Source organism: Bradyrhizobium niftali, from assembly GCF_004571025.1.
Classification (GTDB): Bacteria; Pseudomonadota; Alphaproteobacteria; order Rhizobiales; family Xanthobacteraceae; genus Bradyrhizobium; species Bradyrhizobium niftali.
Window position 1 is genome coordinate 979694 of the sequence record NZ_SPQT01000001.1, and the last position, 57175, is coordinate 1036868.

At 60.7% G+C, this 57175-nt stretch carries 50 protein-coding genes and 4 pseudogenes (1 of these 54 only partly in view); 42 read left to right on the forward strand and 12 right to left on the reverse strand.

Translation table 11 applies throughout. The annotated features are described in order from the left end of the window. The first annotated feature begins 7 nt into the window (after window positions 1-7). The 13 genes and pseudogenes from E4K65_RS04350 to E4K65_RS04410 all read left to right on the forward strand — a co-directional run bounded on the left by E4K65_RS04350 (window position 8) and on the right by E4K65_RS04410 (window position 12135). A complete protein-coding gene (locus tag E4K65_RS04350) occupies window positions 8-940 on the forward strand; it encodes a ketopantoate reductase family protein (RefSeq protein WP_135173045.1) in 933 nt (310 codons plus the stop codon). A 71-nt stretch (window positions 941-1011) separates the two neighbouring features. Further along, window positions 1012-2196: an FAD-dependent oxidoreductase gene (locus E4K65_RS04355; RefSeq protein WP_135173046.1), complete on the forward strand. Its 1185-nt coding sequence runs from the start codon at window positions 1012-1014 to the stop codon at window positions 2194-2196. 247 nt (window positions 2197-2443) lie between these two features. Further along, a complete protein-coding gene (locus E4K65_RS04360) occupies window positions 2444-3304 on the forward strand; it encodes a helix-turn-helix domain-containing protein (protein WP_135173047.1) in 861 nt (286 codons plus the stop codon). A gap of 70 nt (window positions 3305-3374) precedes the next feature. Further along, entirely contained in the window at window positions 3375-4256 is an 882-nt protein-coding gene (locus E4K65_RS04365) for a helix-turn-helix transcriptional regulator (protein WP_167770509.1), read from the forward strand. 299 nt (window positions 4257-4555) lie between these two features. Further along, the gene (locus tag E4K65_RS04370; RefSeq protein ID WP_135173049.1) at window positions 4556-5185 is read left to right on the forward strand and encodes an NADPH-dependent FMN reductase; all 630 of its coding nucleotides are present in this window, start codon (window positions 4556-4558) and stop codon (window positions 5183-5185) included. A 45-nt stretch (window positions 5186-5230) separates the two neighbouring features. Then, entirely contained in the window at window positions 5231-6478 is a 1248-nt protein-coding gene (locus E4K65_RS04375; RefSeq protein WP_135173050.1) for an MFS transporter, read from the forward strand. A 51-nt stretch (window positions 6479-6529) separates the two neighbouring features. After that, entirely contained in the window at window positions 6530-7780 is a 1251-nt protein-coding gene (locus tag E4K65_RS04380) for an acyl-CoA dehydrogenase family protein (protein ID WP_167770510.1), read from the forward strand. 18 nt (window positions 7781-7798) lie between these two features. Then, a complete protein-coding gene (locus tag E4K65_RS04385; protein ID WP_135173052.1) occupies window positions 7799-8875 on the forward strand; it encodes an alpha/beta hydrolase in 1077 nt (358 codons plus the stop codon). Then, a complete protein-coding gene (locus E4K65_RS04390) occupies window positions 8853-9281 on the forward strand; it encodes a DUF1330 domain-containing protein (RefSeq protein WP_347340940.1) in 429 nt (142 codons plus the stop codon). Before E4K65_RS04385 ends, E4K65_RS04390 begins: the two co-directional genes overlap by 23 nt. Before the next feature lie 192 nt (window positions 9282-9473). Beyond that, on the forward strand, window positions 9474-10370 hold the full coding sequence (locus tag E4K65_RS04395) for an SDR family oxidoreductase (protein WP_167770511.1): 897 nt from the start codon (window positions 9474-9476) through the stop codon (window positions 10368-10370). Then, window positions 10363-10500: pseudogene (locus E4K65_RS49960) on the forward strand (SDR family NAD(P)-dependent oxidoreductase); the annotation flags it as partial. The gene E4K65_RS04395 and the pseudogene E4K65_RS49960, both read left to right, overlap by 8 nt. A 41-nt stretch (window positions 10501-10541) precedes the next feature. Beyond that, on the forward strand, window positions 10542-10841 hold the full coding sequence (locus tag E4K65_RS46915) for an SDR family NAD(P)-dependent oxidoreductase (protein WP_135173054.1): 300 nt from the start codon (window positions 10542-10544) through the stop codon (window positions 10839-10841). Between the two features lie 58 nt (window positions 10842-10899). Next, window positions 10900-12135: an ABC transporter substrate-binding protein gene (locus E4K65_RS04410; protein ID WP_135173055.1), complete on the forward strand. Its 1236-nt coding sequence runs from the start codon at window positions 10900-10902 to the stop codon at window positions 12133-12135. A gap of 316 nt (window positions 12136-12451) precedes the next feature. Here E4K65_RS04410 and E4K65_RS04420 read toward each other — a convergent pair whose 3' ends face one another. Then, window positions 12452-13300, reverse strand: a complete 849-nt coding sequence (locus tag E4K65_RS04420; protein WP_135173057.1) for an alpha/beta fold hydrolase — start codon at window positions 13298-13300, stop codon at window positions 12452-12454. After that, window positions 13301-13756 carry a hypothetical protein gene (locus E4K65_RS04425; RefSeq protein WP_135173058.1) on the reverse strand — a complete coding sequence of 152 codons (456 nt, stop codon included), beginning with the start codon at window positions 13754-13756 and terminating at the stop codon, window positions 13301-13303. Window positions 13757-13825: 69 nt separating this feature from the next. On the opposite strand from E4K65_RS04425, the pseudogene E4K65_RS49965 reads away from it, so the two are divergent. Further along, window positions 13826-14029: pseudogene (locus E4K65_RS49965) on the forward strand (hypothetical protein); the annotation flags it as partial. Between the two features lie 180 nt (window positions 14030-14209). On the opposite strand, the gene E4K65_RS04435 reads toward E4K65_RS49965, so the two are convergent. Beyond that, the gene (locus E4K65_RS04435; RefSeq protein WP_235885485.1) at window positions 14210-15157 is read right to left on the reverse strand and encodes an amidohydrolase family protein; all 948 of its coding nucleotides are present in this window, start codon (window positions 15155-15157) and stop codon (window positions 14210-14212) included. A gap of 411 nt (window positions 15158-15568) precedes the next feature. Here E4K65_RS04435 and E4K65_RS04440 point away from each other — a divergent pair, with 411 nt between their 5' ends. The 15 genes and pseudogenes from E4K65_RS04440 to E4K65_RS04505 all read left to right on the forward strand — a co-directional run bounded on the left by E4K65_RS04440 (window position 15569) and on the right by E4K65_RS04505 (window position 31054). Beyond that, entirely contained in the window at window positions 15569-16933 is a 1365-nt protein-coding gene (locus E4K65_RS04440; protein WP_135173060.1) for an ABC transporter substrate-binding protein, read from the forward strand. Window positions 16934-16947: 14 nt separating this feature from the next. Further along, window positions 16948-17859 carry a branched-chain amino acid ABC transporter permease gene (locus E4K65_RS04445; RefSeq protein WP_135173061.1) on the forward strand — a complete coding sequence of 304 codons (912 nt, stop codon included), beginning with the start codon at window positions 16948-16950 and terminating at the stop codon, window positions 17857-17859. A gap of 89 nt (window positions 17860-17948) precedes the next feature. Then, window positions 17949-19712: a branched-chain amino acid ABC transporter ATP-binding protein/permease gene (locus E4K65_RS04450; RefSeq protein ID WP_135173062.1), complete on the forward strand. Its 1764-nt coding sequence runs from the start codon at window positions 17949-17951 to the stop codon at window positions 19710-19712. A gap of 31 nt (window positions 19713-19743) precedes the next feature. Further along, the gene (locus E4K65_RS04455) at window positions 19744-20445 is read left to right on the forward strand and encodes an ABC transporter ATP-binding protein (RefSeq protein ID WP_135173063.1); all 702 of its coding nucleotides are present in this window, start codon (window positions 19744-19746) and stop codon (window positions 20443-20445) included. A 112-nt stretch (window positions 20446-20557) separates the two neighbouring features. Then, window positions 20558-20692: pseudogene (locus tag E4K65_RS49710) on the forward strand (GntR family transcriptional regulator); the annotation flags it as partial. Between the two features lie 105 nt (window positions 20693-20797). After that, a pseudogene (locus E4K65_RS49715) lies at window positions 20798-21085 on the forward strand (ABC transporter substrate-binding protein); the annotation flags it as partial. Window positions 21086-21235: 150 nt separating this feature from the next. Continuing rightward, window positions 21236-22123, forward strand: a complete 888-nt coding sequence (locus E4K65_RS04465) for a helix-turn-helix domain-containing protein (RefSeq protein WP_135173065.1) — start codon at window positions 21236-21238, stop codon at window positions 22121-22123. A 168-nt stretch (window positions 22124-22291) separates the two neighbouring features. Next, entirely contained in the window at window positions 22292-23416 is a 1125-nt protein-coding gene (locus E4K65_RS04470) for a maleylacetate reductase (RefSeq protein ID WP_135173066.1), read from the forward strand. A 24-nt stretch (window positions 23417-23440) separates the two neighbouring features. Then, a complete protein-coding gene (locus E4K65_RS04475; protein ID WP_135173067.1) occupies window positions 23441-24343 on the forward strand; it encodes an intradiol ring-cleavage dioxygenase in 903 nt (300 codons plus the stop codon). Between the two features lie 35 nt (window positions 24344-24378). Next, the gene (locus E4K65_RS04480; protein ID WP_135173068.1) at window positions 24379-26169 is read left to right on the forward strand and encodes an FAD-dependent oxidoreductase; all 1791 of its coding nucleotides are present in this window, start codon (window positions 24379-24381) and stop codon (window positions 26167-26169) included. A gap of 80 nt (window positions 26170-26249) precedes the next feature. After that, window positions 26250-27575 carry an ABC transporter substrate-binding protein gene (locus tag E4K65_RS04485; protein WP_135173069.1) on the forward strand — a complete coding sequence of 442 codons (1326 nt, stop codon included), beginning with the start codon at window positions 26250-26252 and terminating at the stop codon, window positions 27573-27575. 81 nt (window positions 27576-27656) lie between these two features. Beyond that, the gene (locus tag E4K65_RS04490) at window positions 27657-28370 is read left to right on the forward strand and encodes an ABC transporter ATP-binding protein (protein WP_135173070.1); all 714 of its coding nucleotides are present in this window, start codon (window positions 27657-27659) and stop codon (window positions 28368-28370) included. Next, window positions 28367-29071: an ABC transporter ATP-binding protein gene (locus E4K65_RS04495; protein WP_135173071.1), complete on the forward strand. Its 705-nt coding sequence runs from the start codon at window positions 28367-28369 to the stop codon at window positions 29069-29071. Before E4K65_RS04490 ends, E4K65_RS04495 begins: the two co-directional genes overlap by 4 nt. A gap of 7 nt (window positions 29072-29078) precedes the next feature. Then, entirely contained in the window at window positions 29079-29945 is an 867-nt protein-coding gene (locus E4K65_RS04500) for a branched-chain amino acid ABC transporter permease (protein ID WP_135173072.1), read from the forward strand. Next, window positions 29942-31054 carry a branched-chain amino acid ABC transporter permease gene (locus E4K65_RS04505; RefSeq protein ID WP_135173073.1) on the forward strand — a complete coding sequence of 371 codons (1113 nt, stop codon included), beginning with the start codon at window positions 29942-29944 and terminating at the stop codon, window positions 31052-31054. Before E4K65_RS04500 ends, E4K65_RS04505 begins: the two co-directional genes overlap by 4 nt. A 562-nt stretch (window positions 31055-31616) precedes the next feature. Here E4K65_RS04505 and E4K65_RS04510 read toward each other — a convergent pair. Continuing rightward, window positions 31617-31856 (reverse strand): hypothetical protein, encoded by a 240-nt coding sequence (locus tag E4K65_RS04510; protein ID WP_135173074.1) that lies wholly within the window; start codon window positions 31854-31856, stop codon window positions 31617-31619. After that, window positions 31853-32500 (reverse strand): TetR/AcrR family transcriptional regulator, encoded by a 648-nt coding sequence (locus E4K65_RS04515; protein ID WP_167770513.1) that lies wholly within the window; start codon window positions 32498-32500, stop codon window positions 31853-31855. The genes E4K65_RS04510 and E4K65_RS04515 overlap by 4 nt, the downstream gene beginning before the upstream one ends. A 132-nt stretch (window positions 32501-32632) precedes the next feature. On the opposite strand from E4K65_RS04515, the gene E4K65_RS04520 reads away from it, so the two are divergent. Genes E4K65_RS04520 through E4K65_RS04555 form a run of 8 tightly spaced genes read left to right on the forward strand, consistent with a single transcriptional unit; the run spans window position 32633 to window position 41316 of the window. After that, complete coding sequence (locus tag E4K65_RS04520; protein WP_135173076.1) at window positions 32633-33826, forward strand: ABC transporter substrate-binding protein; 1194 nt, start codon at window positions 32633-32635, stop codon at window positions 33824-33826. 27 nt (window positions 33827-33853) lie between these two features. Beyond that, a complete protein-coding gene (locus tag E4K65_RS04525) occupies window positions 33854-34729 on the forward strand; it encodes a branched-chain amino acid ABC transporter permease (protein WP_135173077.1) in 876 nt (291 codons plus the stop codon). A gap of 1 nt (window position 34730) precedes the next feature. Then, window positions 34731-35714: a branched-chain amino acid ABC transporter permease gene (locus E4K65_RS04530; protein ID WP_135173078.1), complete on the forward strand. Its 984-nt coding sequence runs from the start codon at window positions 34731-34733 to the stop codon at window positions 35712-35714. Between the two features lie 3 nt (window positions 35715-35717). Then, on the forward strand, window positions 35718-36488 hold the full coding sequence (locus tag E4K65_RS04535; RefSeq protein WP_135173079.1) for an ABC transporter ATP-binding protein: 771 nt from the start codon (window positions 35718-35720) through the stop codon (window positions 36486-36488). Next, entirely contained in the window at window positions 36482-37171 is a 690-nt protein-coding gene (locus E4K65_RS04540) for an ABC transporter ATP-binding protein (RefSeq protein WP_135173080.1), read from the forward strand. The genes E4K65_RS04535 and E4K65_RS04540 overlap by 7 nt, the downstream gene beginning before the upstream one ends. 46 nt (window positions 37172-37217) lie before the next feature. Continuing rightward, window positions 37218-38477: a metal-dependent hydrolase family protein gene (locus E4K65_RS04545; protein ID WP_167770514.1), complete on the forward strand. Its 1260-nt coding sequence runs from the start codon at window positions 37218-37220 to the stop codon at window positions 38475-38477. A 10-nt stretch (window positions 38478-38487) separates the two neighbouring features. Further along, window positions 38488-39975, forward strand: coding sequence for an aldehyde dehydrogenase family protein (locus E4K65_RS04550; RefSeq protein ID WP_135173082.1), 1488 nt, complete (start codon window positions 38488-38490; stop codon window positions 39973-39975). Window positions 39976-40002: 27 nt separating this feature from the next. Beyond that, window positions 40003-41316, forward strand: coding sequence for an NAD(P)/FAD-dependent oxidoreductase (locus E4K65_RS04555; protein WP_235885487.1), 1314 nt, complete (start codon window positions 40003-40005; stop codon window positions 41314-41316). A 42-nt stretch (window positions 41317-41358) separates the two neighbouring features. Here E4K65_RS04555 and E4K65_RS04560 read toward each other — a convergent pair whose 3' ends face one another. Next, window positions 41359-42564 carry a saccharopine dehydrogenase family protein gene (locus E4K65_RS04560; RefSeq protein ID WP_135173084.1) on the reverse strand — a complete coding sequence of 402 codons (1206 nt, stop codon included), beginning with the start codon at window positions 42562-42564 and terminating at the stop codon, window positions 41359-41361. A 106-nt stretch (window positions 42565-42670) separates the two neighbouring features. Beyond that, window positions 42671-43306: a helix-turn-helix domain-containing protein gene (locus E4K65_RS04565; RefSeq protein WP_135173085.1), complete on the reverse strand. Its 636-nt coding sequence runs from the start codon at window positions 43304-43306 to the stop codon at window positions 42671-42673. A 110-nt stretch (window positions 43307-43416) separates the two neighbouring features. On the opposite strand from E4K65_RS04565, the gene E4K65_RS04570 reads away from it, so the two are divergent. Genes E4K65_RS04570 through E4K65_RS04580 form a run of 3 tightly spaced genes read left to right on the forward strand, consistent with a single transcriptional unit; the run spans window position 43417 to window position 48359 of the window. Beyond that, window positions 43417-45450, forward strand: a complete 2034-nt coding sequence (locus E4K65_RS04570) for a hydantoinase/oxoprolinase family protein (RefSeq protein ID WP_135173086.1) — start codon at window positions 43417-43419, stop codon at window positions 45448-45450. A 3-nt stretch (window positions 45451-45453) separates the two neighbouring features. Next, window positions 45454-47112 carry a hydantoinase B/oxoprolinase family protein gene (locus tag E4K65_RS04575; protein WP_135173087.1) on the forward strand — a complete coding sequence of 553 codons (1659 nt, stop codon included), beginning with the start codon at window positions 45454-45456 and terminating at the stop codon, window positions 47110-47112. Window positions 47113-47150: 38 nt separating this feature from the next. Continuing rightward, window positions 47151-48359, forward strand: a complete 1209-nt coding sequence (locus tag E4K65_RS04580) for an ABC transporter substrate-binding protein (protein ID WP_135173088.1) — start codon at window positions 47151-47153, stop codon at window positions 48357-48359. Window positions 48360-49143: 784 nt separating this feature from the next. Here E4K65_RS04580 and E4K65_RS04585 read toward each other — a convergent pair. The 4 genes from E4K65_RS04585 to E4K65_RS04600 all read right to left on the reverse strand — a co-directional run bounded on the left by E4K65_RS04585 (window position 49144) and on the right by E4K65_RS04600 (window position 53939). Then, the gene (locus tag E4K65_RS04585) at window positions 49144-50469 is read right to left on the reverse strand and encodes an MFS transporter (protein ID WP_167770515.1); all 1326 of its coding nucleotides are present in this window, start codon (window positions 50467-50469) and stop codon (window positions 49144-49146) included. 118 nt (window positions 50470-50587) lie between these two features. Continuing rightward, a complete protein-coding gene (locus E4K65_RS04590; RefSeq protein ID WP_135173090.1) occupies window positions 50588-51436 on the reverse strand; it encodes a fumarylacetoacetate hydrolase family protein in 849 nt (282 codons plus the stop codon). Further along, window positions 51433-53040 carry a bifunctional 3-(3-hydroxy-phenyl)propionate/3-hydroxycinnamic acid hydroxylase gene (locus E4K65_RS04595; protein ID WP_135173091.1) on the reverse strand — a complete coding sequence of 536 codons (1608 nt, stop codon included), beginning with the start codon at window positions 53038-53040 and terminating at the stop codon, window positions 51433-51435. The genes E4K65_RS04590 and E4K65_RS04595 overlap by 4 nt, the downstream gene beginning before the upstream one ends. Beyond that, window positions 53037-53939 carry a VOC family protein gene (locus E4K65_RS04600; protein WP_135173092.1) on the reverse strand — a complete coding sequence of 301 codons (903 nt, stop codon included), beginning with the start codon at window positions 53937-53939 and terminating at the stop codon, window positions 53037-53039. The genes E4K65_RS04595 and E4K65_RS04600 overlap by 4 nt, the downstream gene beginning before the upstream one ends. A 178-nt stretch (window positions 53940-54117) precedes the next feature. Here E4K65_RS04600 and E4K65_RS04605 point away from each other — a divergent pair, with 178 nt between their 5' ends. Further along, on the forward strand, window positions 54118-54819 hold the full coding sequence (locus tag E4K65_RS04605; RefSeq protein ID WP_135173093.1) for a GntR family transcriptional regulator: 702 nt from the start codon (window positions 54118-54120) through the stop codon (window positions 54817-54819). Between the two features lie 258 nt (window positions 54820-55077). On the opposite strand, the gene E4K65_RS04610 is transcribed toward E4K65_RS04605, so the two are convergent. Beyond that, window positions 55078-55572 (reverse strand): lipocalin-like domain-containing protein, encoded by a 495-nt coding sequence (locus E4K65_RS04610; RefSeq protein WP_167770516.1) that lies wholly within the window; start codon window positions 55570-55572, stop codon window positions 55078-55080. Window positions 55573-55749: 177 nt separating this feature from the next. Here E4K65_RS04610 and E4K65_RS04615 point away from each other — a divergent pair, with 177 nt between their 5' ends. Continuing rightward, window positions 55750-57175, forward strand: the 5' portion of a protein-coding gene (locus E4K65_RS04615) for a winged helix-turn-helix domain-containing protein (protein WP_135173095.1). It continues 287 nt past the right edge of the window; only the first 1426 of its 1713 coding nucleotides appear in the window; it begins with the start codon at window positions 55750-55752; the stop codon falls past the right edge of the window.

Here is a 57175-nt window from a genome sequence, read left to right on the forward strand (position 1 = left end):
ATGATCGATGAGGGTTGCTATTGTCGGATCCGGCGCAATCGGGCTGCTGTATGGTGGCTGGTTGCAGTCAGCGGGGTTGGATGTCGTATTCGTCACCCGGCCGGGTCGGCAAGCCGCGCTTGATGGAGCAACACTGACGGCCGAGGGGCGCCTTTCCTTTCGTCTTGAGCGCGTTTCCGCAGTTGGCGACGTCGCCAATGCGGGCAGCTTCGATGCCATTATTCTCGCCGTGAAGTTGTACGATCTCGCGGCCGCTGCCGCTCAGGCGTTACCTGCCTTGGCGCCGGCAGGTGCACTGGTTGCCGTCCAGAACGGTGTCAGCGCCTACGGCATTCTCCGCCCCCTTCTGGATCCGTCGAAGTTGGCCATTGGGCCGGTGTTTGCGGCCACGCGGCTTACGGGATCTTCATCGGTTGCTTATGCCGGTGCCGATCGGGTGACCCTAGGAAATCCGGAATGCAAGGTCTCACCAGCCGTTGATGAACTCGTTCGACGCTGGGCGAGCGTTGGTGTCACCGCTGAGATAGCTGAAGATATCGATGACGTCATTTGGACAAAGTTTTTAGGCTTCGCTACCAATGCGGCGCTGACATCGCTCGGGCGCCTTCCGGCCGGCGTCGTCTATCACACGCCGGAACTCGTCGAACTTGCCAAGCAGTCGATCCGCGAAGTTGCAAGCGTGGGCCGAGCCGAAGGCATTGCGATCACCGGCGATGCAGAAGAGATGACCCTGAGAATCCTTCAAAGCTTGCCGCCGGCGACGGTTGCGTCGATGCGCCAAGATCTGGATGCTGGCAAGAGGCTCGAACTCGATTTCATTAGCGGTGAGATCGACCGGTTGGGCCACAAGCATGGCATAGCAACGCCGCTGCATAGTCTCGCATATCGACTTCTGCAGCCATTCCGCGATGGTGCGCCGACGGCGGCCCCACGGGCTTGAGCGAAGCGTGACGGCTAGGCGTCGATCGCAAAAAGAAGCAGTCACGCCTGTAGGAAATAGAAGAGGCATTTATGTCGGTTGAAGAAAGAGTCGCCATCGTGGGCGCCGGCCCGGTTGGTTTGCTAAGCGCTCTCGGGCTCGCCCAGGCGGGCATCCCGGTTGTCGTCATCGAGCATGCATCGGAAATCATCGCCTCCCCGCGCGCGATAGTTTATCACTGGTCTGTACTTGAGGGCCTCAACCGGCTTGGCTTGCTTGAAGAGGCGTTGGACGTCGGGTTCGCCAAGCAGGACTATACCTACCTGGATTTCGCGACCGGCGAGAAAATCAATTACAGCCTGGACGTTCTCGACGGTCGGACACCTTTCCCTTTCAATCTCCATCTCGGCCAAAACCTACTTGCCGAAATTGCGTTGCGCCGACTCCAGCAGTTTCCGCATGCCGAGGTTCGCTGGGGTGTGACAATGCGCGATCTGATGCAAGATGGCAGCGGGGTCACTCTCTCAGTTGACGGCCCTGAGGGCCCTTCCAAACTCCGTGCCGGCTGGGTCATCGGCGCCGATGGCGCGACGAGCAACGTTCGAAGGGCCCTGCATCTGGAGTTCGATGGTATCACATGGCCGAAACGGTTTATCGCGGCCAACGTCCGGCACGATTTTTCGAAGCACGGCTACGCGCGCACCACTTTTCTGATTCACCCAACCCATGGCGCAATCATCGTAAAGCTCGATAAAGACGATCTGTGGCGCTGCACCTACAGCGAGCCGCTCGATCTACCCGAGGAAAGCATCGCCGAGCGTATGACCGCGTACTTTGACGTCATCCTTCCGGGAGCGCGCGACATTGAGGTCGTTGCCTTTGCACCTTATCGCATGCATCAGCGGGCAGCCGAGCGGTTCCGTGTTGGCAGAGTGTTGCTGGCTGGCGATGCAGCGCATGCAACGAATCCCAGCGGCGCCTACGGGCTCACATCGGGATTGTTCGACGCATTTGCGCTCTACGAGGCACTGGCTGCTGTCGTTCGTGGCGATGTCGAGGACTCGATCCTCGATCGCTACGCCGAGGAGCGCCGCCGCATCTTCCTTGAGGTCGTCTCGCCCGCGGCGGTCGACAACAAGCGGATCATCTTCGACACGGCAGATCCGGAGCAGCACGAGGCCAATCTCATCCGCTTGCGCCGTCTGACAGATAAGGAGGTGCTGCTCGACCGGCTTATGCTGACGGTGCGAATGCGCAGCGAGGCGAGACCTCAGTAGCGCCTGAAGGTCAAGTCTCTGTTCGACGCACTGAAGCGTAGATGACGCGCCTCTTCAACGAGTTCGGCTTCGAGGCAGCCGGCTCGTTCCGGCTCGTTCGCGAGCAGATCGACGGCAGCTTCCTCCTGGGGGCCAAATGAAGACATAGCGTGCGCAGAGCATTGTTGTTATAACGAACTATTCTTCATCACCACGAGGCGCATATTGCGCTGCAGCGGGCCCCGTCAGACTACACGCGGAGCATGAGATGGAAGGAAAGCGCGAGTTTAGAGGCTCCGATACTCACGGTGTTCTGCAACGGTTTGGGGCCGACATCCGTGCAACGAGTGAGGGGCATGGATGGTCTTCGATTTACGCGTCGATCCAAAGGGAGAACCCCTTCGAGGGGCGGTTCGAAGCGATCGCTGACGACCTGATTGTGTTGCACCGTAGCGGCCCCGTGCAAACGACCTTTGCATCAGGAGGGCACGTCACTTCACGTTGCATTCCAAAAGGAAGCATCTTTTTTTTGCCGGCAGGTCATGCGTGCGAGGTGGGATTGCACGGGGCGCTGGATACTCTCCATATTTATCTCCGCGCAAACTTAGTTTCTGTCCACAGTGTTACACCGCTGCTGGTGGAACGGGACGTGGTTATCCAGCATCTGGCGCAGGCGGTTGAGCAGGCGGTTTGCGAGAATGTCTCGAATTCAGATCTCTTCATCGATCCGATAGCGCGAGCGCTCGCGGACAGGGTCTCTGCGATTAGCAGGAGTAGCGAACCCTGGCAGGTTCAGACCGCTGGGCTGCCGGACTACGAACTTCGGCGCCTTAACGACTTCATAGAAGCCAATCTTGAGAGTGAGATTACCCTTGCTGCGATGGCCAGCGCGTGCGGCATTGGCACAAAGTCTTTCGTTCGGGCTTTTGCAGCCACGACAGGCAAGTCACCGTACCAATATGTGATTGCGGCACGTGTCGAACGGGCCAAGCGCTTGATCGAGCAAGACCAGGAAGGCCTCGCTGAGATAGCACTCCGGTGTGGCTTCTCCCATCAGGAACACTTGACGCGTGCCTTCCGCAGGCTGACGGGTCAAACGCCGGGTCGGTACCGTCGCAGCGTCAACTGACAAGCAGCCAGGGCCAATGCAGAAACGCTCCGATCCACCATCGCCAGCCGCAGCGCAAAATGAGCATACCATGCGGCCTTTCGACGGTGGCGAGGTCCACTCCGTGCTGCGACAGTTCGCCGTGAAACCCGAGGCATCCAGCGCGGGGCTCGGCTGGTCGACGATGTTCGCATCGGTTCAGCGGGAAGAGCCGTTCAGAGGCCGCTTCGAAGCCAATGGCAACGCCCTGCTGGTGACTGCGGCGAGTGGACCAGTCGATGTTACCTATCGGATCGACGGGCGTGTTGTATCCAGGCATTTGCAGGAGAAGGGGATCTTTTTCCTGCCGCCGCGCCGCGACTGTGAGGTGACGCTAAATACGCCGTTGGATTCGGTCCACGTGTACCTGCGTCCCGAATTGTTTTCTGCCTCTGAAGATAAAGCGCAGAACTCCGATTTTGGCCTCTTGCCTTTGTTGGGTGAGCCGGAGCCAGTAACCTGCAATCTCCTGGCCGTGGTGGAAGAAATGGTGCGCGAGGGTGATACCTCGTGTTCCCTTCTGGCCGATTCAATTGCGCATGCAATAGCCAATCGCCTTGTCGTCCTCAATGCACGGGAGCGGAAAGCGCCGTGTGCTGTGGAACGCGGACTGAGTCCACGTAGCGTCCGCTCGATTCGTGATTTTGTCGAAGCCAATATCGCGGATTGCATCAAGCTGGACGATTTGGCCGCGATCTGCGGCGTAAGCCCCGAGTACTTCATACGGGTGTTCAAGTCTTCGCTGGGCGTGTCTCCTCACCGCTACGTTGTGGGGGTGCGAATTCATCACGCGAAGCTGCTCCTGACCGATCCAAACATTGGGCTTGCGGAAGTCGCAAGGCAATGCGGGTTTGCGCACCAGCAGCATTTCACGAACACGTTCCGTCGGATGACCGGCTTGTCGCCGGGCGCTTACCGACGGGCGATGAATTAAGATCTCCACGATCAGCCTTTCCGATCTGAACGCTGGCTCGCTTCCTGTAAACGAAGCGGACAGTTTGTGTCAGTTTCCTGCAAACCGGTCCGGTTTGTGCAGGCTTAGCCACCCGGCATGCCCTAGTTTCACCTCACGAAGAGGCGCCAGACGCAATCACGGCGCCCACGATAGGGAGAGAGGCGCATGGCATTGTTCGATGCCGGGCGAGGGTGCTCGCATATCCGAATTGGCCGGCCTTTGCTTGAGGAGCCCTGGACCTCGGTTGGCCGTGCTGCGCAGGAAAGCGGGCCGCTGCGATGAAAGACTGGTCTCCGTTCGTGGTCGGGATCGGCGGAACGTTGCGCGACGGCTCGTCCTCGGAGCGGGCGCTCCGCCTGGCTTTGACGGAAGCCGCGCGGCTCGGTGCGAAAACGCAGATCTTCGCCGGGCAATCGTTAAATCTTCCGCACTACGACAGCATTGAACGTACGGAGCGTGCGACGGCGTTGGTCGAAGCACTACGCGCAGCAGACGGAGTCATCATTGCTACCCCAAGCTATCATGGCTCGATCTCCGGCCTGGTCAAGAACGCAATAGACTACACCGAGGATCTCAGCGCCGATGCGCGCGGCTATCTTGCCGGACGCGCGGTCGGCGCCATCGTATGCGCGGGCGGAGCCCAAGCCATGGGCGCGACGCTGGGGACTTTGCGGACCATTGTTCACGCGCTGCGCGGTTGGCCGACTCCATTTTCAGCGGTGATTAACACCGCCCAGAGGCCATTTTCCGCAGATGGTGCGTGCAGTGATCCGATCATAGCGCAACAGCTTGCATTCGTGGCCGAGCAGGTCGTCGAGTTCGCGAGAATGCGGCGGCTATATGAGAGCCGGCCCAATGGACTCTCGCCTCAAGAAGTATCAGAAGCCGCGCCGGCGCAATGCGCATAGAGCGCGGCCATAAACAACCGGAACGGGAAACACTAGGGAGGAATCATGAACAAGAATCGCATCTTTAGTTATGAAAATCTCGTTGTCGTCTTGATGGGAGCCGCGTTTGGATTCGTATTTTTCGACCGTCTGGCGCTGAACTTTCTATCTCCATTTCTGGTGCCTGAGCTGCAGCTGAATAACACTCAGCTGGGTGCCCTCGCGGGTGGTCTGGCGCTGACCTGGGCAATCGCCGGCTATGCCGTTGGCACTCTTTCGGACTATTTTCAAAATCGTAAAACACTCCTTGTCTGCGCGATAGTGATCTTCTCGATCTGCTCGGTAGGATCCGGTCTCGCCAATTCGTTTCTGACGTTGCTTGCCGCGCGCCTCGTTATGGGATTTGCGGAAGGACCTGTACTTCCGATCGCGCAATCGATCATGGCTGCGGAATCGTCGGAGCACCGCCGCGGCTTCAACATGGGCGTTTTGCAGAATTTCTTCAGCGCGCTCCTAAGTAATTTTGCCGCTCCTCTGGTGCTCGTGGCAATTGGGCAGATCTACGGCTGGAGAAGTGCTTTCTACATTGCGGCAGTGCCCGGCTTTGTGGTGGCGGCCCTGATTGTCGCATTTATCCGTGAACCCTCGTCGGGTGCCGCTCCGATATCGGCTGCGGCAGCGCGCAACACGATTCCGCTTTTGACGATGCTGAAACATCGCAATATCTGGGTTTGCGCGATCGTGAGCTGCCTGATGGTGTCGTGGCTCCTGATTCAGATAACGTTCCTTCCGATCTACCTGGTGCAGGTTCGCGGTTTGTCGCCCAGCGCGATGAGCGTTGCCGTGGCCGCGACTGGTATCGCAACGGCCGCGTCTTCAATCATCGTACCGGCGCTGTCGGATCGCTTTGGCCGCCGTCCGATTCTCATCCTGTCAGGCTTCGTTGCCGTGATTGCTCCGTTGACAACCGTAATGTTCGACGGACCTTTGCCTTTGATGGTGTTGCTCATGGGGGTCGGCAATCTGGCGATTGGCAGCTTCTCGTTGTTCATGGCCACTGTGCCGTCCGAGACAATCCCGCGGACCCATGTTGCTACTGCGCTTGGCTTCATCATGGGGGTTGGCGAGCTCGCGGGCGGCTTCGCTGGCCCGGCCCTCGCCGGGATCGCTTCCGACGTGTTCGGTCCGTCCAGCTCGATGTGGATCGCCGCTACGCTTTGTATCTGTGCAGGCTTGCTTTGCCTGATGCTGGACGAGACCGCGCCGCGGGTGCTCGAGCGCCACAAAAGAATGATTGTGAGTTCGCCGGCATAAATGCCTATCGCCGGTTACGGCGCGCTCAGTGAAAATATCAGGAGATTGAAAATGAACGTTCAGGCCATGCCCAAGAGCCTGCCGGTACCGGAACCTCACCTCACTCCGCAGGATCTGGTGGAGCGCGCCGCCTCGATGAGAACGCTGCTGCGGGAATCGCAGGACGAAACCGATGAGCGGGGACATTATTCGGACGCAATCCAGCAGAAGTTCATCGATGCTGGATTCTATCGGATCTTGCAGCCCAAGATGTTTGGTGGCTACGAGTTCGATTACGAAACATTTTTCCGCGTCATGGTGGAGATATCGCGCGGTCATCCGTCCGCGGGGTGGTGCTTGACGTTGGCCGCTTCTCATGCGCCCGTCATAGCCTCGCACTGGTCGGAAGCTGCACAGATCGAAATCTTCGGTTCGTCCGGACATTTCGCGTCACCGCACCGGGCTGCCCCCGGGGGCACGTGCCTGCCGGTCGAGGGCGGCTATATCATCAATGGTGTGTGGCCGTATGCGTCGGGAATACCGCACAGCACGCACTTCCTCGGCGCAACGTTGCTTCACACTTCGTTCCCGCCACGAATCCTGAACTTCGTCGTGCCGCAGGGGCAATACACAATTCTGGGCGATTGGGGTGGAGACCGCACCTTGGGCATGCGCGGGTCCGGCTCGAATAGCGTCAAGCTGGAGAATGTCTTCGTGCCCGAGCACATGACGGCGTTCTTCGACGCGCTGGGTGCAAAGCAGGATCTCTCCGACGGCACACCGGGAACGCGATTGCATGGCAACCCCATGTATCTCGGGGTTCTCATGGGTCCCTATCACGCGTCTCTGACATCGCCTATCGTCGGTGCCGCGCGCGCGGCGATCGATGAGTATCGCGATATCCTACTCTCGCAAAACACGTTTGTTCCACCTTTCATCAAGCGCGCCTTCGAGACTGATTTCCAGGTCAACTATGGCCGCGCCATAGCGTTGACCGACGCGGCCGAAGGCGTGCTGCTGCAGGGTTTGCGTAAGCACATGGACTACTGCCAGCGGTGGGCGAAGACGGGCTTGCAAGCATCCGTGGAAGAAAACTTGCGACTGTGGGGAATGCTGCAGACCGGCGCACGCCTTGCCTGTGAAGCCATTGAGCTCTTGTTTCAGACCGCCGGGTCGACCGCGGCGCGGAAGGGCTCAAGGATGCTTCGATACTTTGGCGACGCCCAGATGTATCGAGGACACATCTCTTCCCAATACATGACATTCGCGAAGTACATTGGTCGTAGCAATCTTGGGCTGCCGACCGGTTTTCTGGATCTCTGAAGAAAGTCGGAGGGGGACGTGACCCAAACTAAAGCGAAACCTGCTCCGTTGGTGCTGGCAGACCAGGGATCCTTTTGGACCGGTTTGGTCCGGCAGCAGACACCGAATGGCACCATCGCTGCGGGCCAGATGTTCGTACAGTATCAGATCCCGGAGCACATCCGGCATCCATATCCCATCGTGATGGTGCACGGAGGTGGGGGGCAGGGAACGGATTTTCTCGGTACTCCCGATGGACGGCCTGGATGGGCCACTTACTTTCTGAAACAGGGGTACGCGGTCTATGTCGTCGATCGCCCAGGGCATGGTCGCTCGCCCCTGCATCCGGAGGCTCTGGGTCCCATGACGCCTCCGCTGACATACGAATTTGCCATGACGCTGTTCACCGCGCCCGGCAAGCAGCCGAACGGCTGGCCGAACGCGCAAAAGCACAATCAGTGGCCCGGTTCCGGCGCCGTCGGCGATCCAGTTCTGGACCAATTCATGGCGACCCAAGGTCCATTCCTTGTTTCTTTGGCACAGACGCAACAGCTGATGCAGCGAGCCGGAGCCGAATTGCTGGATCGTATCGGTTCAGCGATCCTGCTCACCCATTCCATGGGGGCGCCCTTCGGCTGGCTCGTGGCAGATAGTCGACCGCACCTGGTGAAAGGCATTGTCGCGGTTGAGCCGATGGGGCCGCCTTTCGCCCAATTGCCAATGGGGCTCGGCGACCTCTCTTACGGGCTCACTGCGATCCCGATGACGTTCGATCCGCCCCTCAAAGGCCCAACTGAACTGCGGCGCGAAATCCGCAAGGCTCGGAAGCCGGGGCTGGCGGACTGCTTCGTTCAGAAAGAGCCGGCGAGGCGTCTTCCCAACTTGGCATCGATACCCGTTGCTGTCGTGACATCGGAGGCGTCGGCCTGGTCCATGCACGACCACGGCACCGTCGATTATCTCGTTCAGGCAGGCGTGCGAGCCGTCCATCTGCGGCTTGAGGACCATGGCCTGCGCGGCAACGGCCACCTGATGATGCAAGAAAGGAACAGCGATGACATTGCTGCCTTTCTGGAAAGGTGGATCTCGGCATATGTGGGGTCACGACCAACATAAAATTCGATTTTTCGCGCCGCTGCACTTTGTGGTGAAACAGCGGCTGAAAGGTGCGAGTGAGGTGGTCTGGTTTGTCGGCAGACCGTTAGCGCAAGAGGAGTGCGAGATGGCGAAGAAGGGATATTGGGTTGGTCACATCAACGTCACGAGCCCGGAGCGCTACAAGGACTACATGGCGGCCAACGCCGTGCCATTGAAGAAGTACGGGGCGCGGTTCCTTGTCCGAAACGGTGCATGCGAAGTGCACGGCGACGCACTTCAAGGTCGTCGCCACGTCGTCATCGAGTTCGAAAGCTACGCAATAGCCAAGGCCTGCTACGACTCACCCGAGTATCAGGCGGCGGCCAAGATTCGGGACGAAGCCAGCACCTCCGATTTCGTCATGATCGAGGGCCACGAGGAATAACAGCGATCCGCGGCGGGGTCTGGCAACTTACGATTAAGAGCCTAGCCGGAGGTGGAGACGCTAATTCGTTCCACAGTATGCCGGTCAGTATCCGTAGCCCTAGCGGCGGGGCTTTCACTCCACCTTCTCGCTCATGCTCGAGGAGGCGCGATGAAGTCAAGGGGCGCGCGCAAGGATCAGGAGCACCATCAAATGAAAGATATCGAAGATAAGGTCGCGTTCATCACGGGAGGCGCGAGTGGGATCGGGTTCGGAATGGCCCGCGCGTTCCTGCAACATGGGGTGAAGGTCGTTATCGCGGACGTCCGTCAATCGCATCTCGATGCGGCGGCTTCCGCCCTCGATCGCTCCAACAAGAACTACCATCTGATCCGTCTGGACGTTACCGAACGCGAGTCAATGGCACGGGCCGCGACGGAGACCGAGAAGGTATTCGGCAAGGTCCACATACTCTGCAACAATGCAGGCGTATCGAGCATGGTGGCTATGGAAGACGCGAGCTTTGCGGATTGGGATTTTGTGATGAACATCAACGTCGGGGGTGTCGTCAACGGCGTCGCGACGTTCGTTCCCCGAATTCGGGCGCATGGAGAAGGTGGTCACATCGTCAACACTTCCTCGATGGCCGGCATTCTCGCTCTTCCAAATCCCGGCGGCATCTACTCGACATCCAAATTCGCGGTGCGCGGCCTGACGGAGTCGTTGCGAATGGCGCTCGGACCGCACAACATTGGCGTTTCGCTCCTTTGCCCCGGCCTGGTTCGCAGCAATCTCGTTGACACGACGCTTCACCTCAACACGTTCGGTTCTGCTCAACCGGGGGGCGGCCCGTTCGCGGCCGGCGGTTCGCCGTTGGAAGCCGGGATGGATCCTCTCGCCGTAGGCGAACGGGTGGTCGAAGGAATCGTCGGGAACGAGCCATACATTCTTCCGCACGGCGAATTCAAAGAGGAAGTCGCAGAGTCATTTGGAGAGATACTTCAGTCGTTCCCCGCCGATCGAGACGTCGATCCGAAACGGCAACAGTTCGAAGCGATGCGCCGGCAAGCGACGACGGAGGCCAAGCGCTTGGCTGCAAGCATTGGTTAGAACTTACTACGAGGACGAGCGGTGGAACCGAAACATCGACGTGAACCTCAATGGCATCTTTGCGACGATCCGGGCATCTGCACGTCACATGAAGCGGGGCAAAGGCGGCAGTATCGTTGTCACGACGTCGGTTGCTGCGTATTTGAACGAAGGAATGACCGGCGCGGTTACATGGCCGCAAAGGCCGGTGCTGCGCATCTGGTGCGCAACGTCGCTCTCGAGCTTGCGCCGTACAATATTCGCGTCAATGCGATCGCGCCCGGATTCATTGTCACCAACATCGGAGGCGGCTGGCTCAAACAGGCGGGAGTACAGACATCGATGGCCGCCGCGATACCGATCGGCCGAATCGGGACCACGGAGGATCTGAAAGGTCTTGCACTCTTTCTGGCGTCGCCAGCATCCGGCTTCGTCACAGGCGTGCAGATTTCGATTGACGGCGGGGGAAGTCTCGGAATGAGGCATCGCTGAGTGTCAGCCCGAGCATCGGGCGTTCGCTATTTAAGAAAAGCGTTTAGGGAGAAGTGACATGAACATCAACAGTCTCAGCCTGCAGGTGAAGAGCGCGCTCAGCAGCGGGGTCATCCTGCTTGCACTAGTCGGAGGAGCTGCGGCCGGGTCGCAATACGGTCCCGGCGCATCCGATACCGAGATCAAATTCGGACAGAATATGCCCTACAGCGGCCCGGCATCGATCTTCTCGGTGCAGGGCATGACGTTGTCGGCCTACTTCAAGATGATCAACGATCATGGTGGAATTCGCGGCCGCAAGCTGAACTTCATCTCGCTGGACGACGGCTACAGTCCGTCCAAGGCGATGGAACAGGCGCGGCGTCTCGTCGAAAACGACGAGGTCCTGTTCATCGGAGCCTCGCATGGCACGCCAGCCAACATGGCAATCCGGCCCTATCTCAATGCGAAGAAGATTCCGACAATCTTCGCGATTAATGGCCTCGCCGCCATGGGAGATCTCGGTAAGTATCCCTGGACGATCGGCTGGCAGCCGACATACGAGGGCGAAGCGCGCATCTATGCGCGATACGTCTTACAGCAGAAGCCGAATGCAAAGATCGCGATCCTTTATCAGAGCGACGACCTAGGCAAAGCCTACGTCAAGGGTATCGAATATGAGCTCGGCGAGAAAGCCAAGACGATGATCGTGGCCAAGCAGAGCTATGATATCACGGCGCCGACCATCGACTCGCAAGTCGCCATTCTCAAGGAAAGCGGCGCCGATGTCTTTATCAATGCCTCGACGCCGAAGTTCGCCGCTCAATCCATCCGGATCGCCTACGACACCGGCTGGCATCCACTTCAACTCCTCAGCTATACGTCGGCTTCCGTTGCAACCGTGATGGTTCCTGCCGGCGTAGAGAAGGCGGCCGGCATCATCTCCTCAACCTTCTTCAAGGATCCCAGCGATCCTCAATGGGCCAACGATCCCGACCTGCTCGAATACACGGCTTTCCTGACGAAGTATCGTCCCGGCGCGAACGTCAACGACATTTTCAATCTGGTCGGCTATCTGCTGGCCGAATCGCTCGAGAAAGTCATTGAGCAGTGTGGAGACAATCTGACGCGCGAGAACTTGATGGCGCAGGCGCTGAACATGAACGTCCGCATTCCGATGCTGCTCCCGGGCGTGATGATGCAGACCAGCGCGAAATCGCCCTATCCGATCAAGACGCTCCAGCTTCAGCGGTTTGACGGCAAGTCGTCATTCGTGCTCTTCGGTGAGCTCATGAATGCCGCGCCTGAGGATTGATCGTCTTCGCGGTGCAGGGCGAGTTCTGGAAGAAAGCGCATTGCTTTCTTTCGAGAATCGATCATCCCGACCCCTTGAGGCAATACAGCAGCTCCTTGCCGCCCAAAATATCCAGGGCAAGAAGGTGCCCCAGCTGTTCGTCGCCTCGGGCGCTTCGAAGTTCGGTGCGAAGGACGCGTTCAGGCGTCCAAGAGGTTTTATAGCCCAAGCTGCTTAAGCGGCTACCGTCGAGTGATGGACCCGCCAGGTGATTCCGCTCCTTACTTGCCGGATGTGGCCATCATCATCGACGGTGGCATTACGAGCGCTCCTATTCCTAGAATAGTCGTCGTATCTCTTCCAGTATCGGCATGACATGGCGCCGGAAGAGTGGTGGATTCTCAATCATTGGGAAGTGGCCTAGACCGGCCATAGACGAAAAACGTGCCCCTTTGATCCGGTCAGAGAGTGCCTTACCGTGGGACGGCGGCATAACGAAGTCATACTCGCCGTTTAGCAAGTAGAGCGGCGTCCGATCGGTGCGAATTTTGTGCGCTGTTTCCGTCAGGTCATGTTCATTACAGACGTAGTACAGGTCTCCCAACATGACCGGCGGAGCGGCTTGAGAGAAGAGCCACGTCGACTCTCGCTTGCACGCTTCTGGGCTTTCCGGGCCCATAGCATCATACATCTGCGCGGCCTTCGCTGCGTCGCTGATTTGCGGATGAAGGAACAGCGGATTGTCGAGTCCGTGCAATTCGGCTGAGACCTCGCAGCCGATAATTGCCCGAAAGGCGTCCGCGTGGGTGAGCGCAAGGTCAGTGGCAATGTAGCCCCCAAGCGAGACGCCCAGAAAGACCGGCCGGTCGAGTTCGAGCGCCGCGGAAAGGCGCAGGATGAATTCTTTTAGGAAGCTTTCGGTCAACCGATACTCCTGCTCCCACCACCGCTCGGACGAAGGTGGCAAGGACTTGCCATGAAATGGCAGATCGTAGGCAATCAACCGAAAATTTCTCGTAATCTCTTCGTCTTCAAGAAAGAACCGCCATTGGCGCGCGTCGACCCCGGCAGTGTGCTGCAACAGGAGGGGGATTCCGCTGCCGCTTTCTTCGAAATATACGCGATAATCGACCCCTTCCACGGTCAGGTAAACGTATCGGCCGACGGCCTTGTCAAATCGAGCCATCTATCCCTGTCCATTTACGAGTGTCTTCATAATCGCAAAGACACGGGAGAGCGCGCCGTAATAGGTCGTCCAAAGAACAACATCGCCATCGAGCGCAAAGCCCTGCCTTACGATCGCCGGCAGCATGCCGTGATGAAATGGTAATGGGACCGGCTTGAGGAATTCCAACCAGCTGCCCTCCGGGGCGGTCAGTCGAATGTCGGCAGTGGCTGTGTCGCCTGGGCCTGCTTCGATCAATGCGCCATTCTCGAACGCCAAGACCAGGTTGTCGGGTGGGAAATTTAACCCGACCTTCGCGTTCCAGTAGCGTGCTGCGAGGCGGAACTCAGGATCGGCGTTGACCTCCGCAACGAAGGCAGCTGCGTCAATCCCGCGCATTAATTCCGGCCAGCCTTTCGCCACGCTTCTTTTCCCGTCTTGAGGCTCGACACCATCAATATTGTGATCAAAGATCATATCTAGTCAAGCGGCGAGAATGGAAATCTCAATGAGCAATGACAGGGTTACTGTAGCGGCGCAGGTCCGGTTGGACTGACCTTGGCCCTTATTTTGGCGAAGCACGGCGTGCCGGTTACGGTTTTGGAAGCGGAGCAGGGGGTAACCTTCGTTCCGGATGACGGCGAGCTCGACCGCCACGAGCGCAGCCCCGGCGACGACGCGATAGGGGCAACCGTTGCAGGTGAGAAAGGATCACCTCCGCAAGCCGATCCTGGCCGAGATGGAGGTTAAACGGGTATTTCCTTTTCCCCGGAGAGTGTCTAGTCGATCTTGGCGAGCACAGCCCCGCTGATGTCGCGATACTCAAATTCCCGCTTGAGCACGCCTACGGCCTGGAGGTCTTCCATCCGCCCTACATGTCCAAGCGTCTCAAGGGTCGGCGAGTGATGCACGATGGCGCGACGGGACTATCTAGTTCAAACGATAGGCACGTCGCGCCGAGCCTCGGAACAGCGCTTCTTTCTCGCTCTGGCTGTATCCGGCAGCAAGCCGCTTGAAGGCATTCCACATCACGCCGTAGCTGTAGTAGCGCTTGTCGACCGGGAAATTGCTTTCGAACATCGCGCGTTCGGGCCCAAAGGCCTCAATACACGTCTCGACATAGGGCCGCCAGATTTCGGCCAGCTCTTGCGAGCCGGGCGGCGCGCTGCGCTTCTCGAAATCGTACCCGAAGACATGCATCCCCATGCCGCCAAGTTTGACGTAGGCGTTGGGATTTTTACCCAGCTCCTGGATGTTTTTGCGCCATTCGGCAAACACGTCGTCGCGCCGGAAGGCGTAGGCACCGATTCCAAGCGGTGCGCCGATATGGTCGATCACGACAGTTGTGTCGGGAAACTTTTGCGCAAGATCGGCCAGTTCCGGGATCTGATGGTGATAGATCCATGAATCGAAAGAAAGGCCGTAGCGTTGAAGACGCGCAAAGCCGCTGCGGAATTTGGCATCGAGCAGGAGGCCTTTCGGAAAATCCATCGGTGTCGACTTTATCGTGCTGTCCGCATCCCAGACGGAGCACTGGCGGACGCCCTTGAAGCGGTCGCCGCCCGCATTCAGATGCGCTTCCAGCACCGCGTCGACTTCCGGCCCTAGAAAGAGATCGGCATAGCTCACGATGCTGGCGCACAGTCGCGCCGGGCCATAGAGACCACTGGCGCTCATGGCGGCTATGCCGTTGACGAATTCGGTCTCGCCGATCGGTGCAAATTTCGGGTCGCCATCGGCGCGATACATGGAGTCGCACTGGACGAAACCGGTGGCAATGACGTTGTGGCCGCTTCCGTCGATATCGGCCTTCAGCTCTTCGAGAAGGTACCGCGATCCCCGATCCCAGAGATGGTGATGTGGGTCGGTGATCGGCATTTCCGGTTCGATCGGTTCTTCTCGCCGGAGCGCAAGCCAGTCTTCGTTGACGGCGAATAGAATCTGCTTTTCGGTTTCTGTTTCACCGATCTTGACGCTTATTTTTCCGGTCATGTCCTCTCTCCTCGTCGCCGCGACCGAGTAACTGGCCGCCGTCAATGTGTATTGCGCCCCGGTAACGAAGCTCGCGGCCTGGGGGAAAAGAAGAGCGCCGGTCCCTCAATTTCTTCGAACCGTCCAGCGCGATGCATGGACGAACCCCCTATGAATGGTCACGGTCCTTGCTCCTGCGCGACCAATTAACGGCGCCTGCCTCTTGTCCCTTGACTTACTAGTCGTAATAAATGATCTTTGATCACAAATTGCAGCTCAGTGTCCAGCGCGAATGTAACGGAGGCTCTTGAGGCGAGGGTGTACCCCACCGCCCCGACGAGGCACCGCATAAACGTAAAAACGGCCTTGTGGGAGGATGTGATGCAATTTACCAATAACGGCTTCGACGCCTTCTGCCGCGGCGCGATCAAACTGATGGTCGCGGCCTGTTTTGGGTCGCTTGTGGCTAGTGGACCTGTCTTGGCACAGGATTCCGCGACCCCGGACCAAATCAAGAAGCTTCTCGGGATAGAGGGCCTCGATGCGAAGGCGCTTGGTACGGGACTCAAATTCCAGCTCGGCATTGTCCTGGCGCTGACAGGTCCGGGTTCCTATTACGGTCGCATCCAGGGCAACGGCGCCAAGCTCGCGGTCGAGCAGATAAAGGCGGCGGGCGGGCCCGACATCGAACTAATCTTCAAGGACCACAAATCCGCCGATGCGCAGGCTGGCGCACGCGCTGCGAGGGAACTAGGCATTGCCCGGGTGCCCGCCGCGCTCACCTCTTATGTCGGCGTCATCGGGTCGATGTTCCCTGGCCTTGAGCAGTACAAGATTTTCGCGCTGGACGGTGGCGGCGGAACCAGCGATTTCGGCCAAGGCAAGCGCTACTTCTGGGGTATGCGCGCCATCGAGCCGGATGACGACTTTGTCGGTGCGCTAAAGTACTGGAAGGAGACTGATCCGTCGATCAAACGCGTGTCGATGGCCTTCATCGACCAGGGGCCGATCAACGAAATCGTCACGAATAACTTCAAGAAGACGCTTGAGGCAACCGGCCATGAACTCGCCAGCACGGAAGTCACGCCGATCGGTGCGACCGACTATTCGGCGACGATTGCGCGGCTGAAGGCAACCAATCCCGACGCCGTCTTCCTGTTCCTGATCGGCGTCGATCCCGGTTACTTCATGAAGCAGTATGCCAACGCCGGTCTCACGAAACCGACAATCGTGGCGGAATACGTCTCCGACGCAGCGCAGGTTGCCGGTCCGGTTTATGACGAGATGATTTTCGCCACCGACTGGTTCGACGCCAACAAGCCCACCAACGATTGGGCAAAGTTGTTCATCGACAGCTACACCAAGCAGTTCAACCTCAAGCCGGAGATGTATGCGGCAAACTATTACGAAGACACGTTCGCCATCTGGGATCTCATTCGGCGGGTCATCGCCAAAGGTGGCGACGTGAACAGCGGCGAGCAGCTCCAGCAGGCGTTGGTAGACGATCCAAAGTTCAAGAGCATCTACGGGGGCAAGGCGGCCGAGCCGGGCGTCATCACCCTCGATACCAAGACGCACTCGGTCACTTCACGGCCGCTCGGAGTCTATCGGGCCAACAAGGGCGATCCGGTTCCGCTGGCGTATTTCGATCTGGGCGGCGCCAACTTTAGGCTGGTCAAGTAAGGTCCGCGTAACCCGTGCAGTTTGAGCAGATCGCACAACTTGCCGTAGCCGGCGCCATCAACGGCAGCTTCTATGCGCTGCTGGGCGTCGGCTTCGGTCTTATCCTCGGTGTGGTAGGGCGTTTTCACTACGCCTACGCGCTCACATTCGTACTCGCAGCCTACATAATGTCGGTGCTGGAAAGCTCGTTGAGCGTCTGGCCGCCTCTGGCTGCGGGAGCCGGTCTCCTCGCAGCGATGGCGCTCGGAGTGGCATTGGAGCGGTGGGTCTATGGTCCGCTTGCGCTTTCTTCAGGAGCCTTGGCGCTTCTGACCGTTTTCATTTCAGCGCTCGGCATAACGATTGCCGGGGTCAACCTAATCACGTTGATGTGGACCGCGTTCAGCCGGTCAATTTATCTGTTTGAGGTGCGGCCTTTCGACGTCGCAGGGGTGACATTCACCAACCTCGACCTCTTCATCGTCTTCGCATCCTGGCTGCTGATCGGATTGCTGACCGTCGCCCTCAACTTCACCGATCTCGGGCGTTCCATCAAAGCTGTGCGCGGCAATCCGTTCCTGGCGCGGATCATCGGGCTCAAACCTGACAGGCTGTATCTCGTCGTATTTGCCATTGGCTCGTTCCTGTCCGGCGTCGCCGGCATCCTCAACGGCGCTCGCTTCGCGGTGGTTCCCAATATGGGCGACCGTCCGGTTGTCTTTGCCTTCGTCGTCGCATTTCTGGGAGGAACGCGCAGTTCGCCCCTCACGGTTGGCCTTGCCGGATTGTTCATCGGACTGGTCGAGAGCTTGAGCGGTCTGTGGGTATCGCCGCAGTGGTCGGCGCTGGTCGTCTTTTCGGTGCTCTTCATTTATCTCTCGCTTCAACCAACCGAAATCTCAGGCCTGCGCCGGTGGCTGTCGCTCGGTGCGCGTTTGCGCGGCTAGTAGGTGCAGGATGAACTTCAAAGAGCGCGGCACGTGGCCTGGAAAAATTTATTTCATCCTGTGCGGCCGGGTTGAGGTCTAGAGCGGGCATGGACTACTGGATCGACATATTCAACGTTGTCCTGATCTTCAGCATCTTCACGATCTCGCTAAATCTGCTGATCGGATACGCCGGCCAGGTATCGGTGGCGCATGCGGCGTTCGGAGCGATAGGTGGCTATGCGGCGGCATATTTGCAGGCCAATGCAGGCTTCAGCTTTTGGCCTGGCCTTGCCGCCGGCACGTTTGGCGCGGGACTGATTGGGCTCCTCATGAGCCTGCCCGCGTTGAGATTGCGGCCCGAATATCTTGTTCTCCTGACCATCGCCGTTTCAGCAATTGTCCTTGCTATCGTCGGTGCGGTTGCCGAACTCGGCGGCGCTTACGGAATCACCGCCAGCAGGCCGGCCGACTTGTGGCCGATCCCCGGCGGTCCGCTTCTATTCCCAATCCAATGGACCTTGCCGCTGATAGGATTCGCGGCGCCGACTTTCTTTGTTTGCTGGCGCATGGGGCAATCGGCATGGGGACGCGTCCTGCGCGGCATCCGCGACGATGAGGTGGCAACCCGTGCGCTCGGACACAACGTGTACATATTCAAGGTAATCGTATTCTCCGTCACATCGGCTTTCGCCGGACTGGCGGGTGTACTCCTCTTTTTTTACAACCAGATCGTCTCGCCAAGTGTTTATGGATTGGATGTGTCGCTCAAGATTTTCGCCATGACGATCTTTGGCGGCCTCGGCAACTTCGTCGGATCGATCCTGGGAACCGCTGTCGTCCAGCTCCTTCAACCCATTCTCGAAAACGTGGTCAAGTTGGAGCCTGGCAACGCCTTCCTGATCCAGCTAGTGATCTACGGCATCGGCTTGGCGATCCTGGTGCGCGTCCGCCCGCAAGGCTTGCTGCCGGAGGGGGTATCGCTGCTTCCGGCACGCGCTGCAGAACGCGTGGCGCCTCCTTCGGTGCGCTCTGCGGCGGCGACGAAAGCGGTGAACATTGGTACATCGCGCCCGTCGCAACTTCAGCCGCCGACTGGCGCTGGCCCCATCCTCGAAGTGCGCGGTCTGAGCAAGCAGTTTGGCGGTATTGTCGCCTGCCGCGACCTCAGCCTCGACCTGGAAACCGGAAAAATCGCGGCACTGGTCGGGCCAAATGGAGCAGGCAAGACGACGGTATTCAACCTTTTGACGGGCGCCTTCGGAGCCGACAGCGGCAGCATAAAGCTGAACGGCGAGGAATTGTGTGGGCTTGGTCCCGATGCGGTCGCCAGAAAAGGGATGGCCCGCACGTTCCAGGACGTTCGCCTCTTCGCCCGCATGAGTGCTCTGGAGAACGTCATGCTTGCCATGCGCGGGATCGAGGGAGGGAGCGGTGGCGAGAAGCTCAGCGATCTCTTCCTGCATCCGCGTCGTGCCGCGCGGGCCGAGCGCTCGGAGCGCGACGGCGCCATGGAGCATCTGCGGCTGGTAGGTCTCGCTGACGTCGCCGGCACGGCCGCCGGGGCGCTCTCCTATGGCCAGCAAAAGCTCGTGTCCTTCGCCCGGCTAATGGCGACGGATGCCGATGTGCTTCTCCTCGATGAGCCCGCCTCCGGCGTCGACGCCCGCTGGGTCGATAAGCTTCTCGAACTAGTGGTCTATGCGCGCGATCGGGGCAAGACCATCTGTATTGTCGAGCACAGTCTGCACGTGGTGGAGCAGCTGGCTGATACGGTCTTCTTCATGGAGCTCGGTCACATCACAGCCAAGGGGACGATCAGGGAGTTGACCTCCGACCCGCGACTTGCGGAGGTCTATTTTGGCACCGTCTGATGCCGGATCGGTCGCGAAGGATTCCGAGCCGATGCTTCTCGTCAAGGGCATCAGCACGGGCTTTGGCAAGAAGCGCGTGCTCGATGATGTCGGCCTGAACGTGAAGAAGGGCGAGGCGGTTGCCATCCTCGGCCACAACGGTGCGGGAAAGACGACGCTGCTCCAGACTATTTACGGACTACAGCCGGTCTGGAGCGGCTCGCTTTATTTCGACGGAAAGTCCCTCGATGATCGGCATGCGGCAAGCGAGGCCGTCGCGTTGGGTATGGGCATGATTCCATCCGAGAGATTCGTCTTTCCCGACCTGACGGTCCTCGAAAATCTCCGGCTGAGTGGGCGCGGCCTTGAGGGTGTCTTGCGGGAACAGCGCTTGGAGGAAGCATATGATGATTTTCCAATTCTGAGCGAGCGCGCGCATCAACTCGCCGGGTCTCTCAGCGGCGGACAGCAGCGAATGGTGAGCCTGGCGATGGTGCTGATGCACCGCCCCCGCCTTCTCCTGCTCGATGAGCCGTCCCTCGGCCTTTCGCCTGCGATCGCAGAGCAGATTATGGCTCGGGTTCGCGGGCTCGCAAGCGAAGGGACTTCGATCGTGCTGGTTGAGCAGAATATCGCCATCGCGCTTAGCGTCGCCGATCGTGTTTACGTCTTACGGTCAGGAAGGATTATCCTCGAAGAATCAGCCCGCGAGCTCGAGAATCGCGGACGAGAAAAGTGGTGGGAACTGTTTTAACACTTGCGCTCAGATAACCATGGCACGCGACAGTTCAAACGCTGAAATTGCCGCTGCGATCTCAGCGGTGGGGCGGGAGACGCCGAATGATCGTGTACCGTGAACTGAAGAAATCGATTATGAACGGTGCCGTCAAGCTGGCTCGGAATTAAAGCTTCGATCTGTTGCCGAGGCGCTTGGTACCAGTTTGATGCCGGTCCGCGACGCCATGCGGCGCTTAGTGGCGGAGCGTGCTCTTGAGATACGCCCCTCGCGAACCATCGCCATACCTGTCTTGAGTGCCGATCAATTCTTGGAAATTCGTGCAATCCGCCTTTTGCTTGAGGGTGAGGCGGTCACGCGCGCGGCGAACATGGCCAAATATGTGCCTGACGGAGACGTCCGCGATTCCTACTACGTCAACAGTTACAACAACGGTATGGCGCTGGAGCACGTGTTTAAGGCGGCGGGCAACGACCTCAGTCGCGAGAACATCCTGCGGCAGGCGCTGTCGATCAAAGATCTGGAATTGCCGATGCTGTTGCCCGGCATCAAGGTCAATACCGGCGAGAGTGACCATCTGCCGGTCGAGCAGCTGCAGTTCATGCGCTTCACCGGCAAGCAGTGGGAGCGGTTCGGCGAGGTGCTCTCGACCAAGTAGCGTCGATATCGACCCCCAATGATGTCGAGGCGGGTTGGTCCGCGGGTGTTGCCATTGCGCCGCAGCAACGATGAGAGCGATCGTATTGAAAATTGAAGGCTATTGGGATTTACTCCGCGGCACCGAAGCCTCGAGCCCTTGGTCTGTCGGATGCAGGCGACGTCGAATTTTGGGGTGCAGGAGACGCACGGGATCCTGAACCGCTTCCAGGCCGAATTCCGCGGCTCGAGCGAAGGGCTCGGCTGGTCATCGGCGTTTGCCTCGGTCCAGCGCGAACGGCCGTTTGAGGGGCACTTCCACGCACTGTCAGACAATCTGATGGTGTTACATCGGGGCGGCCCGGTCGACATCACGTATGTGATGGACGGCAAGTCGGTTGCCCGGCACATCCCGCGCGGTGGCGTTTTCTTCCTGCCGGCGGGCCATGCATGCAATGTGCTCCTGCGCGAACCGCTGGAATCCACCCATATCTATCTGCGCTCCGACCTTTTCGCCGGCTCTGACGGGTCGCCCGGCGTGATCGGCGGCCTCGCGCCGATGCTCGGCGATCAGGACGCTGTGTTGGAGCATCTTGCCGCGGCGATCGGTGACACCATCACCGGTGGTCTGCCGGCCTCGTCGCTCTTCGTCGATCCGATCGCGCAAGCGATCGCCAACCGTTTCGTGGCGATCAACTTCCACAAGCCGAGCACGGAAGCTGGCAAGCATCCGAACTTGCTTAGTGGTAGGCAGATGGCACGCATCCGCGAATTCGTTGATGCCAATATCGATAGCGATATCCGGCTCGACCAGCTGGCGGAGCTGTGCGGCCGCAGCACCGAGTATTTCGTGCGGCTTTTCAAGGCGACCAGCGGCGTCTCGCCATATCAATATGTGCTCAATTTGCGCATAGAGCGCGCCAGGGCGCTGCTTGCCGACGAGACCCTGAGTTTGGCTGAGATCGCGCTGGCTTGCGGCTTCTCCCATCAAGAGCATTTCACGCGGATGTTCCGCCGCTTTACTGGCATTACACCCGGCAGGTACCGACACAGCCACTAGGTTCCGCTGATCGCGGCCGGTGTGGTCGAAGGCCCGACTCGGCCCTGTATTATTTTTCCGGTTTTGTGCAGATTTTGTTCGGTTTCGTGCAGGCCCGCCGCGCCAGTGCGCCCCTAGCTTCCTCCCAACGACATGAGATCGCCGGTTCGCCGGCTTGGGAGGATTGCCATGAGCATCGCGTTGGCCGATGCCGGAGGCGCGTCCGTTGCGACGGCCGGTAATGCGGGGAAGGGCGCGTTTGCCTATTGCTCGCAGCAATATCGCGTCCTGTTCGGTGCCGGCACCTCGGGGCGACTCGGCGAGGAGGCAGAGCGCCTCGGCATCAAGCGGGCGCTGGTGCTAACCACAAGCGAGCAGCACGACCTCGGGCGACGGCTCGGCACAGGCCTCAGTGACAGGCTCGCCGGTCTGTTTACCGGCGCACGCATGCATACGCCGGTTGAAGTCACCAACGAAGCGCTTCGGGTTGTGGAGTCCCGCGACATCGACGGGCTGGTCGCGATCGGCGGCGGCTCGACGGTCGGGCTCGGCAAGGCGCTCTCGCTGCGCACGGGGTTGCCGCATATCGCGATGCCGACCACTTATGCCGGCTCCGAGATGACGCCGATTCTTGGCGAGACCAGCAACGGCATCAAGACCACGCAGCATTCCCAGGATCTGGTGCCGGACACCGTCATCTACGACGTCGATCTCACCCTCAGCCTGCCGCCGCACATCTCCGCCGCCAGCGGCCTGAACGCGATCGCCCACGCCGTCGAGGCGTTTTATGCGCCCAACGCCAATCCTCTGACCTCGCTGATGGCGGAAGATGGCATCGTCGCGCTCGCCCGCGCGCTGCCGCGCATCATGGTGGCGCCCGCCGATCCCGGAGCCCGTCGCGATGCGCTCTACGGCGCCTGGCTCTGCGGCATCTGCCTCGGTGCGGTCGGCATGTCGCTGCACCACAAGCTCTGCCACGTGCTGGGCGGCATGTTCAACCTGCCCCATGCCGAAACTCACGCCATCGTGCTGCCGCACGCCGCCGCCTACAACGCCGCCGCCGCGCCTGAGGCCATGACTCGCGTCGCGCGGGCGCTGCACAGCGCCAATGCTCCGCAGGGCCTGTTTGACCTTGCCCGTCAGCTCGGGCTGCCATGCGCGCTCGCCGACATCGGAATGCCCGAGGACGGCATCGTACGCGCCGCGGAGATGGCGGTGCGCAAGCCATATGCCAATCCCAGACCGATTGATCACGCGCCGATCGAGCAATTGATCGCGGCAGCTTGGCGCGGCGATGCGCCCGCGCAGGACTGAACCTCAGGGATCAAGGACAACAGGATGACCAATTTCAATGAGCATAACCTCACTGACGAGGTGGTTCGCAGCTTCGCCAACACGCCGAACAAGCGGCTGAAGTTCCTCATCGAGGAGACGGTGAAATCGCTGCACGATCTGGTGCGCCGCACCGAACTCACCTTCGAGGAATGGAATCAGGCGATCGAGTTCCTGACCCGCACCGGCCAGACCTGCACGCCGCTGCGCCAGGAGTTCATCCTGCTCTCCGACGTGCTCGGCGTCTCGATGCTGGTCGACGCCGTCAATCACCGCGAGCGCGAGGGCGCGACCGAGACCACGGTGCTCGGCCCGTTCTATGTCGGCGAGCACCGCGTTACGCCGCACGGTGCCAATATCTCCGAGGGAATCGACGGTGAAGTGATGTTCGTGCAGAGCCGCGTCACCGACCTCGCCGGCAAGCCGCTCGCCGGTGCCGAGATCGACGTCTGGCATGCCGACGACGACGGCTTCTACGATTCGCAGAAGGCCGATTACGCGACCCACGGTCCGTCGCTGCGCGCACGTTTCGTCACCGATGCCGATGGCCGCTTCTCGTTCCGCACCATCTTGCCGTGCAGCTATCCGATCCCGACCGACGGCCCGGTCGGCGATCTCATCACCGCCACGCAGCGTCATCCAATGCGCCCCGCGCATGTGCACTTCCTGGTCAAGGCCGAAGGCTACGAGCCGCTGATCACCCACGTCTTCCTCGACGGCGACCAATATCTGCGCAGCGACGTGGTGTTCGGCGTCAAGGACGAGCTCATCGCGCGCGTCGAGCCGAGCAACGAAGCGGCATTGCCGAACGGCGAGCGGGTCTCCGGCCCGTGGTACCTGATGACCTACGACTTCCAGATGAAGCCCGGCGCAGGGCTGGTGCCCCGGCCGATGATGGCCGCGGAATAACGATCACAGCCAACAATACGACCAAGGAGAGGATGATGACCAGCAAACCTGTTGAGACCGATGTGCTTGTCGTCGGCAGTGGCCCGGCCGGCGCGACGGCGGCGGCGCTGCTCGGCATGTACGGCGTCAAGCACATCCTGGTGACGAAATACGGCTGGCTGGCCGACACGCCGCGCGCGCACATCACCAACCAGCGTGCGATGGAGGTGCTGCGCGATCTAGGCCTCGAGGAAAAGGCGGTGGCACAGGCGACGCCGCAACATCTGATGGCCAACAACGTGTTCTGCGAAAGCCTCGCCGGCGAGGAGTTTGGCCGGCTCTATTCCTGGGGCAATCATCCCTCACGCAAGGCGGATTACGATCTCGCCAGCCCGACCCGGATCTGCGATCTGCCGCAGAATTTGCTCGAGCCGATCCTGATCGAGGCCGCCGGCCAGCGCGGCACTTCGCTGTGCTTCAACACCGAGTTCGTTGACCTGGTGCAGGATGCCGACGGCGTCACGGCAACGGTGAAGGATCGACTATCCGGCGAGACCTACCAGATCCGCGCAAAGTATCTGATCGGCGCCGATGGCGGACGCAGCCGGGTTGCCGAGGTGATCGGGCTGCCGATGGAGGGTCAGATGGGCCGCGCCGGCAGCATGAACATCATCGTGCAGGCGGACTTGAGCAAGTACGTCGCGCACAGGCCGAGTGTACTCTATTGGGTGCTGCAGCCTGGTGCGCAGATCGGCGGCATCGGAGCCGGCCTGATCCGAATGGTGCGGCCGTGGAACGAGTGGCTGATCATCTGGGGCTACGACATCGAGCAGGGCGAGCGCAAGCTCTCCAACGACGAGGCGATCTCGATCGTGCGCAATCTCGTCGGCGACGAGAGCCTCGAGGTCAAGGTCCGCTCCACCTCGACCTGGACCGTGAACGAGATGTACGCCGGCCACTATTCGTCCGGCCGCGTGTTCTGTGTCGGCGATGCCGTGCACCGCCATCCGCCGACCAACGGCCTCGGCTCCAATACCTCGATCCAGGATTCCTTCAATCTGTGCTGGAAGCTCATGCTGGTGCTCGAGGGCCACGCCGCACCGTCGCTGCTCGAGACCTATTCGGCCGAGCGCCAGCCGGTCGGCAAGCAAATCGTGACGCGCGCCAACAAGAGCATCGGCGATTTCCCGCCGATCTTCGAGGCAGTGGGCCTCGTCGCTTCGACGGATCCGGCGGAAGCACGCAAGGCGATCGCCGCGCGCAAGGCGCCGACCGCCGAGGGCAAGGCACGGCGCAAGAAGCTCTATGAGGCCATCGCCAACAAGAGCTACGAGTTCAACTGCCACGGCGTCGAGCTGAACCAGCGCTACGGCTCGACCGCCGTGGTGTCCGACGGCACGCCGATGCCGGCCTTCACCAGGGATCACGAACTTTATTATCAGGCAACGACCTGGCCCGGCGCGCATCTGCCGCATGTCTGGGTCGAGCATCATGGCCAGCGCAAATCGACGCTCGATCTTGTCGGCAAGGGCCGCTTCACGCTGCTCACCGGGGTCGGCGGCGATGGCTGGAAGGCCGCGGCCACCGCAATCGAGAAGGCATACGGCCTGCCGGTAGACGTCGTCACCATCGGTCCGCAAGGCTGCGACGCGCTTGACATTTATGCCGACTGGTATCGCCAGAGCGAAGTCGACGAGGACGGCTGCGTGCTGGTGCGTCCCGACATGTATGTCGCCTGGCGCGCCAGAGAGGCGGTAGTGAATGCCCCCGACGTGCTGCTCGACGTGTTCGGCCAGATCCTTGGCCGTAGTGCGAAGGAGCAGGCGAAGTCCGTCGCCGCCGCGTGATGCGACGCTGCGCGGATAATTGTTCAGAATGGAATGAACGGCAGCCGGCTTGAAACCGGCTTGCCTCAAGGGAGGGGAAAATGTCCAAGGACCTATTGAACATAAAGTCTTTCGATCGCCGCCGCCTGCTGCAGGGCATCGCCGGTGGCCTCGCCGCCGCCGGCAGCACGACGTTGTTCGCGCCTTCCGTGCGCGCGGCCAACAAGCCGATCAAGATCGGCTATGTCTCGCCGAAGAGCGGACCGCTGGCCGCCTTCGCCGAAGCTGACGATTTCGTGCTCGGCGAATTCCGAAAGTTCATCAAGGACGGCGTCAAGGTCGGATCACAGACCTATCAGGTCGAGGTGGTGACAAAAGACAGTCAGTCGAATCCGAACCGCGCCGCCGAGGTCGCCAAGGAGCTGATCACCCGTGACAATGTCGGCCTGATCGTGGTCGGCGCCACGCCGGAAACCAACAATCCGGTGGCGACGCAGTGCGAGCTCGAGCAGGTGCCGTGCATCTCTTCCGTGGCGCCGTGGCAGACCAACTTCATCGGCCGCCAAGCCAACCCCGGCGATCCCAAGAGCTGGAAGCCGTTCGAATACACCTTCCACTATTTCTGGGGGCTGGAAGACGTGATCGGCGTCTTCACCAGCATGTGGGGCCAGGTCGCGACCAACAAGTCGGTCGGCGCGCTGTTTCCGAACGATGCCGACGGCAACGCCTGGGGCGACACCACGATCGGCTTCCCGCCGGTGCTGGCCAAGCAGGGCTTCAAGCTCACCGACCCCGGCCGCTTCCAGAACCTCACCGACGATTTCAGCTCGCAGATCGCTGCATTTCGCGGCGCCGATGCCGAGATCGTCACGGGCGTGATCATCCCGCCCGACTTCACCACGTTCTGGAACCAGGCGCGGCAGAAGGGGCTCAAGCCGAAAGTCGTATCGGTCGCCAAGGCGCTGCTGTTCCCGGCGTCGGTGCAGGCGCTCGGCAAGGGCGGCAACAACATCTCGACCGAGGTGTGGTGGACGCCGACGCATCCCTACAAATCGAGCCTCAGCGGCGTCAGCGCCGCTGATCTGGCCAAGGGATATGAGCAGGCCTCCGGCAAGCAATGGACCCAGCCGATCGGCTTCGTGCATTCGCTGTTCGAGGTCGCGATCGCCGCCATCAAGCGCTCCGGCGACCCGAGCGACGGCGCGGCGCTGGCCAAGGCGATCGGCGCCACCAAGCTCGATACGATTGTGGGCCAGGTCACATTCGGCTCCAGCGCCGTGCCGCCGTTCGCCGCGAAAAACATCGCCAAGACGCCGCTGGTGGGCGGCCAGTGGCGCCTCAGCGGCGACAAGTACAACATGGTGATCACGGACAACAAGCTGGCGCCTCAGATACCGCTCGGCGGCGACATGCAGGCGCTGAGTTAGTGCAAGCCAGCTGATTCAAAGGAAGAGGATGCGTGGTGTTGCTGCGCATCTCCTCTACGCCAAAACCAGATGTGGGCGACCATGCTCGAACTCCATGCCATCTCGAAGCGGTTCGGCGCCATTGTCGTTGCCGACGCGATCGACCTGACGCTGTCCTCCGGCGAGGCGCTGGGCGTCATCGGGCCGAACGGCGCCGGCAAGTCGACGCTGTTCAACCTCGTCACCGGGCTGTTGCGGCCGGACGCCGGCCGCATCGCACTCGATGGCGTCGACATCACGGGTCTTTCTCCGGAAGCACGCTGCCGCGCCGGCATCGGGCGCTCATTCCAGATCCCGCAACCGTTCGACCACCTCTCTGTGTTCGAGAACCTTGCGGTCGCCGCGCTGTTCGGCGGCGGCCTGTCGGAGGCGGATGCGATCCAGCATTGCGGCCGCACGCTCGATCTGACCGGCCTCGAAGCCAAGGCCAATCGGCTCGCGGGCAGCCTGCCGCTGCTCGATCGCAAGCGACTCGAGCTGGCCCGCGCACTCGCCACAAAGCCGCGCACGCTGCTGCTCGACGAGATCGCGGGCGGTCTCACCGACGCCGAATGCCACGAGCTGGTCGAGACGATCAGAACCATCCATGCCGAAGGCGTCGGCATCATCTGGATCGAGCATGTCGTGCACGCGCTGCTCGCCGTGGTGCAGCGACTGGTCGTGCTGAACTTCGGTAAAGTCGTGGCGCAGGGCGTGCCGAACGAGGTGATGCGCTCCCGCGAGGTCGAGACCATCTATATGGGCGTGCCGGCGTGACCGCGCTGCTCAGTGTCACGGCGCTCGATGCGTTCTACGGCGACTTCCAGGCGCTGTTCGGCATCGACTTCGAGCTGAACGAGGGCGAGGCGGTCGCAGTGATCGGCGCCAACGGCGCCGGCAAGTCGACCATGCTGAAATCGTTGGCGGGGCTGGTGAAGAGCCGTCGCGATGCGATCCGCCTCGAGGGACGGGCGATCGGCGATGCATCCGCCGCCAGCATCGTCCGGCTCGGCCTCGCGCTGGTGTCTGAGGGCCGCCAGCTGTTTCCCTCGCTCAGCGTCGAGGAGAACCTCTTGATCGGCGCATATGGCGGCGAACGCAGGGCGCCGTGGGATCTCGCCGCGGTCTACCGCATGTTCCCGGTGCTGAAGGAGCGGAGGCGCGGCGCCGTCACCGCGCTGTCGGGCGGGCAACAGCAGATGGTGGCGATCGGCCGCGCGCTGATGTCCAACCCACAGGTCCTGCTGTGCGACGAGATCAGCCTCGGCCTCGCGCCGATCGTGGTGGAGGACATCTACCGCATGCTGCCGCAGATCCGCTCTGGCGGTACCGCCGTCGTGCTGGTCGAGCAGGACATCGCCCGCGCATTGCGGGCTTCGGATCGCTTCTACTGTTTGCAGGAGGGACGGGTGACGCTGAGCGGACGGCCAGGGGATGTCGATCAGAACACGATCCGCGCGGCCTATTTCGGAGCATGAGGGAGCCATGAGCGGGTTCGACACCATCATCGAAGGCGTGCTGCTCGGCGGCGTCTATGCGCTGTTCGCGCTCGGCCTGTCGTTGATCTTCGGCATCATGCGCCTGGTCAATCTGGCGCATGGCGATCTGATCCTGCTTGCCGCCTATCTGGTGCTCAGCGCCACGACCGCGCTCGGTCTGCCGCTGGCAGTCGCATCCTTGCTGGTCGTCATCACGATGTTCGTGCTCGGCTTCGTGCTGCAGCGGCTGGTGCTGGAGCGGGTGCTCGGCGACGACATCCTGCCGCCGCTGCTCGTCACCTTCGGCCTGTCGATCGTGATCCAGAATGGACTGCTGCTCGGCTATGGCGCCGATAGCCGCCGGCTGCAGGCAGGCGCCTTCGAATCCTCGTCGGTGGCGCTCGCCCCCGGCCTGAGCGTCGGGCTGGCGCCGCTGATCGCGCTGGTGACGGCGGTTGCCGCCGTCGCGCTGCTCCAGCTCATCTTCTATCGCACCTCGCTCGGCCGCGCCTTCCGCGCCACTGCGGATAATCCCGCGATCGCGCAGTTGATGGGCGTCAACGAGCGCAATGTCTACGCCATCGCGGTTGGACTGTCGCTCGCGGTGTCGGTGATCGCCGCTGTTGTGCTTGGCATCCGCGCCAGCTTCGATCCGTCGATCGGACCGGCGCGGCTGCTCTACGCATTCGAGGCGGTGATCATCGGCGGGCTCGGAAGCCTATGGGGGACGCTGGCGGGCGGCATCGTGCTCGGGCTGGCGCAGGCGATCGGAGGGCGGATCAATCCGGAATGGCAGATCCTGGCTGGCCATCTCGCCTTCCTTGTCGTGCTGATGGTGCGGCCGCGCGGCCTGTTCCCGGCGAGGCGGGCATGAGCGTCGAAAGCATCCATATCCCGGCAAGCCGCGAGCAGCGCCCGGCGGACGCGCCGGTGTGGCAGGTTCGGGTCGGCACACGGCTGTCGCGCGTCGCGGCCGTGGCCGGCATCGCTCTGATCGTGGCGCTGGCCGCGCTGCCAGCGATCGCCTCGCGCAACCTGATCCAGGATCTGATCTTCGTCTTCACCATGCTGACCTTGGCCCAGCTCTGGAACGTGCTGGCCGGGTGGAGCGGGCTGGTATCGGTTGGGCAGCAGGCGTTTGTCGGGCTCGGCGCCTATGCGTTGTTTGCCGGCATCGTGATGGCCGGGCTCGATCCGGTTGCGGCGATCCCGCTGGCCGGACTGTTCGCGGCGCTGGTCGCGGCGGTGCTTGGGCCACTGTTGTTCCGGCTGGAAGGGCCATATTTCGCGATCGGCAGCTGGGTCGCCGCCGAAGCGCTGCGGCTGATCTGCGCCCAGTTCAAGTCGCTCGGCGGCGGCACCGGGATGTCGATCTCGCCGGGCGAACTGTCGCAGATGGTCGGGCTGAAGGCGGTGCAGGCGCTGCTTGGCCTGCGCCCGGCGGCCGCGCGGGACGTGCTGGTTTACTGGCTGGCGCTGCTGCTCGCCGTGCTGGTCACGCTCGGCATCTACGCCTTCATGCGCTCGCATCACGGCCTTGCGCTGGCCGCAAGCCGTGACAACGCAGCGGCGGCGCGCAGCGTCGGCGTCCGCACCGCGCGGACTCGCCACGTGCTGTGGATCGTGGTTGCGTTCGCCACCGGCATGGTCGGCGCCGTGGTTTATTTGCAGAAGGCGCGTATTTCGCCTGATGCGGCCTTCAGCGTCACCGACTGGACCGCCTATGTCATCTTCATCGTCGTGATCGGCGGGGTGCGCACCATCGAAGGCCCGATGGTCGGCGTGCTCCTGCTGTGGGGACTAGTCACCTATCTCGCCCAATATGGCAGTCTCTATCTGGTCGTGCTCGGCACGCTCGCCATCCTGATCATGCTGTTCATGCCCAACGGCGTGTGGGGCGCAGCAGCTCGACGCTGGCAATTGCAGCTCTTCCCGACCCAGCGCTGGCTCGGCCGCAGCGAGCCCGGTCCAATGCCATTCTAACCAACCTTGTGCCGAGTAGCCTCGTCCATTCAGAAGCGCCACCAGTCCATCTTTGGGAAGGAGGCGCTCGGGCGTCCACGCGCCTTTGCAGTTGGACGTTTCGCTGTAAGCCATTGATCTCCAATGATCGGATTTTGGCTTAGTTGGAAAAATTCTCTTGAGAAATCAATGGGAGCAGCATGTCTCTTAGTCAGCGGGTGCCAGGTTCGAGCCCTGGTGCGCCCGCCAAATAAAATCAATTGCTTGCAGCGATTGAGCATCGGAACGGACTTTTCAGTTGGACGTTTTCGACGTCCAACTGCAAGCGAAGTTTCTCGTCAAGTAAATCGGGCAACTGCTGTGTGCGCGAACCGATGGTCCCACGCTCAAGCTTGCAATCCTGCGACTGTGCGGGCCAGCTTGCGAAGTGAGCCGGGAGACGGGCCAACGATGAGGTCACTCTCAGGAGCGCGTGTTTTGATCCTCAAGTTGCGCCATGAGCGAATCTGCAAAGGCGCGTACCGCGGATCTCTGTCGGCTGGCGCGTGGGAGTGCGCCTCCACTATTTGAACCTGCTCCCCGGCTACTTTTTGCCGGCGACGAATCGCGCGCGAACGGCGGCTCGGCGCAGATGCCACGACAGCCGGCACGTGCGCGCCCGGAAAATCCATGCCAGAAGGTTTGCGAGCGAGGGAGAACCCCGCTCCTCGCTCACGCAATGCCGCTCGTCGTTGGCACTTTGATCCGCAGATGCCGGCTGATTCGCCTGCGGCAAATCGAACGCCCCGCCTCCGTCGGCAAAGATCCCGAAGTGATGCTTCAAGGACCTTTTCGTGTCCTTTCCCAAGATTCTCTCCTCGCGGTTTGACTGCGTTTTGTCCAATCCTCCACCAAGTGGTGCATATGCACGTTCGCGAGCTTGAGCATGTCGTTCGGGGTCAGTTTGTCGTTCGCACAGTATTCCCGGAAGTTGTAGGAGCTCAGGGCGTAGACCATCTCCACAGCGACCGATGTGGGCACCGCGAGATCTTCGACCTTATGAAATTTCAAAATGGCGCGTCGAACGAAACGCAAGAAGACCGATCGGTTGGCGGCGAACCCGTCGCTGCCGGATTTATGGGACCGCAATTCGGCTGCGAGCACTTCCCTCCATAAGGTCTTGTCGGCGCTCGTAATCACGTTGCCGATATCGGCGTGGATCAGCCGCGCCAAAGTTTCGGCCAGCGTAGGCGACGGGTTCTCCACCACCTCTTCGTAAGCCGGAATCAGGGCCGTGCGGTCTCTTTGCAGGAATTCGATCAAGAGACGCTGCTTGTTCGCGAAGTAATTGTAGACGGTCTTCGGAGACACGTCGGCGGCTTTCGCGACGTCCTCCATTCTAGTGCTCTCATAGCCGACCTTCCGAAAGAGCTCGGCTGCGGCATCGAGAAGGTCGGTTTTCCTTCGGTCTTTTTTGCTTTCGTTCATCACACTTCGCCTGGCGATTGGGCGTCCGTCCGCTATCGCGGGTGCCGCGATTTTCATCGTCAAAGACTAGCCGATTGACAATAAGAAAGTTAGCTGTAAATTTACACGCGACTGTAAAAAGAAGGATGAGGCATGTCTATGCAGGCGTTACGGAGGCTATCCGGACTGGCGTCGATCGGCTTGGTCCTCTGTGTAGGAGGCTCTGCCGCCTGGTCGGCCGAGCCAGGCATCGCGCCGGACAAGATCAAGATTGGGATGTTCGGGCCCTTGACCGGACCGGTCAGCCTGTGGGGCTACCCAATCAACAACGGCGCGATCGCCGTTTACAATCATGTCAACGCCACCGGAGGAATATACGGTCGCAAGATCGAGGTGGTCGATGAAGATGATGCTTGTGACCCTGCGAAAGCGGTCGCGGCAGTCAAGAAACTGATCGTAAGAGAAGATGTGTTCGCAATTCACGGGGGGACGTGCAGCGCGACCGTCATGGCGGCGAAGGACGACATTATCGAGGCGAAGATGCCATACGTCGTCATGGCGGCCACCCTCGACAAGATATCGAGCCCCGTCAATAAGTACATCTATACGACGACAATGCCAGGAAGCGGCGACGGATCGGTGATGGCCAGATTCGTGGCCTCTATGCCGCAAGTGAAGACAATCGCCATCGTCAAGCATTCGGACGAATGGGCCGACACGAAGGCTGACGCTTTCAGCGCCGCGCTCGACAAGAAAATCAAGGTTGTCGCTACCGAACAGATCGACCGTAAAGTGACCGACGCGGTCTCACAGGCGGTGCGTATCAAGCAACTCAATCCCGACGTCGTGATCGCATTTACCTATCCGGCCGAAACCGCGGTCTTGCTGCGTGATGCGCGAAAGTATGGCCTCACGGTACCGTTCGTGGCTACGACATCGGTTATGGACCTTGCCGATCTCTCTCAGAGAGCCGGAGGGGTCGATGTCGTGAAGCAGGTTTATGCCGCCTCATTCCTCGCCTCGCCTCCAGGCTCTTCGGCGTCCGCAAAATGGGATGAAATCTACAAGGCCAGCTTTCCGAATGACAAGCTGCAGACCCTGTCCTTCTTCGGGATGTCGGGCGCGCTCCTCGTGGTCGACGCCCTGAGGCGAGCCGGTCCGGATCTCACGCGCGAAAAGTTCATCCAGGCGCTTGAGACGACCAAGGATCTCGATGCGGGCCCGGCCTATTGCAAGATCAGCATCACGCCGGAGAACCATCAGGGGTGCACGCAGGGGACGGTATGGTCGTTCGTCGATGGCAAGGTGGTTCCGGTCGGTGCCACCTGGATCGAGCCAAAGCAATGAGAGAAATCCAGGCGGCAGGCCCCGGTCATGTCTGAGTTGCTCACTCTCATCGCCGCTGGGTTGGAAGTAGGCAGCCTCTATGCGTTGATGGCTTTGGGGCTCGTGCTGATCTATCGGACGCAAAGCATTGTCAACTTCGCCCACGGCGAATTGCTGATGGCCGGTGCTTTCGTTGGCTATGTGGCCTTCCAGCCGATGTCATGGCCGTTCCCGGTAGCTCTCGTGCTCGCTGTTCTCTCCAGCACACTGCTTGGGGTGGCGGTTGAAAGGGTCGTGATCCGGCCGCTTGTGAATCATCCCCACGCCACGCTCGCCATGGCCACCGTCGGCGTGTCGGTGGCTGTCCGCGGGGCGGCGAGGCTGCCATTCGGTAGCGACATTCTGACGTTTCCTCCCATCATTTCCGCCGCGCCAGTTTTCATCGGTTCGTTGGTGATCTCGGCGCAGACCGTTCTGACGATCGTCCTGGCAGTATCGATTTCAGTCGCAGTTTTTCTTCTCATCTGGAAGACGCGGCTTGGACGGGAGATCCGCGCAACTCAGCAAAACTATCTTGGCGCCAAGGTAGTCGGCATCAACACCGGGAAGATCTACAGTTCGAGCTGGGCGGTTGCGTCCGCCATCGGGGGAGCGGCGGGTGTTCTGGCCGCTCCGCTCACGTTGCTTTATCCCGACATGGGCGCCACTTTCCTGCTCAAGGGCTTCGCGGCGGCGGTCCTTGGAGGTTTCGGAAACCCACTTGGCGCGATCGTCGGGGGAATCGCCATCGGGATACTCGAAAAGCTCGTGGGAGCCTATTTCAGCACCTACCTGATCGAGATCTCGCCTTACGTAATCATCATCGTTGTCGTGTTCGTTAGACCGCAGGGCTTGTTCGGCCGCGGCCAGATCGTCAGGGTCTAAGATGCGGCCGGCAATCGTCATTTTCTTGCTTTTGCTGCTGCTGTTCGCGCCGTTCGTCCTCGACGCCTACACCCAATATCTAGTCAACCTAGCGCTCTCTTATTCCCTGGTTTGCCTCGGCCTCAATTTGTTGTTGGGCTATGCGGGCCAGTTTTCCTTTGCCAATGCGGCGTTCATGGGCATTGGCGCTTATACCTACGCGCTTCTGACGTCCCGTCTCGGCGTTCCATCATTGGTTGCGCTTCCCGCAGCCGGCATGGCCGCGACCGCGCTGGGAATGGTGGTCGCCGGTCCCGCTCTGCGGCTTTCCACGGTCTATCTCGCAATGACAAGCCTGGCGTTTGCCGAACTGGTGCAATGGACTTTCATCCATTGGAGCGCAGTGACGCTCGGAACAGACGGTGTGCGCGTGCGCTGGCCCGCCGTAGGATCCTATGTAGCTCAGGGCGATAAGAACACTTTCTACGTTGTTCTCGTAGTTGTCGCGATCAGCTATTGGAGCGCGCTGCGTATTGTGCGGTCCAAGCTGGGACGTGCCTTCCTCGCCATCCGTCAAGGCGAAACCCTTGCGCGCTGCTCCGGGATCGACGTCGAACGAACCAAGACGATCGCCTACGCCATTAGCGCGTTCTACGCCGGTATTGGCGGCGCGCTATTTGCTCTTACGATCCGGTTTATCGTTCCGGATGGTTTCGGGTTAGTTCAGCTCGTCCTGCAATTCTCAATGGTCTTGATCGGAGGTCTGGGCAGCCTGCTTGGCGGCCTGGTTGGCTCTCTCCTTCTCACCGTGATGCCGGAGCTTCTGCGCAACGTGGAGGCTTACCAAGAAATGCTGTATGGCGTGCTGCTTGTCCTGTTCGTCATCTTTATGCCGCGCGGCATCGTTGGATTGCTCGGCCGTCTCGGTCTCGTGCCGCAGGAAATTCTCGTGCGCGGAGCCGTGGCGTACTTTGACGCGCGTCGCCGCAAGCACTCGGGTCTCTAGTTGATGGCACAGCGCCTTTCGATCGAGGGAGTGAGCGTAGACTTCGGCGGTCTCAAAGCCGTTCACGACGCATCGCTCGAAATCGCGCCTGGAGAGATCGTGGGCCTGATCGGCCCGAACGGCGCCGGAAAAACCACGCTGTTCAACGCGATCTCAGGTCTCGTGCCGGTATCGAGCGGGCAGATCCTGATCGATGATGTTTCCCTGTCCGATCGGCCGGCTCATGAGCGGTCAAAGTTCGGCATCGCTCGGACGTTTCAAGCGGTGCAGCTCATTCAGGATTCTTCGGTTATCGAAAACATCATGATCGGGATGCATAGCCGGCTCGATCACGGCCTTTTCGATCTGTTCGGGCAATTCCGGACGTCGCGCTCGCAGGACTACGTCGCCCAGAAGCGCGCCTACGAGGTGCTCGAAAGGCTTTCCCTGGGCGATCTGGCGTTGACGCGTGTGAGCAGTCTCGACTTTGGGCAGCAGCGCAGGGTGGAGATCGCCAGAGCATTGGTCTCGGAGCCTCGCCTTCTCCTTCTCGACGAACCGGCGGCAGGTCTCGGCCCCGACGAAGTCGAGGATCTGGAAGCACTACTCGTGCTTTTGACCCGAAAATCTGGCCTGTCCATGTTGATCGTCGAGCACGTTCTGAGCCTTGTCTTCAAACTGTGCGATCGAATCGTCGTGCTTGACAATGGTTCGGTGATTGCGACGGGGCTTCCCGCGGAAATTGCCGACAACGCCGAGGTTCGCAGGGCCTACCTTGGGGACGTCGCATGCTGAGCCTTTCGCGCGTCGTGATCGGTTACGGCCAGCTTGAGGTCGTCCACGGGGTTGATCTTAAGGTCGGCAAGGGCGAACTCGTTGCCGTCCTCGGACCGAACGGCGCAGGCAAGTCAACGCTGCTGAATGCGATCGCCGGAATAATCCGAATCCGCTCCGGCGCGATTTCACTTGATGATAAATCAATTGGACGGCTGCCGAGCCATCTGACGTGCCGTGCCGGGGTTTCGCTTGTGCCTCAGGGGCGCGAGCTTTTTCTTGAGATGACGGTCCGGGAGAACCTCGAACTTGGCGTGCCTGCTTCCGCTCGCCGCGCTGGGCCCGAGCGTATCGAGGACGTCCTAAGGCTTTTTCCGCGACTTCGCGAGCGGATCGTGCAGCCTGCCGGAGGTCTGTCTGGCGGCGAGCGGGCCATGCTCGCAATTGGCCGCGCCCTTGTTGCTCATCCTTCCGTGCTGCTGTTGGACGAACCGACTGCCGGACTTGCACCAAAGATTGTCGATCACGTGCGGGAGACGTTGATGGCGCTGAAAGCCGGTGGGCAAACGACCATACTGGTCGAGCAGAACGTGAACATGGCGCTGGCCGTGGCTGATTCCGTTTACCTCATGAACAGCGGAAAGATCGCGCGGAAAGAGGATGTGCGCGAGAGCAAGGACCTCTTCGAGTCGTTCATCGGTTAGAGGCCGCGGCTCGCGAAACACAAGTTGGCATTCGAGGAGAAGCGTCATGAAGAAGAATCAAAAATCAATCGTCATTCGCGGAGGCACTCTCCTGCGAGGCGTCAATCTCGAGCCCGTCAGAGGGCAAGCTCTCCTCATCGAGGGCGGCAGGATTACCAAGATCACCGCCGAAAGGAGTCTGGGGCTGCGCGACGACTGGATGGTCATCGATGCGGAGGGGCAAACCGTCCTTCCCGGGCTGATCGACGCCCACCTGCATTGGTTCGGGAGCCGCAGCCCTGATCCTATGATGTGGGTTATGGAGCAAAAAGAGCTCAACTGCGTTCGCGCGGTGGCGGATGCGCGCCGGTTGCTCGACTATGGCTTCACCACGGCTCGTGACATGGGCTCGCGGAACGGCGTGGCAATCAAGCGTGCGGTCGACGAAGGCACTATCCTCGGACCGAAGACCGTTCCTGCCCATATGGGCCTCAGCATGACGTGCGGACACGGCGACGTGCACAATGTGCCGAGCGACTGGTTGTGCGGCTGCTCGGCTATGGCCTTTGTGGTCGATGGCGTCGATGCCGTGCGAAAGGCTGTGCGGCAATCGGTGCGCGATGGCGCCGACGTGGTCAAGATCTGGACCACGGGTGGGACCATGTCCGAGCGCGACAGCCTTGAAGATCAGCATTTCAGCGACGAAGAGATCAAGACGGCGGTCGGGGAGGCGCACGCGCTGCGCCGCAAGATCGCCTCACACGCGGAGGGCCTGTTGGGCGCGCTCGCGTCGATCAGGGCCGGTGTCGATTCCATCGAGCATGGTTTCGACCTCAATGACGAATGCTGCGATTTGATGAAGCAACAGGGGACCTTTCTCGTGCCGACGCTGGCCTTGCTGGATCGCGTCGTCAACACACCCGGGGTTCCCGAATACGCGAAGATCAAGGCCCGCCCGATGTTCCAGGCTCACCTGAATTCGTTCAAGCTCGCAGTCGAGATGGGTGTGAGGATCGGCGCGGGCTGCGACGCCTTTTCCGAACCGATGACCGCGTTCGGTCCATACAACGTCCGCGAGCTCGAACTCATGGAAGAAGCTGGGTTGACGTCGCTGCAGGTTCTCCAGGCGGCGACGTCTTCCAATGCCCAACTTCTCGGTCTTGGCGCTGAGATCGGTTCGCTCGATGAAGGAAAAGCCGCCGACGTCATCATCGTACGCGGTGACCTGAGCAAAAGTCTCGCGGACCTCACCAGCCATTCGAATCTGACTACCATCATCCAAGACGGAATGATCATACCCCGGCTGACGCCCGGTCTGCCTGCCTGAGCAATTGCCAATGACAAGAACGATCTTCATCGGCAACGAATGGCGTCCATCTCGTGATGGCGCCGTGATTGACGTCATTGACCCCGCAAAGGAGGAGCGCATCGATTATCTTTCGGCCGCCACAGCACATGACGTCGATCTTGCGGTCGATTGCGCCCGCCGAGCGTTCGAGGGCGAGTGGAGGAGCGTGAATGGGGCTGAGCGGGCGAATTTACTTCGCTCGATCGCCAAGGGCATCTCCGACCGACGCGAGCAATTGGCGCGACTGGAGGTGATCGACAACGGTAAGCCCTTGGCGGAAGCCCTGTGGGATATCGATGACGCTGCAGGCTGCTTCAGTTTCTACGCGGATCTAGCCCAGGAGTTCGATGCTGCGCAGGACGAGACGATCGCTCTTCCCGACGAAAGGTTTGAAAGCTCGGTCAGGCGCGAGCCCGTCGGTGTGGCAGCCCAGATCATTCCATGGAACTATCCACTGCTGATGGCCGCCTGGAAGGTTGCTCCGGCGATCGCCGCGGGCTGCACCATGGTGCTCAAGCCTTCCGAGCTGACATCATTAACCAGTCTAAAACTAGCCGAGATCGCAGTCGATGCGGGCTTGCCCGCAGGCGTTCTCAACGTTGTCACGGGGCTCGGTTCTGTCGCGGGAGAGCACTTGGCGCGACATCCAGACGTCGACAAGATCGCCTTCACCGGATCGGTTCCGACCGGGACAAAAATCATGATGGGTGCTGCGCAGGAGATCAAGAATGTCAGCCTTGAGCTCGGCGGCAAGTCGCCCTTTATCGTTTTCGACGACGCCGACATCGAGGCTGCCGTCGAATGGATCATGTTCGGAATTTTCTGGAACCAAGGGCAGGTCTGCAGCGCAACGTCGCGCCTGATTGTACAGGAAGGAATCGCGGATCGACTGGTGAAGCGGCTCGTTGAGCGCGCGCGAGGTATCCCGATCGGAAACGGTCTTGATCCTCGCACCAAGCTCGGCCCCCTCGTCAGCCGCGGACAATACGAAAAAGTTCGCCAATTCGTTGCCCAAGGCGTGGCGGCAGGCGCCCGACTCGTCACGGGAGGGGAGAAGCCGGCTAATATGTCGCGCGGCTACTTCATCGAGCCGACGGTCTTCACGGACGTACCTCTGAATTCGTCGATCTGGCGCGACGAGATTTTTGGCCCAGTCCTTGTGGTGCACAGGTTTTCCGACGAGCAGCAAGCGCTCAGGCTTGCCAACGACACCCGTTTCGGCCTTGCCGCCGCCGTGATGTCGGAAGACGAGACGAGATGCAAGCGCATGTCAGAAGCTCTTCGGGCTGGGATCGTATGGATTAACTGCTCGCAGCCTACTTTTACCCAGGCGCCCTGGGGCGGATACAAGCAGAGCGGGATTGGTCGTGAATTGGGGCGTTGGGGCCTCGGCAATTATCTCGAAGTAAAGCAGGTCACCCGGTTCAAGCGCGGCCATGTGTGGGATTGGTACGCCGACAAATCGAACTCATCGTAGACGTCTTCAGTGGGCAGCTTGAGCCACATGCAAATTGTACATGACCAGCGATCGTCGATTTCGTTTGAACCAGTCTTCGACGTTGTGGTCGTGGGCGGCGGCATCGTCGGCTGCGCCATCGCCTATCACCTCGCTCTCCGTCGCGCCCGCGTGATTGTGCTTGAACAGGCCAATATCGCAGCGCAACAGTCGAGCCGAGCTTGGGGCTTTATCCGTCAACAGGGCCGACATTCGGCGGAAATGCCTCTCGCGGCAAAGGCATGCCGGATGTGGGAGACCCTCGAGGACGAGCTCGATGCCGATCTCGAATATGTCCGTTCGGGTATTCTGCTCGCTGCTGAAACGCCCGAAGATGAGCAGCGTCTGAACACCGCGCTGAAGGCCGCACTTTCTGCCGGCATCAGGTCAGATCTGATCGACTCGCGCGAGATATCCAAACTCTTTCCAGGCGAGCGTCAGGAATGGGTCTGCGGCCTCTTTACGCCGGGCGACGGGCATGCGGAGCCGGTGAAGGCGTCTTTGGCATTTGCCGCTGCGGCCAAAAGGCTTGGCGTTGTCTTCAAGGAGAACTCCCGGGTAATACGGCTGCGACGCTCAGCTTCGGGTAACGTATCCGTTGTGACGGCCGATGGCGTGGTGCGCGCAAATCAAGTCGTCGTGGCGGCAGGCGTTGGTAGCGCCGAATTGGTGAGGGGCGTCGGCATATCGATTCCGGTCCAGCCCGTGCGTGCGTCAGTCGCGCAAACAAATCCTTCCAACAAACGGTTATCGGTGCCTGTCTGGTCGCCGCGGGTTGCTTTCAGGCCGAAGCGTGATGGCAGCTTTTATGTGTCGAACGGCTATCGCGGAATCGATGCGGAGCACGACATCGGGCTGCATTCTTTCGGTCATTTCGGCAAATTCATTCCAACCTTCATCGCCAACAGGGGCGTGATCCAGATCAGGTTCGGACGAGAAGCGTTACATACGTTGCGGCATCAACTAAGGAGCCGCCGGCTCTCGATTCCGAATGAGGAGCCTGAGATCAATCAGAAGCTGGTCGGGCGAAACCTGGAAGAATTCTACAGGGTCTTTCCGGAGCTCAGAACTCTCGGCACCCGACGCACATGGGCTGGCCGCATCGATGCGACACCGGATCTAATTCCGATCATGTCGCGTTGCGGGTTCGAGAACTTGATGCTAGTCGCCGGATTCAACGGTCACGGCTTCGCGCTGGCGCCCGCCGTAGGGGAGGTCATTTCGAGTCTGATTCTCGAAGGCATCGCGTCGCTCGATCTCGATGCCTTCCGATTGTCCCGGTTTTCCGAGGGGCCTCTGGATAGACAATCCGGCGCCATGTGAGCTGAGTTGGAGGAATGCCCTTGAGAACAACAGAGCCTGCCACTACGCGGCAGGTTCGACGTCGATGTTTTCGTGGACCTCGAAGTGGCGCTGCTGCAACTCGGCTAAAAAGGAGGGAACGTCATAGTACTCTTCAGGGCCCCAGACGCCAGCTTTGTGGTCTTTCGACAGCAGCAATTGTACGCCGATGGAAAGGCCCATTGACGTGCCGGCATCGGCAAAACCATCGAACGAAGGATGCGGGTGGCCGATCACGGCGAAATTCAGAGTAGTCTTTTTCCCTCCGCTTGTGCCGTGACCGATCGCGAGATGGATCTCGTGGCTCTGCTGCGCAGGAATGCGATGACGATTGGTGGCAATGTTGCGCGCGATCACGGCTTCGAGGAACTCGGCCGGCGTGATCTTGGCGTTTCCGATCTCGATCGGCTGATCAAAGGCCCCGAACCCGGCCTTGATCAATCCTGTCCAGGCCTCGTGCTCGCGGTGCGGCAAATGCAGCTTCCAAGTGAATTCGCGAATGCCCTTCTCCCGAATACCTTCCGCGAAGGGTACGGTGAGTGGTTCAGAGTGTTGGGTATACATGAATTCGGTGCGGCCCCACGGTTCGGGCAGGACAAGTATTTCCTTTCCGGATTGCGGAGCGACTTCCTTCAACGAGCCGTCGAGGAATTGCATCGAGGGATTGGCATATTCGCCGAGAATGGTGGAGATACTGTAAGGCGGCACGAGAATCGGATTTTCTTCTCCGACCAAGGTGGCGGCCCAATAGAGATTGATGCGATCAATCGTATCCAGCCGCTCAGCCACTGCCTTGCAGATCATATTGGAGACGCCCGGATCGGCTCCGAGTCCCAACACCGCGGTGACGCCGGCCGCCTTCCAGGCGTCATGTTGCTTCTGCTGTTGTACGGTGAAGACGCCCATTCCACCGTAGTCGACGTAAGTGCGCCGGGCTCGCAGACACGCTTCGAAGATCGCCATCTGATGACCTGCGAAGGTGGGAACTGCGTTGATGCAGAGGTCATGTTCGGCCAGCAGCGCTTCCAGCTTACCGGAATCATTGACATTGAGCTCGATGCCCCTGAGCCGCGGATCCGCAAGTTCGGCGACGAGCTTGTTGGCGCGATCGGCAGCGAAGTCGGCAACCGTGATCAGCTCGATGGTTCGGGACGAGTAGGGTGCGACGAGGTCCCGCACCGTGCCGCTCGCCATGGCGCCGGCGCCACCCAGAACAAGTATTTTCGCCATCTGTTTCCCTTTCGCTTCGCGGCGGCCTTCAAAGCAGAAATTTTAGCCAGAGTGAAATTTATCAGCCTGAGCTGTCGCAATGCAAAGGATTTTTTTTGGGGGCGGATCAATAGATCGGAGGCGTGATGACCCAGTGGATGTAAGTCATCGTGGTGCCGGAATTGACGTAACGGTGAGGCGTTTCCGAATTGAAGCTGAAAGTGTCGCCAGGATTGAGCAGGTATCTTTGAGGGCCAAGGAAAAGCTCAAGCTGGCCATCGATGATGATCCCGAACTCATGGCCTATATGACTGTCGAATTCGGTTCCTGACATGCCGCCGGGAAGAAGGTAGGCCACAAAAGCCTGAATTGGAGTCCCTTCAGTGGGGGTCATAATTTCCATATGCATGCCGATACTTTCGAGATTCAGCACGCGTCGCATGTCTTTTCGCGTGATGTGGCGGCCCTCACCCGCATCTTCAGCGTCGGTCCTTGCGAAGAGGGAGCTCACCGACACCTCGACGGCATCGGCAATCTGCCTGAGCGATCGCATGGAAGGTGTGGTTAGGCCCCGTTCGATCTGACTGATCAGCCCTACCGACAGTCCGGTGGCATCCGCGACGTCCTGGAGGCTTAAATCTTTGTTCTTCCTGGCCTCTCGTAGAAGATCGGCCAGAGCCGGGTTGCCCTTTTGGCTTCGACTTTTGGCTCCCGCCTGTCGGCTTGCCACCGACCTGCCGGCTTTTCGGTCATCTCGCTTCATTTTCACTCTTGCTAAAAATTTGCTTTTCTGTCGTACTTCATGGGGAGGGCGAGTTCCAGCGGGAATTGTCCCTCTTGGCTGTCCAACCAGTGAAGTGCGGATTTGCAGTGATGATCAAGATGGCGATCGAGGTCGGGGGGACCTTTACCGATCTAATTTGGATTGAAGGCGATCATGTCCGTTCGCACAAGCTGCCTTCAACCCCCCATGACGCGTCGATCGGTGTGATCGATGGTCTTTCACAGTCCCTTGGCGCTGACCTTCCCAAGCTGACGCACCTGTTTCACGGATCCACCGTGGCCACCAACGCCGTGATCGAACGGAAGGGATGCCGCGCGGCGTTTCTGGCCACCCGCGGCTTCCGCGATCTTTTGGTGTTGCAGCGGCAGCTTCGTCCGAACGTCTATGCGATCGCCTGCGAGAAGCCGGCGCCGTTGATACCGCTCAAGCGCTCCGTCGAAGTGACCGAGCGCACGGACGTCTCTGGACAGGCTGTTCTTTCCCTCGACGAGGACGAATTGTGTCGGACGATCGACCAGTTGGTTGAAAAGGAACAGCCCGAAGCGCTCGCGGTCTGCCTGCTGCACTCCTACCGGAATCCCGAGCACGAGCAGACGGTGCGGAGGATTGTGAACAAACGTTATCCCGATCTGCCCGTGGTGCTGTCGTCAGACGTGCTGCCAACATTCCGCGAGTACGAGCGGGCGTCGACAACGGTGATGGCTGCCTATCTGGTGCCGCTGGTCGGTCGATATCTGCGGCGGCTCGAGGATCATCTCGGCGATCGCGCGCCCGGAAGCGGTTTGTTCGTGATGCAATCGTCGGGCGGTGTGCTTCCGAGCTCCGGATCGCATGGCCGGGGCGTAGAGATGCTCAATTCGGGGCCGGCCGCCGGCGTGATCGGGGCGACGCGGATGGCGGGCCTCATCGGTGATCGCAACGTCATTACACTGGACGTAGGCGGAACGAGCGCGGACATCTGTCTCATTGCGAACGGTGTTCCCGGCATTACCGCGGAGACGGAGGTGGACGGACTGCCGGTCGGTCTACCCAGCGTCGATATCGCAAACATAGGCGCGGGCGGGGGCAGCATCGGCTGGATTGACGAAGGTGGAATGCTGCGGGTCGGGCCCCGTTCGGCGGGAGCAAGGCCGGGGCCGGCCTGCTACGGACATGGCGGCAGCGCTCCGGCCCTGACCGACGCGCTGGTGCGTCTTGGATGGATCCGGCCGCACCGTTTTCTAGGCGGCAGGATGACGTTGCATCCGGAAAAATCCGATCAGGCGCTGAAGACGCTTGCTGAACCGCTCGGCCAGAACATCGACGAAATGGCCCAGGCGATGGTCGACATCAGCACTGCGCATATCAGCCAGGGAATTCGCCTCGTTTCGGTTCAGCGCGGCCACGACCCGAGGGATTATTCGCTGTACGGCTACGGAGGCATGGGACCGATGATCAGCGCGCTCTCTGCTTCCGACCTGAAGATACGTCGCGTCGTGACCCCACCTTATCCCGGCTTGTTCTCCGCGCTGGGTCTGCTCGTTGCCGACGTCAAGCGAATCTATCGCGAGACCCGTTTCCTGCCCGTGGATGGCGAAAGCTCTCGGATCATCGCAAGCACATTCCGCCGGATGCAGCGCGAGCCGGAAACGGAGTTCGTCAAATATGGCTATGCGGCAGCAGATATCGTCTACGAACATGCGCTTGAAATGCGTTACGCGGGGCAGGGTTTCGAGCTCTTGGCGACGATCGACCTTGATCGCCTGGATCGCGACGGAGTCACTTACCTTCGCGAAGTGTTCGGTGCCGCTCACCAGGCCCGCTACGGCTCGACATCCCGCGCGGCGCCGATCGAAATCGTGACATTCCGTCTGACTGCGCACGTCCCGACGCCCTCAGCAGTGCTGAGCTCGTTGACCCGGATGAACGAAAAGAAAAGCGAGGCAGAAATCGAGGAAGGACAGATCACCTTCGGAGGCGGAAAGATCCCCTGTCGATTCGCCTGGCGCAGCAGTTTGGCTTCGGGCTCGGTCGTCAAGGGTGCCGCAGTGATCGAGGAGCCGACAGCAACGACGTTCGTACCGCCGGGATGGATGGTCATCGTCGACAAGACCGGCGCGCTCATTCTCACTCCGGAATCCTAGGTCATGCGCACGAATCTCAATCAGGCGACCTTCAACATCATCAGCCACGGACTGCACGGCATCGCGCAGGAAATGGGCGAGAAGCTCGTGCGCTCGGCCTATTCGACCATTATCCGCGAGGCGAGAGACTGTTCGACGTCCTTTCTCGATCGCAATGGCCGCATCATCGCCCAGGCGCAGTTCTGCCCGATCCACATGAACTCCTTCGGCAAGGTGTTCGAGGCGTTTGCTGCGAAGTTCGATCTCTCGACCATCAAGCCCAACGAGGGTTTGATCACGAACGATCCCTACCACGGTGCCCAGCACCTCAACGACATCGTGCTGTTCACGCCTGTCTTCTATCGTGACACGCTGCTTGCCTTCAGCGCATCGCTTGGTCACCATATCGATGTCGGCGGCGGAGCGGCAGGACCAAACGCCAGCGCTACCGACGTGTTCTCGGAAGGGCTGCGTATCCCGCTCTGCCGTTTCGACGTGGATCGCGATCTCGGCGACGGCCTTCTGGAACAGTTCATCAGAATCAACGTCCGTCCGCCTGACGACGTCATGGGCGATATCTACGCCCAGCTGGCCGCCAATCGGACCGGTCAGGCTCGCTTTATAGAGATGCTCGATCGGTTCGGCGAGGAAACGGTTCTGGCTGCGGCGCGGGATCTTCAGGATTATTCCGAGCGGCTCGCCCGCGATGCCGTGCGCGCAATTCCTGACGGGGTCTATCGCGCTGAAGATTTTGTCGACGACAACGGATTCACAGCGGATCCATTACGGGTTGCCGTCAAAATTACCATCGACGGGGACGAAATCGAAATCGATTTCGAGGGCAGCTCGCCGCAGACGAAGGGAATGATCAATTCACCGCACGCGTCGACGGTATCGGCGGCCTATGGAGCAATCGCGATCTTGCTGGGCGGAGGTCGCATTCCGGTGAATGATGGTCTCTATCGGCCGATCCGTTCCGTGAAAGTACCTTATGGATCGTTCCTCAATCCCAGTCAGCCTCGGGCAGTAAGGGCCCGCAACAACGCATGCCATCGGGTCTACAATTCGATCATGCTCGCAATGTCTGAAGTGGTCCCGAGCCAGGTCCTGACGTCTGGCCACGATACGACGAACGCGATCGGCATGGGTCATATGGGCTCCGACCGATACCGGGTCTACATGGAGGTCGTCGGTGGAGGGTGGGGCGCCTCGGCCGGCTCGGACGGCGCGGATGTCGTCGATGGCTACGTGGGAAACTGCTCGAACGTCCCCGTCGAGTCGCTCGAAGCCGACTACCCCTTCATGCGGGTGGAGGAATACGCGCTGCGCCGCGGGTCGGCCGGTGCGGGAAAACATCGCGGCGGCCTGGGTGCGCGACGTGTGTATCGCATCATGGATGATGGCGTCACGTTCAATTCCTACTCCGATCGCTTCAAGATACGTCCATGGGGATTGTTCGGCGGCAAGCCCGGCGCGAATTCCCGGTTCGTGGTCGAACGCGATGGCGAACAAATCAACCTTCCATCGAAAGGCAATACGGAGCTCCGACGCGGCGATCGTCTCGTGATCGAAACCGCCGGCGGGGGCGGATACGGCGATCCGCGAGATCGCGATCCCAAGCTTGTTCGGGACGATCTCAAACATGCTCTGATCACGACGGACGATCGTAGCATCGTCCAATGAGTTGACGGTCCGTTTTCATCAACGATGAGGCATCACCTATGATTATTCGTTATTGTATCGGTATGAGCGTTGCGGCCCTGTTCGGACTTTCCACGGTCGTCCCCTCCGAAGCAAAGATCGAGAAGGATGTTGTCAAGATCGGGATCCTGAACGACATGAGCGGGCCCTATGCCGATTTGGGTGGTCCGGGCTCGGTGATCGCTGCCCAGATGGCGATTGATGATCTCGGAGGAGCCATCAACGGCGTCCCCGTGAAGATCATTTCCGCCGACCACCAAAACAAGGCCGACGTCGGATCGGCAACGGCTCGTCGTTGGTTCGATGTCGAAGGTGTCGATGCCATCGCCGATGTGCCGGTCTCATCGGTCGCCTTGGCCGTGCAAGAGATCGGCCGACGGGCCCGCCGCATCACGCTGATGCAGGGATCGAGCTCAGATCTTACCGGGAAGGCTTGTTCTCCGTATAGTACGGCATGGCAGGACGACACCTATTCCTATTCGAAAGCCTCCGCACAAAACACTGTAAAGAATGGAGGCAAGACCTGGTTCTTTGTGGAAGCCGATTATGCGTTCGGCCACGCGTTGGAACGGGACGTCACGGCATTCATCACCGAAGCAGGTGGATCGGTGCTGGGAGCGGCGCGACATCCCGTTAATACTGCCGACTTAAGCTCCTTCCTTCTACAAGCGCAGAGCTCCAAGGCTCAAGTCATCGGACTTCTGAACGGCGGCGCCGATTTGATTAATTCGATCAAGCAAGCCAAGGAGTTTGGCATCTCTGACAGCGGGCAGAAGCTGGTCGGATTTCTTGTGTACCTGACGGACGTCCACAGTCTGGGCTTGGACGCGACAAACGGCTTGCTGCTTTCCGAGGGCTTCTATTGGGATCAGAACGACGTCGCCAGGACCTGGTCGAAGCGCTATTTCGAAAAGACCAAGCGAATGCCGACGAAGGAACAAGCTTCTGTCTATGCTTCCATCACGCACTATCTGAAAGCGGTGAAGAGCGCAGATTCAGTAGATGCGGATCTGGTCACGGCGGAGATGCGAAAGGCGCCAGTCGACTATTTCGGCCATACCGGCTCGATTCGCATCGACGGCCGGGTTCTGTATCCCATAACGTTGTACCAAGTGAAAACGCGCGGCGAATCGACCGGAGCGTGGGACTACTACAAGGCGGTCGGAAACGTCGAAGCAGATCGTGCGTTTCGTCCGCTCAACGAAGGGGGCTGCGACCTCGTCAAGTGAGGTTAGTACAGCGGCATCACCAAGTCTTCAGAAAGAAAACCGGTCGATGCACCCGCTCTGGCAACCACCGGAGTCCGAGCTGCCGGCTCTCACCGAATGTCACGTGCGCGCACTGGCTGCCCTCGGAGCTTTAATGAATCTTGGCGCAATGCTTTCGGTCTGGTTGGCGAACTAAATACGGACGCAAGGTCTTTGGTGCTGTTGATGGATTTCCTTGATGAACCAACGCCAGCCTAGAGAACGAGCGTGACGGTCCTTTGGTTGGATTTCTCGTTGTAAGCTATTGATCTTTAATGATGGGATTTTGGCCCGGTTGGGAAAGTTCACTAAGGAAGTCAACGGCAGCAGTATGTCTCTTAATCAGCTGCTCGATGAGTACACGCAAAGTCCTACGACGCGTTGGTCCGCGGCTTCCGGAGCAGATCACCGGATGAGAATGCCTGAGACCTTACAAACTGTCTTGTTCGAAAAGCGATAGCGCTCCAGCGAGTCGACTCAGGATGCCCTCGCACGTATCGAATACTGACGGTCTCCGCTTTTCACGCGAGCAGCATGTCGCAATTGGCCCCGTCCTGCAGTTCGCCCAGCGGATACCTCGGGGTTCGAGTCGCTCCCCGCTACACGGTCGTGCTTCCCGCATTGAGTGATTGCCGAACGGTAACGCTCGATCGTGTCTTTATCGCATTCGGCCAAGCATCGATGACGGCTTGGGGGAGGCCCGCGGGGAGAAGGCTTCGACAAGTCGGACGTCACGACGACCGATCGGCGGTCTGACGAGGCTTGCCTAGAGGTCGCGTTTCGCGCTTTCCGGAGCGAGCAGGATGCCGATGAAGGCGCAGGCTGCGATCGCCTCGAAATAGAGGATCACCGGGGTGAAGCTGCCGCTCGATCCCATCAGGGCGGTGCCGACCAGGGGCGCGATGCCGCCGCCCAGGATGATGCCGAGCTGCTTGCCGAGCGAGGAGCCGCTGACACGGACTTCGGTCGGAAACAGCTCCGCCGTGAAGGCCGCTTCCGGCGCGAACATCAGCGCGTGGATGATTCCGATCGAGACGACGAGGCCAGTGATCAGCAGCGTCGGATCCTTGCTCGCGACCAGCTGGAAGTAGATTGGATACCAGGCGGCGGCCAACAAGGTGCCGAGCGCGATGAACGGTCGGCGGCCGAAGCGGTCCGAGTAGCTCGCGATCAGCGGCACCATGCACATCTCCAGCACGTTGGCGACCATGGTGCCGAATGTGACGTGCGATTGCGCCATGCCGAGCGTCTTGACCGCATAGCCGAGCACGAAGACCGTGCTCATGTACTGGAACGTGCTGTGCGCCATGTTGACGAGGCAACCGAACAGGACCGGCTTCTTCCACGAGCGCACCACGTCGAGCAGCGGGGCCCTGGGGCGCGCGGCCGAGGCCTGCACTGCCTTGAACAAGGCCGATTCGTCGACCTGGAGCCGGATGTAGGTGCCGAGCACCACCAGCACGAGGCTCAGCACGAAGGGCACGCGCCAGACCCATTGCGCGAAATCCTGCGGGGTCGAGACGAGGCCGAGCAGCGCGATGAAGCCTGAAGCGAGGATCACGCCGATCGGGCCCGAGGCGTTGACGAAGGAAGCGAAGAAGCCGCGCCTTGCCGAGGGCGCATTCTCCAGCGTCAGCGACACCGCGTTCATATATTCGCCGCCGAAGGCAAAGCCCTGCACGAAGCGCAGCGCGACCAGTGCGATCGGCGCCAGAAGCCCGATCGAATCATAGCTCGGCAGGCAGCCGATCAGGAAGCTCGCGACGCCCATCAGCACGAAGGTGATCGTCAGCATCGCCTTGCGGCCGAGCTGGTCGCCGTAATGGCCGAACACCATGCCGCCGAGCGGCCGGGCGACGAAACCGACCGCGAACGTCGCATACACGGCCAGCATGCTCGCGGTCGAATCCATCTTGGGGAAGAAGAAACGATCGAACACCACGGGCGCGGTGAAGGCGTAGATGAAGAAATCGTAGTGCTCGATCACCGAGCCGAGCGAGGAGGCGATGACCAGCTTGCGGAACGCGGCCGTGATCGGCACTGCCGTCGTGGCTTCGCTCGTACCGACCATGACATCTGCGCTGTTGCTCATGACGTTTCCCCTCTCCGGTTTTGTTTGTCTGGCTTCAATCAGGAGCATTCCCGCGGGCGGACGAAGCCGGATGGGCTTCGCCGCCGCCGCTCGGAGGAGCTCCCGTCCGATGGACTTTTCACCGCGCCTCGTCCTCGACCGGATTGCGCAGCACGCCGAGCCGCTCGACCTCGACCTCGACGATGTCGCCTGGCTTCATCCAGAGTGGCGGGTTGCGCCGGGCGCCGACCCCACCGGGCGTGCCGCTGACGATGACGTCACCCGGCTCGAGCCGGGTGAAGGTCGAGCAATATTCGATCTGCCGCGGGATATCGAAGATCATGTGCTTGATCTGCGCTTCCTGCACGACCTCGCCGTTGAGGCGGGTGGTGAGCTTGAGCTCGGCCAGCTCGCCGAGTTCGTCCGGCGTCATCATCCACGGTCCGAACGCGCCGGTATCGGGAAAATTCTTGCCCGGCGTGAATTGATGGGTATGGCGCTGAAAATCGCGGATGCTGCCGTCGTTGTAGCAGGCATAGCCGGCGATATGGCCCATCGCCTCGCTGCGCGAGATGTAGCGTCCAGCCTTGCCGATGACGACGGCGAGCTCGCCCTCGAAGTCGAGGTCGGTCGAGACGCGCGGCCGGACGATCGGCTTCAGATGACCGGTCTGGCTGTTGGCGTAGCGTGAGAAGATGGTGGGATGCTCGACCTCGGTGCGGCCGGTTTCCTTCCGGTGCGTCTCGTAGTTCAGGCCGACGCACAGGATCTTGTCCGGGTTCGGAATGACGGGCAGGAAGGTGAGCTTCGCAAGCGGCTTCACGGCGGCCCTGGGCTTCGCATCCGCGACGCCCGCCAGCGCGCCGGCGATGGCGGCTCTGAGATCGGCATAGCGAGAGACCAGCGCGGCGCCGACATCGAGGAAATTGTCACCCTCGACGAGGCCCCACGTCGTGCGGCCATCGATGGCAACGGTTGCGAGCTTCATGCTGTCTTCTCCATTCTGATATTGGGATCGGGTTGGCCGTGCAGGCGCGCTCTGACCTCGCGCAAGAGATCGTCGAGTTCTGCGGCATGCTGCGCCGTGCCGAACACGTAATGATCCGGCCGCACGATTGCGGCGGCGACGCCATACCGGTCGAACCAGCCGGCCAGCACGTCGTCGGTCTCTTCGAGCACGCCGGAGGCGCCGGTGCCGGAAGGCGCGATCCCCGTTCCGGCCAGTTCGGGATACGCGGCGCAGAGCGCCATCAGAGAGGGCACATCGCTGCGGCGGCCGTCGATGACGACGCGGAAGCCTGGTCCGGTGATCTTGTCGAGCAAGCAGGGCGCGCCGCCGTGCAGGACCATCGGTTGCGGAAACAGAGTGCCCTGCGCAGCTCCAGCTTGCTCCGCCAGGAAGCCCGTGCGCAGCGGCGGGATGATCTCCTGCCGCGTGATCTCCAGCGGCTTGCCGCCGCCTTGATCGAGGATCTGCGCGTCGCGACGCCGCGCGGCCGCCGGATCCCGCTCGCAGATCGACTGGCCGATCGCCTTGATCTTGCCGGTCAGCTCGATCACGTGCTGCTTGCGCTCGGCCGTGTAGCTGTCGAGCAGCGTCTCGGGCGAAGTGCCTTTGAGCACGCGGTCGAGCTTCCAGACGAGGTTCGTTGCATCGCGCAGGCCCTGGCACATGCCCTGGCCGATGAAGGGGGGCTGCTGATGCGCGGCATCGCCGGCGATGACGATACGCCCGTTGCGCCAGCTGGCGGCGACAAGCGCGTGGAAGCGATAGGAGGCCGCCCGCCACAGTTCGCCGTCGTCCTGTGTCAGCCAGGGTGATAGCAGTGACCAGACATTCTCCGGCCGCTCCATCTGCCTGGCATCCTCGCCCGGCAGCAACATGATTTCCCAGCGGCGATGATTGCCGGGGCCGATCAGGAAGCTGACAGGCCGCGTCGGATTGCAGAACTGCGCCGAGCTTGGCGGCAGCTTGGCGAGAGCCTCCTGATTGACGCGCACGTCGACCACCAGCCAGGGCTCGTCGAAGATCAGGTCTTCGAGCGCCATGCGTCCGATCTGGCGCACCGTGCTCGAGGCGCCGTCGCAGCCGACGACGTAGCGCGCCGTCACCTTCCGCAACTGCCCGTTGGCCTCCCGCAGCGTTGCCTCGACACGGTCGGATCGCTGCACGAGGTCGACCAACTCGACGCCCAGCTCGGCGCGGACGTTGGGAAAGCTCAAGGCGTGACGGCGCAGCACCGCCTCGACGGGCGGCTGGCTGAACACCATGCTCGGCGTGTAGCCGAGCGGGTAGGGTTCAGCGACCATATGCACGCGCCGGATCAACTGGCCGTCGGCGCCAAAATGCTCCGAGGCAGTGAAGGGCTCGACATGGGGCGCGATCGCCTCGGCCAATCCCATGTTGTCGAAGTGACGAAAGATCTCGTGATCGAGGGCGATGGCGCGCGGCTTGTCGTAGATGCCGGTGAGACGGTCGATGACGAGCACGCGATGGCCGAGGCGGCCAAGCAGGCTGGCCGCGACCGCGCCGGTCGGTCCGAAGCCAACGACGAGTACGCCGTAGTGCGCAGGAGCAGAGGACGTGGTCATGCGCGGCGCTCCGTGTCGAACAAGACGGAGAGCTGCGCGGTCTTGCAGGCTTCGCTCTTCGGCGGCGCGATGCCCCATTGATCGGTGCGCCCGGGTGGCCAGACCCATTCCGAGGGTCCCTTGGCGCGATAGCCGTCGTCGACCTGAAGGACTTCGGCGGTGTATTCGATGACGATCCCCGAGGGATCGACGAAATAGGCGAACACGTTGTCGCCGGGGCCATGGCGGCCGACGCCCCAGCCGATCGGGAAGCCATGGTCGACCATGCGGCCCGAGCCGCGCATCACCGATTCCAGGTCAGGCATCAGGAAGGCGATGTGGTTGAGCCCGTTGAGCGGGGCCTCCGCAAGCACGACGGCGTGGTGATCGCTGTTGCAGCACAGAAAGGCCATCAGCTTCGAACGGTCGGTCAGGCGAAAGCCGAGCACCTGCTGGTAGAATTTCGAGAGCTTCTCGATGTCGGCGCTGTTGATGTTGACATGGGCGAGCCGCTCGGGGCGTTCGGCGACGACGCGCGCGCTCTTGGTGCGGTCGCCGTGGACTAACTCGATGCAGCAGCCTTGCGGCTCGCGGATCACGAAGTGTTCGCCGCCCGACGGCGTACGCGACGGACCGGGCGGGGAGATGATCTCGCAACGGGCCTCGCACGCGCGGGCGAACAGGTGGTCGAGGTCCTCGCGCGAACGCACGCGAAAACTGACCTTGCGCAGCGCGGCGCGCTCGCCTTGCGTCAATTCGAGGACGTGGAAGTCCGCTCCGGTTGCCGCCAGGTAGATCGTGCCGTCGGCTTCCGCGGCAAAATCGAGCCCCCAGACTGTCCGATAGAAATCCCCCGAGACGCCGAGATGCGGCGTCGCGATCTCGACGCTGCGCAACGCGATCACCGGAAAATCGGACATCAGGCTTCCTCGTGAAAGGCCCGGAGACGCGCGCCGAAGCAGCCGCTGATCGCCACCGAGCCGGTTGTCGTCGGCACAGAAGTAATATATACAAACAGACTCGTAAAGACAAAATTTATAAATTATGGCTTCGGTCCGGCGTGATGTACAAAAAGACCAGATGAATCAACGGCACGCTATGAGTTCGGACCTGTCCAGCCCGAAGTCGGATACCCCGGCGACGTTGGCGACCAGCATCTATGCCCGCCTCAAGGCCGACATCCTGACCACGCGGCTTGCGCCCGGCCGCAAGCTCCAGTCGCGCTTCCTGATGGAGCACTACAATGTCGGGCAGACCCCGCTGCGCGAGGCGCTCAACCGTCTCACGATGGAGGAGTTCGTCATTGGCATGGAGCAGCGCGGCTTCTACGTGAAGCCGGTCAGCAAGGACGAGCTTCAGGAGCTGACCAAGACGCGCTGCTGGGTCGAAGGTCTCGCCTTGCGCGAATCCATGCAGAACGGCACCCAGGACTGGGAGGAGGCACTGCTGGTGACGCACCACCGCCTCGACCGCACGCCGCGTTCGCTCGATCCGGACAAGTTCACGGACAATCCCGATTGGGAGAAGGCGCACCGCGCCTTTCACGCGACGCTGATTGGGCTGTGCGGCTCGCGCCCGCTGCTCGGCTTCTGCGAGCAGCTCGCCGACCGGCTCTATCGCTATCGCATGATGTCGATCGCCAAGGCCTATCCGGTCCGCAAGATCGGGACCGAGCACGCGCAGATCCTTCAGGCGGTGCTCGATCGCAAGACGGATGACGCTGTCGCACTGCTCCAGCAGCACTATCAGCGCACGGCCGACGTGATCTATTCAGACCTCGAGGCCGTGTTGCCACCCTGAACAAAACGGGACGGGAGCACAATCTCTCTCTGCGTTCGGGACGCAGGGAACGCCCCTCGGTCAGATCGCCACCCGAACGGAATGTCGGTATCGGTAGTTGCGCCTCCCCGCAACCACTTCCAGCATAATTCGCTCATTGCGGCGATGTGATCAAAGTGGCGATCTGATCAAAGCCCCCGCCGAAGAAAACGGCGGGGGCTTTGAGTCTTGCGACGGAGCCTGCCTTATCGGACGGGGCCAAAAAGGTTCTAAACGCGATTAGGGAATGCGTTCGAATTCCAGATGAGGCTGAAATTCGCCGCCTTGCGGATCACGGATCGGCGCAGCCACTACTTTCAAGCTTCGTGACGTAAGTTCCGTGATAGTCCTGTTGAGCGTGGCGCCATTCCATTGCGGCCATGTACTTTGCTGGACATGGAAGGTGAACGTCTTTGCGGATGTGTTGACCTCATATGTTCCGTAATAAGCAAAGGCCGGCCCAACGGGATCGGATGGAACAGTCCCAGCTCTAGGTGCACGATCGCCCGCCATGATGGCGGCGGTGAAAAGGCCGTTTGCGGCGAATTGCAGCATCCCCTGAGGACTATTGCCCCATGTGTCGCGCCGACGGCCATCCGTGAACTGGTCATAGACTGCCGTCAATCTCCAGGAACCAACCAGAGACGCCTCCGGGGCCTCCTGGGATCGGGCCGACGTCGGCAAGGCTGCGAGGGTTGCAATGGTGACCAGGAAAGTCAGCATCGCTTTGTTCATTTTAGCCCTTGGGCAGGCCGGCCGGATTGCGGACATGAAATGCTCCTTCTGATTGAGTCCCAAGAGGTGGCACCATGGAGGCGGGCCCCGGTCAGAAAAGCGCTAGTCCGGCAGCGAAGTCCTGAATAAGATACTGAAAAAAAGCTGAAATGCCTGAAAGATGCAGCTTTGGGGGCCATGGATACGACAATCGTTGCGGATCCCGTCCATTTTGGCGTCTTTACCCTCGACGCCACGCGCCGCACCTTGACGCGTGATGGGCGGCCGATTGCGTTGCGACCAAAGAGCTTTGAAGTCCTTTGCTGTCTGGTGACCGCCGCCGGTAAGCCTATGTCGCGCGACGATCTCGCGCGGGTTGTTTGGCGTGGCGTCACGGTGACCGACGAGTCACTGAGCCGGTGCATCAGTGACATCCGCCAGGCGCTGGACGACGACAAGCGGGAGATCATCAAGACGCTTCCGCGCCACGGCTATGTTTTTGCTGCTCCCCTCAATGTCGGTGTTGCCGGTGATAAGGAGCTTGCCGAGCCGCAGGAAAGCGCCGCCCCGTCGCCCATCTTGCCGCGCCGCCGCCCGATGATGCTCGCCGCGACAGGCGCCATTTTGGCGTGTGCATTGATCCTTGGACTGGTGGCTTGGCCTCGTGCTCCGGACCCCTGGTCGGCGCAGCAGCGCCCGTCGATCGCCGTCCTGCCATTCACGTATGTCGGGGGCGGCAGCGAGCATGATTATTTTACCGATGGTCTCACAGAAGACATCGCAATTCGCCTGTCCAAGTTCGCCGAACTCTTCGTCATCGCGCGAGAGTCGGCCTTTTCGTTCAAAGGCGCGACAACGAACACCCGCGAGATCGGTCGCCGCCTCGGCGCTCGCTATCTGGTTCTCGGAAGGGTGCGCCGCGAGCAAGGACAACTGCGCGTCTCCGCACGATTGGTCGAGGCTGAAACCGGAGCACAGCGCTGGGCCGACATCTACGACCGCGATCTCACCGATGTCATCGCCCTGCAGGATGAGTTAGCGCGGCAGATTGTGACTGTGTTGCTGTCGCGTATCACGCAGACGGAGCTCGAACGCGCCCGACAGAAAGGACCGCGTTCGCTCGGAGCTTACGATCTCTTCCTGCGCGGACGGGCGCAACTCGCAACCGTCGAAACCAGCCCCATCGGAGAATGGGGCCAACGCCTTTTGAGAGCGAGGCGCACCCTGGAAGAGGCTGTCCGGCTTGACCCAGCCTACGCGCCGGCACTGACTGCGCTGTCCGATACTTACCATCGGGCATGGTTGGTGTCGAACGATGAACCGGAGCTCGCTGGCGAGTTTCAAAGCTCTGCGAACAACGATAAGGCGCTTGCCCTTGTCGAGCGCGCCGTCACGGCAGACCCGACCCTGCCCGAAGCGCACTCGCAACTCGCATGGATACTCCATTGGCGACATCGGAGAGACGATGCGTTTGCCGAGTTGCGTCGTGCCATAGACCTCAATCCAAACACGGCCGATGGTCGCCTCGCGCTCGTCGTTGCTCACGCCGGTCGCGCCGAGGAAGGCATCGCGATGCTCAGCCGGATCGCCCGCCTCGATCCGCTGCCCCGACCTGTTTATTTCA

Excerpts from the sequence above, each read along its gene's own strand:
- E4K65_RS04350 (WP_135173045.1), top strand. The coding sequence starts at position 8 with ATGAGGGTTGCTATTGTCGGATCCGGCGCAATCGGGCTGCTGTATGGT.
- E4K65_RS04355 (WP_135173046.1), top strand. The coding sequence starts at position 1,012 with ATGTCGGTTGAAGAAAGAGTCGCCATCGTGGGCGCCGGCCCGGTTGGT.
- E4K65_RS04360 (WP_135173047.1), top strand. The coding sequence starts at position 2,444 with ATGGAAGGAAAGCGCGAGTTTAGAGGCTCCGATACTCACGGTGTTCTG.
- E4K65_RS04365 (WP_167770509.1), top strand. The coding sequence starts at position 3,375 with ATGCGGCCTTTCGACGGTGGCGAGGTCCACTCCGTGCTGCGACAGTTC.
- E4K65_RS04370 (WP_135173049.1), top strand. The coding sequence starts at position 4,556 with ATGAAAGACTGGTCTCCGTTCGTGGTCGGGATCGGCGGAACGTTGCGC.
- E4K65_RS04375 (WP_135173050.1), top strand. The coding sequence starts at position 5,231 with ATGAACAAGAATCGCATCTTTAGTTATGAAAATCTCGTTGTCGTCTTG.
- E4K65_RS04380 (WP_167770510.1), top strand. The coding sequence starts at position 6,530 with ATGAACGTTCAGGCCATGCCCAAGAGCCTGCCGGTACCGGAACCTCAC.
- E4K65_RS04390 (WP_347340940.1), top strand. The coding sequence starts at position 8,853 with ATGTGGGGTCACGACCAACATAAAATTCGATTTTTCGCGCCGCTGCAC.
- E4K65_RS04395 (WP_167770511.1), top strand. The coding sequence starts at position 9,474 with ATGAAAGATATCGAAGATAAGGTCGCGTTCATCACGGGAGGCGCGAGT.
- E4K65_RS46915 (WP_135173054.1), top strand. The coding sequence starts at position 10,542 with ATGGCCGCAAAGGCCGGTGCTGCGCATCTGGTGCGCAACGTCGCTCTC.
- E4K65_RS04410 (WP_135173055.1), top strand. The coding sequence starts at position 10,900 with ATGAACATCAACAGTCTCAGCCTGCAGGTGAAGAGCGCGCTCAGCAGC.
- E4K65_RS04420 (WP_135173057.1), bottom strand. The coding sequence starts at position 13,300 with ATGGCTCGATTTGACAAGGCCGTCGGCCGATACGTTTACCTGACCGTG.
- E4K65_RS04425 (WP_135173058.1), bottom strand. The coding sequence starts at position 13,756 with ATGATCTTTGATCACAATATTGATGGTGTCGAGCCTCAAGACGGGAAA.
- E4K65_RS04435 (WP_235885485.1), bottom strand. The coding sequence starts at position 15,157 with ATGCCGATCACCGACCCACATCACCATCTCTGGGATCGGGGATCGCGG.
- E4K65_RS04450 (WP_135173062.1), top strand. The coding sequence starts at position 17,949 with ATGGACTACTGGATCGACATATTCAACGTTGTCCTGATCTTCAGCATC.
- E4K65_RS04455 (WP_135173063.1), top strand. The coding sequence starts at position 19,744 with ATGCTTCTCGTCAAGGGCATCAGCACGGGCTTTGGCAAGAAGCGCGTG.
- E4K65_RS04465 (WP_135173065.1), top strand. The coding sequence starts at position 21,236 with ATGCAGGCGACGTCGAATTTTGGGGTGCAGGAGACGCACGGGATCCTG.
- E4K65_RS04470 (WP_135173066.1), top strand. The coding sequence starts at position 22,292 with ATGAGCATCGCGTTGGCCGATGCCGGAGGCGCGTCCGTTGCGACGGCC.
- E4K65_RS04475 (WP_135173067.1), top strand. The coding sequence starts at position 23,441 with ATGACCAATTTCAATGAGCATAACCTCACTGACGAGGTGGTTCGCAGC.
- E4K65_RS04480 (WP_135173068.1), top strand. The coding sequence starts at position 24,379 with ATGACCAGCAAACCTGTTGAGACCGATGTGCTTGTCGTCGGCAGTGGC.
- E4K65_RS04485 (WP_135173069.1), top strand. The coding sequence starts at position 26,250 with ATGTCCAAGGACCTATTGAACATAAAGTCTTTCGATCGCCGCCGCCTG.
- E4K65_RS04490 (WP_135173070.1), top strand. The coding sequence starts at position 27,657 with ATGCTCGAACTCCATGCCATCTCGAAGCGGTTCGGCGCCATTGTCGTT.
- E4K65_RS04500 (WP_135173072.1), top strand. The coding sequence starts at position 29,079 with ATGAGCGGGTTCGACACCATCATCGAAGGCGTGCTGCTCGGCGGCGTC.
- E4K65_RS04505 (WP_135173073.1), top strand. The coding sequence starts at position 29,942 with ATGAGCGTCGAAAGCATCCATATCCCGGCAAGCCGCGAGCAGCGCCCG.
- E4K65_RS04515 (WP_167770513.1), bottom strand. The coding sequence starts at position 32,500 with ATGAACGAAAGCAAAAAAGACCGAAGGAAAACCGACCTTCTCGATGCC.
- E4K65_RS04520 (WP_135173076.1), top strand. The coding sequence starts at position 32,633 with ATGTCTATGCAGGCGTTACGGAGGCTATCCGGACTGGCGTCGATCGGC.
- E4K65_RS04525 (WP_135173077.1), top strand. The coding sequence starts at position 33,854 with ATGTCTGAGTTGCTCACTCTCATCGCCGCTGGGTTGGAAGTAGGCAGC.
- E4K65_RS04530 (WP_135173078.1), top strand. The coding sequence starts at position 34,731 with ATGCGGCCGGCAATCGTCATTTTCTTGCTTTTGCTGCTGCTGTTCGCG.
- E4K65_RS04535 (WP_135173079.1), top strand. The coding sequence starts at position 35,718 with ATGGCACAGCGCCTTTCGATCGAGGGAGTGAGCGTAGACTTCGGCGGT.
- E4K65_RS04540 (WP_135173080.1), top strand. The coding sequence starts at position 36,482 with ATGCTGAGCCTTTCGCGCGTCGTGATCGGTTACGGCCAGCTTGAGGTC.
- E4K65_RS04545 (WP_167770514.1), top strand. The coding sequence starts at position 37,218 with ATGAAGAAGAATCAAAAATCAATCGTCATTCGCGGAGGCACTCTCCTG.
- E4K65_RS04550 (WP_135173082.1), top strand. The coding sequence starts at position 38,488 with ATGACAAGAACGATCTTCATCGGCAACGAATGGCGTCCATCTCGTGAT.
- E4K65_RS04555 (WP_235885487.1), top strand. The coding sequence starts at position 40,003 with ATGCAAATTGTACATGACCAGCGATCGTCGATTTCGTTTGAACCAGTC.
- E4K65_RS04560 (WP_135173084.1), bottom strand. The coding sequence starts at position 42,564 with ATGGCGAAAATACTTGTTCTGGGTGGCGCCGGCGCCATGGCGAGCGGC.
- E4K65_RS04565 (WP_135173085.1), bottom strand. The coding sequence starts at position 43,306 with ATGAAGCGAGATGACCGAAAAGCCGGCAGGTCGGTGGCAAGCCGACAG.
- E4K65_RS04570 (WP_135173086.1), top strand. The coding sequence starts at position 43,417 with ATGATCAAGATGGCGATCGAGGTCGGGGGGACCTTTACCGATCTAATT.
- E4K65_RS04575 (WP_135173087.1), top strand. The coding sequence starts at position 45,454 with ATGCGCACGAATCTCAATCAGGCGACCTTCAACATCATCAGCCACGGA.
- E4K65_RS04580 (WP_135173088.1), top strand. The coding sequence starts at position 47,151 with ATGATTATTCGTTATTGTATCGGTATGAGCGTTGCGGCCCTGTTCGGA.
- E4K65_RS04585 (WP_167770515.1), bottom strand. The coding sequence starts at position 50,469 with ATGAGCAACAGCGCAGATGTCATGGTCGGTACGAGCGAAGCCACGACG.
- E4K65_RS04590 (WP_135173090.1), bottom strand. The coding sequence starts at position 51,436 with ATGAAGCTCGCAACCGTTGCCATCGATGGCCGCACGACGTGGGGCCTC.
- E4K65_RS04595 (WP_135173091.1), bottom strand. The coding sequence starts at position 53,040 with ATGACCACGTCCTCTGCTCCTGCGCACTACGGCGTACTCGTCGTTGGC.
- E4K65_RS04600 (WP_135173092.1), bottom strand. The coding sequence starts at position 53,939 with ATGTCCGATTTTCCGGTGATCGCGTTGCGCAGCGTCGAGATCGCGACG.
- E4K65_RS04605 (WP_135173093.1), top strand. The coding sequence starts at position 54,118 with ATGAGTTCGGACCTGTCCAGCCCGAAGTCGGATACCCCGGCGACGTTG.
- E4K65_RS04610 (WP_167770516.1), bottom strand. The coding sequence starts at position 55,572 with ATGAACAAAGCGATGCTGACTTTCCTGGTCACCATTGCAACCCTCGCA.